We start from the raw sequence: 55,135 nt of genomic DNA, 5'->3' as shown, positions 1-55,135 counted from the left end.
CCGGCGTCGACGGGCGGGTGGTCGGCCTGTTCTCCCGGCTCGTGCCGGGCGTCGACGGAACGCCCAAGATGTCCAAGAGCATCCCGGGGTCGGGGATCCGCCTCGACGCCCCGCCCGAGCGGGTCCGGGATCGGGTGACGGACCCGGCTCTGGACGACGGCGACGCCGCCGAATCCGTCGTCTTCGGCATGGTGCGCCTCGCGTCGCCGTACGACGGGGACGAACTGGACGAGTTGCGCGACGCCCGCGCCGCCGGCGACGACCGCTGGCGCGACGCCGTCCGCGAGTACGCCGACCACCTCGCGAACGCTGCCGAAGCCTGGCGGTGCACGGGCCGGGCCTGAACTGGAGGACACGGGCCGCGACTCCGTGGGGCGTCACGCCGCTTCGATCAGGTGGACCGCCGCCGGGTCGAACGCCAGCCGCACGGTCGCGCCGCGCTCGACCCCGGCGCGCTCGAACGCCGTCGCCGGGACCGCGGCCGTGACGTGGTCCGCCGCGCCGTCGACGGCCGCGGTCACGCGGTACTCGTCGCCCTCGTGGAGCCAGCGGGCGACGGTGCCCCGGAGGACGTTCGCGCCCTCGGGCGCGTCCCCCCCGACAAGCCGGACCCGCGCCGGCCTGACGCAGGCGGTCACGGTCGCGCCGGCGGGGGCGTCCCGCGTCGACCGGAGCGTCGCGTCGCCGAACGCGAGCGCGACGCCGTCCGCGTCGCGGTCGACTACCCTGCTTTCGAACACGTTCTCGCTCCCGGTGAACCGCGCGACGAACGGCGTCGCCGGGCGGTCGAGCACCGCCGACGGCGTGCCGACCTGCTCGACGCCGCCGTCACGCAGGACAGCGACGCGGTCGCCTACCGCGGTCGCGACCCGACGGTCGTGGGTCACGAGCACCGTCGGGACGCCGGTCTCCGCGAACGTCTCGTGGAGCGCCCCGCGGAGGCGGCGGCGGACCGGCGCGTCGAGGTTCGCCAGCGGCTCGTCGAGCAGGAGGGCGTCGGGGTCGGCGGCCAGCGCGCGGGCCAGCGCGACGCGCTGACGTTCGCCGCCCGACAGCGCCGTTGCCGGACGGTCCAGCACGTCGGCCACTTCCAGCGTGGTCGCCAGGTCCGCGACCCGCTCCGGGGCGGCCCCGGCGTAGGCGACGTTCTCGCGGGCGGTCATGTGCGGGAACAGCGCGCCGTCCTGGAACACGACGCCGACGCCGCGCTCTTCGGGCGGGCGGCCGTCGAGGCGGCGGCCCGACAGCGAGACGCGGCCGCCGTCGGGGTCGAGCGTCCCCGCGACGAGGCCAAGCAGCGTCGACTTGCCACAGCCCGACGGCCCGAGGACGGCGAGCACCTCGTCGCCGACCGTCAGGTCCACCGGGCCGAGCCGGAACGCGTCGAACGCCTTCGTGAGGTCTTCGACGACGAGCATGGTCAGGCGAGGGGGTTCGAGCCGAGGGCGTTCAGCGCGGCGAGCGTGCCGACGGCGACGCAGACGAGGACGACCGCGACCGGGAACGCGCGCTCGATTCCCGCGGTGGTAAACGACACCCAGATCTGGACGGGCATCGTCCGCGGGTAGTACGCGAGCATGATTGTCGCGCCGAACTCCCCCAGCGACCGGGCGAAGGCGAGGGTCATCCCGGCGAGTACGCCCGGCCACGACAGCGGGAGCGTCACCCGCCGGAACGTCGTCAGCCGGCCCTTGCCGAGCGAGCGCGACGCGTGCTCCAGCCGCCGGTCGACGCCCTCGAACGCCGCCTTCGCGGTGACGACGACGAACGGCGACGCGACGAAAGTCTGGGCGAGCACGACGCCGACGATAGAGCGCGTGAGCGAAACGCCGTTCGCGGCCGCGAGCCCGCCGAGCGCGGTGTCCGGCCCGACGACGGTGAGCAGGAGCATCCCGCTGACCACCGGCGGGAGCACGAGCGGCAACACGACCGCGGCGGTGACGAGCGTCGCGGCCCGGCCGTCCGCCCGCGCCAGCCAGTAGGCAAGCGGCAGGCCGAAGGCCGTCGCGACCGCCGTGCTGGCGACCGCGGCCCACAGCGAGGTCCGCACGGCCCCGGCGACCCGCGGCGTCGTCAACTGCGCCCAGACCGCGCCCGGCGGTTGCGCGACGAACAGCGAGACCAGCGGGACGAGGTAGTACAGCAGCAACACGCCGCCGAGCGCAAGGATCACCGACAGCGGGTCGATCCGCCGGCCGGCGACCTCAGACCGCGTCGGGAACATCCCCGGTGTACCGCGGGTAGTTCTCGGGGACGCCGAAGCCGAAGTCGGCGAGGTACCCCCCGGCGACGTGTGCCTCGAACGCGTCGGTCGCTGCCGACGACTCCCGGCGGAGCGTGGACGCGTAGCGTATCGGTGCGCCGCGGACGGTCTTCCCGCCGGGCAGTTCGTACGTCGCGGCCGCGTACCGGTCGGCGAGCGCGGGGTCGCTCAGGTCCACCGCGGCCGGGAGCGCGACGAACTCGTACCCGCGGTCGACGGCCATGCTCCGGTAGGTGAAGGCGGCGTCTATCCCGCCGGTCTCGAACTGGCTCAGCAGCTGCGTCTCCGGGTACACCTGGTCGCGCTCGGGCACCGCCCCGCGGAGGTCGGCGTCCGTCCCGTAGTGGTCGGTCGCCAGTTCGAGCGCGAACAGCGTCCGGTAGCCAAGCGGGTCGAGGTCCGGGTCCGTCCGGCCGAGCGACGCCGCGCCGGACAGCAGCGGCCGGTACCACGCCTCGGTCCCCGCCTCCGCGATACGGCGGCCGCCCTCGCTGTCGGGGTCGTACGCGAGGACGACCGCGTTGGTGGCGAACTCGGCGTGCCAGCCCGGGCGGAGCGGGCCGTCGAACAGCGCGGCGTCGGCGACCGAGACGATGTCCGGGTCCTTCGCGCCGTCCGCGACGAGGCGGGCGGCCCGGGCGGAACCGTGTGCCTCCACCCGGACGGCGGCGTCGACCCGGTCCGGGAGCCCGTTCTCCAGCGCGTTCTGGAGGCTGCCGGCCGCGAGCACGGAGACGGCGTCCTCGCCGGAGACGGCCCCGCACCCGGCCATCCCGGCGACTCCGCCCGCCGCGGCCGCCAGCACCGCCCGCCGTCCGACCCGCTCGTCGCGTCCCATAGTTGTACAATCGAAAGAGTTCGACCTAAAGCTTATCCCAAACGGTTTCGTTTGATCTCCCATGCCGACGGCCGCCGACACCGCGCTGACCGAGCGACAGGTTGAGGTGCTCGAACTTCGGGAGGCGGGCCACACCCAGCGGGAGGTCGCCGAGCGGCTCGGGACGACCGCCTCGAACGTGAGCGCGATAGAGCGCGCCGCCCAGGAGAACGTCTCGAAGGCCCGGCGGACGCTCGAACTCGTCCGGACGCTCCGCTCGCCGGTCCGGTTCACTGTCGAGGCGGGCACGTACTTCGAGGACGTCGTCGAGGCGGTGTACGAGCGTGGCGACGAGGCGGGGATCAAGGTCGACTACTGCACGCCGGAGCTGAACGCCCACCTGTACGGCGAACTGGAGGCGTACGTCGCGGAGAGCCGCCTCGACACGGCGGTCGAGGTCGGCCTCACCGAGGACGGCGAGGTGAAGGTGTACGCCGACGGGGCGTGATCACGACTCCGCCGGCAGCAGGACGAACAGCAAAACGGCGACGGCCGTGACCCCCGCCAGCAGGTAGAACGACTCGTCCAGCAGCCCGCGCTCGGAGAGCACCCCGACCACGGTCGACCCGGTCGCGCCGAGCAGGAAAAACGCCGTCCGCAGAAAGCCCCACGCGGTGCCGGTGCCCGCCGGCGGCAGCGCCTCGATGATGTAGGAGTTCATCACCGGCTGGACCGCCATCTGGGTCGCCAGCAGGACGACCACGGCGGCGACGGGGACGAGGCCGCCGACCAGCGGGAGGGCGGCGAGGCTCAGCGCGGTCGCGACGGCGACGGCGACCATCACCGCCCGCGTCCCGTAGCGGTCGACGGCGTCGCCGCCGGCCAACTGGGCGGCCGCGCCCGCGACGAACAGGACGCCGAACAGCGCCCCGGCGACCCCCTGGCCGACCCCCTTCGCCCGGATCAGGTACGTCGGGAGGAAGGCGGTCAGCGCCTGGAACGTAAACAGCATGAGCGTCAGCGCCGCGACGGCGGTCAGGACCTGCCGGTCGGTCAGGGCGCGCCCGAGCGTCCGCCGGAGGCTGGCCGCGTCGTCGCCGTCGTCGGACCCGCTCCCGGTGTCGGCCGGGACGTACCGCAGGGTCGCGGCGGCGACCCCGAGAAACGCCGGGACCAGCAGGCCGACCGCGAGCCGCCAGCCGATCCGGTCCGTGAGGACGCTGGCGACGAACGGCAGGGCGGCCGACCCGACGCTCCCGGCGGCGAGGGTGATCCCGAACGCCCGGCCCGGCGTCGGCGCGAACAGGTTCGAGAGCGCGATGCCCCGCGGCGGCCCGAACAGCCCCGTCCCGAGGCCGAACAGGACGCAGGCGACGAGGAACACGCCGAACGCCGGCGCGCCCGCGATCGCCGCCAGGCTCGCCCCCGCGAGGACGAGGCTGAGGCTCAGCAGCGTCCGCTCGTCGACCCGGTCGGCGAGCGCGCCGGCGGGGAACTGCATCAAGCCGTAGCCGACCCAGATCGCGGAGATGGCGACCCCCGCGGTCGCGTCGCCGATGCCGAACGTCGCCCGGATCTGGGGCAGGATCGCCGGCGGGAGAAAGCGCGCGCCGAGCGTCAGAAACCACCCGACAGCCAGCGCCCCGAGCGCCCGCCCGAGGCCGTCGTCCGCCGTCCGGTCCCGTGGTGCCACGCTGTCCGACGATCCTCGTCGCCCGGACAAGAAGCCACGGATAGCGGATCGGTCCGTGGGTCGCCCGCACGCCCGCCGTCGCGGGCCGTCACCGGCGCTCGGCGTCGACGACGGTCGAGATCCGGGCGTTTTCCTTTAGCCGGATCCCCGCGCCGCCGACCGACAGCGGCACCGGCCCCAGTTCGGCGACGGTCAGCGTCGGGTGGCTCGCGCCCCGCTCGCGCAGTTCGCACCGCGGCTGGACCGTCAGGACGGCGTCGCCGGCGACCGACTCGTTGTACTCGACGAGGTACTGGCCGGCGTCCAGGTGCCACCACTCGTAGTCGTCGCCCTCGTTCCGCCGGACGCGGTCGTGGGGCGTGCGCTCGGCGTCGGTCAGTTCGCTGCCGCCGAAGTCGACGCGGCCGGGCGCGGTCACCTCGTACACCTCGGCGGCGGTCAGGTCGACGCCGCGGTCGCGCACCTGGGTCTGTTCGTGGAGGAGGCCGTCGACGTGGCTCGCGATGTCATCGGTCATGCGTGGCGGGCTATGGGCCCGCCGCGGGGAAAAGCTACGCGTCGCCTTCGAGCACCGCGGTCTGCTCCTGGTAGCGGTTGCGGATCGTCACTTCCGTCACCTGCGCCACCTCGGCGACCGCGCGCTGGGTCTGCTTCTCGTCGCAGTCAAGCGACGCCGTGTAGATCGCCGCCGCGGCGAAACCGGTCGGCGACTTGCCGGAGTGGAGCCCCTCCTTGGCGGTCCGCTCGACGATCTCGCGGGCGCGGGTCCGGACGCTCTCGCTCACCTCCAGCTCCGAGCAGAAGCGCGGGACGAACTGCTTGGGGTCGACCGGTTTCATCTCCAGGCCGAGTTCCTGGGAGATGTAGCGGTACGTGCGGCCGATCTCGCGGCGGTCGACCCGCGACACCTCGCTTATCTCCTCCAGGCTCCGGGCGATCCCCTCCTTGCGGCAGGCGGCGTACAGCGTCGCCGTCGCGACGCCCTCGATGGAGCGCCCGCGGATGAGGTCTTTCTCCAGGGCCTTTCGGTACATCACGCTCGCTATCTCCCGGACGAACCGCGGGACGCCCAGCGCCGACGCCATCCGGTCTATCTCCGAGAGCGCCTGCTTCAGGTTGCGCTCGCCCGCGTCGCGGGTCCGGATGCGGCGCTGCCACTTCCGGAGGCGGTGGAGCTGGCCGCGCTTCTCCGAGCCGATCGACCGGCCCTTGGCGTCCGTGTTGCGCCAGTCGATGTCGGTCGTCAGCCCGCGGTCGTGCATCGTCTCGGTCGTTGGCGCGCCGACCCGGGACTTCTGCTGGCGCTCCTCGTGGCTGAACGCCCGCCACTCCGGCCCGTAGTCTATCGCCTCCTCGTCGACGACGAGCCCGCAGTCGTCGCAGACGAGCTCCCCGCGGTCGGGACTCTGTACGAACTGGTCGGCCCCGCACTCGGGGCAGTCCGACTCCGTCTCCGTGTTCTCCGGTTCTATCTCCGCGCGACGACCGCTTCGATGGGTGTTCAGGCGTGACATTGTGTCTCCGGCGAGGGGCGGTCGCCGGCGTCCGGGCGACGACGGAAAAACGCCACCGACGCTGCCGGCGGTCCCCGTCCCCTCTTCTGTTTTCGCGTTGCCGATACCCGGCCTTTGTTATGAACCAGCTATGCTCACCGGGTCGAAAGCAACGAGTCGTTACCGGGACTGCCGCCGTGGGGGCCGCGTTCCGGCCGCCGCCCCCGGCGGTTTGCCCGCTCCTACGTGACCGTAGGTTGGGATTTCACCGGACGGTCGTCATTCGTTGCTGTCAGTTACGCCCGTGCCCGTTCTACCAGACAGTTGACGGAGCAGTAGTAGTGCTCGATTTGCTCCGTGCTCCCCTTGAACTCCATCGGCTTGACGACCCTGACGTGGGCCTCCTCGTCGGCCGCTATCTCCTCGGTGCAGTTGTTACACTGTGCCATCTCCCTGTCCCCGTGCTCCACCTGTTCCGGCGTGCCGTTCGGCGCTGCCCCCTGTGAACATGGCTCAAACGAGGTAACACGTCAACCGTAATACAACTTTTGGCCGAGGGACCGTTCGCCCCCACGGGGGCGCTCACTCGTCGCGGTCGTACGCGCCGGCCCGGTCGAGGCGTCCCCGCGCTTCGAGCACCGACGGGGTTCGACAGACTCCGGGCGCGCCGGTCGCCTGCGGCACCGCGCAGTTGTTGCAGCTCTCACAGACCGCCCGCTCCCCGTCGGCGTCCAGCAGGCGCGCGCCAAGCCGCGGCTCGGCGTAGAACGGCCGGCCCACCCCGACCGCGTCGCAGGCGTCGCCGAGCAGGCGGTCCATCTCGTCGCGTCCCCGGATCCCGCCCTCCGCCAGCACCGGGACGTCGACGCGCTCCCGGACCCGCCGGCAGAAGTCCGCGTTCCACGCCGGCTCGAACCCGTACTGGAGCGACTGGAGGCGATTTAGCGCCGCGACCACCCGTGCCCGGAGCCGGCTCCCGAACGCCGCCGCGTACCCCGCCGCGAAGCGGTCGTCGTTCCAGGCCCGCTCGGGGTACTCGCCGCGGACGATGCTCATGTCCCAGACGACCGACCCCTGGACCGGCACCACCGCGTCGTAGCCGACCGCCGCAGCGCGCTCGGCGATCCGCACGCCGTCGTCGAGCGAGAGGTGACGCCGAATGACGGGCGGCGCGGCCGTCTCCGCGGGCACCTTCGTCACCAGCGGCACGTCGCCGGCCCGCTCCCGAATTTCGTCGTGTACGACCTCTAGGAACCGCGTCCGCGCGCGGAGCGACCCGCCGAACTCGTCGTCCCGGCGGTTGTAAAAGGGCGAGAGGAACTGCTGGACGATGCCCATGTTCGCGCCGGCGATGTGGACCCCGTCGTAGCCCGCCTCGACGAGGCGCGCGGCGGCCCGGCCGAAATCGGCCGCGAGGTCGTACACCTCGTCGGTCGACAGCACGTGGGGGTCGTAGGCGAGAAAGCCCGCCGTATCCAGCGCCTTCAGTTGCCACGGGAGCGGCGAGACGGCCAGTTGCTCCAGGTCCGGGTGGGCCTCGCGGTACTCGGCGTGCCACGTCTCCATGCTCCGCAGGCCGCCGTGCTCCAGCTGCGCGAAGATCCGCCCGCCGTGGTCGTGGACCGCGTCGGCCACCGCCGACAGCCCCGCCACGAACTCGTCGTCGTGGACGCGCGTCATCCCCGGCGCGGCACAGCCCCCCTCGCCGCGGACGATGGTCGCCCCCTGGAATATCAGCCCGACGCCCGACTCCGCGGCCGGTTCCAGCTCCGCGACCAGCGTCTCGGCGGCGTCTGGCCCGTTGCCCGCACACTCCAGCAGCGGCGCGCGGTACAGCCGGTTCGGGAGGGTGAGGTCGCCGATTTCGAGGGGAGAATTCAGGGTCTTATCCATGCTCCGTTTCCCGTTTGCGATCTCGGGCCCATATTCACTTATAGACTGAACGAAAGCATGGTCTTGAGTCCTCTCCGAGTCAGTCCCCCGACATTGCAGTTATCTCTATTATTTTCCCATCTTTCTTGATATAAACACTAGAGCTGTTTGGCGATTTCAACCCGTCAAACTCGTTCATGGCTGCGGATGTTCTGCTTGGACTGACGAAAATATTCGAACTGTCGTTGGTATCGTTTTCATGGACCATCTCATCGACGATACCTCTCATTATCTCCTTGTCTTCCATCCGATCGCTAGAATAATTTATCACGTTGCCGTCGGCTTCGTCCACTATTGCGACACCGAATGCACTGTCGCTCCCTCCGGCCGTCTCCTGTTCACTCCCTATGTTCGTAATCAAACATCCGGAGGCCAATGAGACAATAACCACTGCCGTTATTGCCTTAGTTATATCGCTCACGCCCCTGATTTTGCTAGATATTCACGAGTGCTTTGTGGTGGCGCTACTTCTCGACTTCCAGCAGCGCGACGCGCTCGCGAACCAGCTCAGCGAGAGTCGCGTCGGTCGCCGCGCGCTCGGCGTCGGTCACGTCGAAGAACGCCTGAATCCGCTCCTCGTCCGCGTGTTCGACGCCGACGGTCGGCTCCGGTGAGAGGGCGAGCCGGTCGCGGACCGCCTCCGCCGCGGCGGCCTCGTCGCCGCCGTCGACGAGGACCACAGCGGGCACCTCGCCCTCGCTCACGCCCATCTCCAGGGCCCGGTTGATCTGCCGCCGCCCGGCGGCGTACAGCAGTATCTCGACGCCGCGGTTCCGGGCGACGTTCTCCCCGCGCTCGATGGCGCGGTCGGCCAGTTCGACGGCGCGTTCGAGGTGCTCGCGCCCGGCGACGTAGCGGGCGTCGAACGCCTGCACCGTGGTTCCGTGCTCGTCGCCGACGGCGGCGAGTTGCTCGACCAGTTCGTCCACGTCCGCGACCGTGAGCCGCCCCTCGACCAGTTCCATCAGAAATCACCCAGGCTCGCCTGGCCGGCGTCGTCGGCTTCGCCGGCGTCCGGTTCGGCGTCGTCCGTCGGCTCTGCGCCTCCGTCCGCGTCGCTCCCCTCGCCGTCGGCCGCCGCGCGCTCGACCGGTTCGACGCCGTCCATCGACGCGTCCTCGCGGCCGGCGTTTTCGAGCACGTTCTCGGCGGTCTTCCGGCGGCCGCGCAGCGCACCGAGCACGACGCCCTTGTCGGCCTCGCGGAGTTCGGCGCGGGTCTCGACCCCGGCGTCGTAGAGCCGCCGGGCGCGCTTGCGGCCGACGCCGCGGACGCCCGCGAGGTCCAGCAGTTCGTCGCCGACGCCGTACTCGACGCGCTTGCGGGCCTCGCGGACCGCCGCCTCGTGGCCGACGTCCAGCTCGTTGGCGAGCTGCTCAGCGGCGTTCAGCAGCCACTCCGCGGTGTCGACCTTCCCGCGGATGTCCCCGGGACCGACCCCGTAGCGCTCGGCGACGCGGTCCTCGTCGACCTCCTCGGCCCAGTCCTCCAGCAGTCGGGCGGTCTTGAGCGCCGAGAGCCAGTCCTCGAAGCGGCCCTCCTCGAACTCGCTGGGCGTCGGGCCGAGCAGTTCGCCCTCGCGCTCGTAGCACAGTTCGGTGTACTCCTCGCGGTCGCCCGAGCGCAGGTACAGCTCGTACATGTCCGGCGTACGGGCGACGAGGTGGTAGAGGCCGAGCGCGGTGGGCCGGCCGTCGACGGCGCGCAGGCCGTCGACTATCTCCGCGGCGCTCATCGGGTCGAGGTAGAGCCGCGAGACGGTGTGGCCGAGGCTCGTCGCGTCGACGGTCGCGTCGTCGCCGCGGCCGTCGCGTCGAACGAACTCGTTCCGTTCGAGGTACTCCAGCACGTCGTCGGTCACGCGCTCCAGCCGGTCCGGCTCGGCCGACTGCGAGGCGTACAGCGTGCGTTCGAGGAAGTCGAGCAACTCCCCGCGGGAGCGGGCGAAGCCGGTCGCCACCGTCGCCAGCACGTGCGTCCGCAGGGCCGGCTCCGCCGCGAGCTTCGACCGGACGGGTTCCGGGTCGGCGTACACGTAGCGGTCGAACAGCTCGTCCAGTTCGTCGTGGCTGCTGGCGACCAGCACCGCCTCGCCGTACGGGTCCATGCCGGGGCGGCCCGCCCGCCCCATCATCTGGTGGACCTCCAGCACGTCGAGCGGCTGCATGCCGCCCGCGGTGCCGTCGTAACGCCGCCAGTCGCGGACGACGACGCGGCGGCTCGGCGTGTTCACGCCCGCGGCGAGCGTCGGTGTCGCGCTGATCACCTTCAGCAGGCGGTCGCGGAAGGCGTCCTCGACGAGCGCGCGGTGGTCGCTCGCCAGGCCGGCGTGGTGGAACGCCGCGCCGCCCTCGACGGCGGCGGCCAGGTCCTCGCTCGTCTCGGTGTCGCTCACGTCGCGTATCTCCGCGGCGACGGAAGCCAGTTCGTCGCGCTCCTCGTCGGTCAGTTCTGGCTCGACCGTGTCCGCGAGCCGCCGCGCCGCCGCCTCCGCGTTGCGCCGCGAGTTGACGAACACGAGCGTCGAGCCGCCGTCCTCAAGCGTGTCCCGGACGACGGCGGCGGTCTGTTTCTCCGACCCCCTGACTTCCAGCTCGCGCTGGGTGCCGTCGTCGAGGTGGAGCGCGTTCCCGTAGTGCACCCCCTTCTTCAGGTCGATGGGCCGCCACGTCGAGTCGACGAGTTCGGCGTCGAGCCACTCCGCGATGTCCTCGGCGTTGCCCACCGTCGCCGACAGCGCGACCGTCTGGAGGTCGGGGTTCAGCTGGCGGAGCTTCGCCAGCGTCACCTCCAGCGTCGGGCCGCGGCCGGCGTCGTCGATCAGGTGGACCTCGTCGGCGACGACACAGGACAGGTCCTCGATCCACGTCGCGCCGTTGCGCACGAGCGAGTCGACCTTCTCGCTGGTTGCCACCACGATGTCTTTCGTCGCCAGCCAGTCGCCGTCGCTCTCGTAGTTACCCGTCGAGACGCCGACGGAGACGCCGTACTCCTCGAATGCCTCGAACTCGGCCTTCTTCTCGCTGGCCAGCGCCCGGAGGGGCACGATGTACAGCGCCGTCCCGCCGCGCCGGATGGACGACAGCATCGCCAGCTCGGCGATCAGCGTCTTGCCGCTCGCGGTCGGGACGCTCGCCACCACGTTCTCGCCGTCGGTGACGCCCGCCTCGACGGCCTCGGCCTGCGGGGGGTACAGCTCCTCGATCCCCTCCGCCTGCAGGTAGTCCGTGACGCCGGGCGGCAGCCCCGACAGGTCCGCCGTCTTCATTGGGACTCCGTAGACGCGTCCCGCGGTTTAAACTGTCGGGTGGCGGCCGGCCGCGGTCCGAGGGTTTAGGTACGGGGCCGCGGCCAGCCCCGCCGTGACCTGAGCGACGCCGCGACGGGGCCGAGGCGGGTGTCCGGCACCCCCCGTCGCGTCCGACCGTGCCGGCTGTTCGCCATCGGCCCGTGGCGTCAGAGCTAACCCACTCCGGTCGGATCCTCCGGTATGCGAGTCGAGTTCGACCGCGACACCTGCATCGGGATGTTCCAGTGCGTCGCCGAGTGGGACGGCTTCGAGAAGGATACCGACGCGGGGAAGGCCGTCCTCGTCGACGGTGAGGAAGTCGACGAGGACGTGATCGCCCGCGAGGTCCCCGACGGCGAGGAACTCGACGCGAAGTTCTCGGCGCGGTCCTGTCCCGTCGACGCCATCACCGTCTACGACGACGACGGCGAACAACTCGTCCCGTAGCGGTCGCGACTCTACGTTACCGGCGCGGCGGACGGCCTCGCCGACCGATCGCGAACCGCCCGTCCGGTCGACCTGCGGGAGGGCACTCGGGCGGCGACACGGGCGTCAGAAGCCGTCGGTCCAGGGGTCGTCGGCCTCCCCTGTCTCCTCGTGCGACTGGACCGAATCGGGGACGGAGTCGCCGATCAGGTCGGCCCACTCCGCGATGTGCGTGTCCGTGTCCTCGTTGCGCATCCTCGGTCACCTACGCGTGGAATCTTCACCCTCTCACATAACACTTTTGTCATGCGGGGTAGATGTCAGCGGGCCGGTCTCATCCGGCCGAGGCGGCGTCTCCAGCGGCCGTCAGGTCGTGTGAGGAGGAGTAGCGACGCGAAAATACGACCGGGTTCGGCTTAGCTGATCTCGTCGTACTGCTCGGAGAGCTTGTCGGCGGCCTCGCCGAGCTGCTCGCGCTCGTAGGCGGTCAGGTCCCAGTCGACGACTTCCTCGACGCCGTTCGAGCCGAGCTTGACGGGAACGCCGAACGCGACGTCGTCGTGGCCGTACTCGCCCTCGAGCTTGACCGACGCGGGGAGCACCTCGCCGGTGTCCCGCAGGACGGCCTCGACCATGTGGCCGACGCCGGTGGCCGGGCCCCACTCGGTCGCGCCCTTCTTCTCGATGACGTTCATCGCGCTGGTCTGGAGCTCCTCTAGGATCTCCTCTTTCTCCTCGTCGGAGAACTCGGGGTCGCGGCCGTTCACGCGGACCTTCGAGAACACGGGCACCTGCGCGTCGCCGTGCTCGCCGAGGATCGTCGCCTCGACGTTCCCCACGGGCGCGTCGAACCGCTCGGCGAGCACGTAGCGGAAGCGCGCGCTGTCGAGGCGGCCGCCGAAGCCGATCACCTTCTCGCGGGCGCGGTCGCCCGTCTCGTACAGGTGACGGTTCAGCAGGTCGACGGGGTTCGACGTGGTGATCGTGACGAAGTCGTCGTTGTGCTCGGCCAGCGACGAGCCGATGTCCTCCATGATCGGCGCGTTGTCGCCCGCCAGGTCGATGCGGGTCTGGCCGGGCTGACGGGGAATGCCAGCCGTGATGACGACCACGTCGGAGCCGGCGGTGTCCTCGTAGCCGCCCTGCCGGATCGTCGTGTTCGAGTCGTAGGCGACGCCGTGGTTCGCGTCCGCGGCCTGCCCGACCGTGTCGTCCTCCTTGTCCGGGATGTCGACGAACACGAGTTCGTCGGCCACGTCGCGCAGCGCGATGTTGTACCCTGCGGCGGCGCCGACCGTTCCGGCCGCGCCGACCACGCTAACTTTCGTCATACCACGTAAAGAGCGCCCGCGATACCCGTTAAAGACTTCGAATCGTCGGATGTTCGCGATGTTCGTCGGCCCGACGTTCGACGCGCGTCGAACTCCGGGTTCGCAGTCCTTTTCGACCCGGCGCCCCTCCCGTCGGGTATGAGCGACTTCGACAAGGAGGCGGAGCGCGAGAAGCTCCGTGAGCAGCTGGAGGAAGAGGAGGAGAGCCGCCAGCACACCCAGCGGATGAGCGAACTCCTGCTGAAGGGCGCGACGATGACGAACGCCCACTGCGACAACTGCGGGGACCCCATCTTCCGCTACGACGGTCAGGAGTTCTGCCCCACCTGCGACACCCAGCAGGGGGGCGGCGACGGGCAGGAAACGGCTGCGGCGTCGGACCCCGCCGCCGAACAGCCGGCCGCCGAGCAGCGGACGGCCGAGGGGGCGACCGACCGACAGCAGGGTGCCGACGGATCGCCCGGGGCCGCCGATTCGCAGCCCGCAGCCGGGGAGCCGTCATCCGCGGCCCGAACTGCGACGCCGGCGGCGTCCCAGTCGCCCCCCGGCGATGCCGGCGCAACGTCGGCAGACGCACCGACTGGCGGCGGGACCGGCGGCGACGTGGCCGCGGCGGCCGACGCGCTCCGCGCGACGCTGACGAAGTTCTCGCGGAAAGCGGCCGAAACGGACGACCCGAACCGCGCCCGGGAGTACCTCGCCGCCGCCCGGGAGGCCGCCGAGGCGCTGGACGCGCTCCCCTACTGAACGCGGGCCGGGACGGTTTCCCGCTCGTCGTCTCGTGCGACCACGTCCCGCTTGCGCTCCCCGGCATCGGCGTCCTCGTGCTGCGGTGGGCCGTAGTAGTTCGGCTGCATACGTGTTACTGCCCCGATCCGACGGATAACTCTACCCCTGAAAATATAAATACGATTTAATCACATTCAGCGACCTTAGTCGGTCGCCGGCTGAGCGTGCCCGTACGCGGCCGGCCGCGGGGTGCGCAGGTCGGTCCCCGGCGCGTCGCGACCGCTGTCGGCCGTTATCTCGGCGGCCGAAAAGGGGTTCTCGACGTCTGTCTCGTGCTGTGGCTCCCCGTACTCCCACTCGGGCGAGCAGCGCGGCCGCTCGTGCTGTGCGGCACCGTACAGGCAGCGTTCGGCGTCGTCGGTCCGCGCGGGTTGCTCGGTCATGCTACCGGGTCCGAAACGCCCCAGCCGGTTTAGTACAAACTCCCTATCGAGTTAACCCCGCGAGTAAGCCGGGCTTACCCGGTGTACTCGCCCCCGACGACCTCGCGGATCCGCTCGGCGGTCACCTCGCCGACGCCGTCCGCTTCCAGCAGGTCGTCCTCCCGCGCGGTCATCACGGCCTCGACCGTCGAGAACTCCTCCAGGAGCGAGCGCGCGGTCACCGGACCGACGTCGGCGATGGAACTGACGACGTACTCCTGCTGTTCGGCCAGCGTCTTCGACTGCTTCTCGCCGTGGACGCTCACCTCGCGGTCGTCGACGGCCTGTTCGCGGCCGGCGATCACCTCCAGCAGGTCGGCGGTGTCTCCCTCGTCCTCGGTCCGGAGGACGCTGACGCCGAAATCGACCGCGAGCGAGGACAGCGCGCCGCGGACGGCGTTCGGGTGGACGTTGCGCTCGCCGTACAGGTCCCCGCCCTCGACTATCAGCACGCCCCGCGAGTAGTGGCGGGTGAGGTCGCCGACCTGTTCGAACATCGACCGGTCGTCGCCGCCGGTGAGCGTGTCGAGGAAGTCGCCGACGCTCTTGCGCTCGACGGCGACCCGGTCCGAGAGGACGTAGTCACCGACCGCCAGCGTCTCCAGACGCGTCTCGATCCCGTCCCGCGTCGAGAGGTCCCGCGCGATGTTCGAGTCGAGTTCGCGCTGGTCGACGACTATCTCCACGTCGTCGCCGTCGCCGCGGGCGGTCGCGACGGTGCCCTCCTCGTCGTCCGGGTCGGCGCTCCCGGCCTCGTCGTCCCGGTCGCCGAAGTCCTGAAGCCCGGGCTGGCGGTCGGCGTTTCCGTTCGCGGCCGTCCCGCCGTCGCCCGCGGTGGCGTTTACCGCGTCGCCGGTACCGCTCCCGCCGCCGGCCGGCTCCGCGAAGTCCGCGAGCTGCTGCTGGCTGTCGTCGAGTTCGTCCTCTATCTCGTCGGCCGCGCCCTTGAGCTTCCGGAGTTCGTCCTCCATCTCCGACTCCTTCCGGCGGGCGATCCAGAAGTACGCCTCGTCGCGGGTGTCCTCGGCCATGAGCACGGACACCTTCCCCTCGGTCTGCCGGCCGGTCCGGCCCTTCCGCTGGATCGAGCGGATGGCGGTCGGTACGGGCTCGTAGAACAGCACGAGGTCGACCTCCGGCACGTCCAGCCCCTCCTCGGCGACGGAGGTGGAGACGAGCACCTCGAACTCGCCGGCGCGGAAGGCGTCCAGCGTCTCCTGCTGTTCGGTCTGGGTCATCCCGTCGCTGCCGTCCTTGTCGCCCTGCCCGACGAACCGGCGGGTGTCGAAGTGTTCGCCCAGGAACTCCGTCAGGATCTCCGCGGTGTCGCGGGACTCGGTGAACACGATGACGCGCTCGCCGTCCTCGATGCCGAGCGTCTCGGCGATCAGCATGCGGGCCTCGGAGAACTTCGGGTGGCGGCCGTCGTAGCTCTCGGCCTTCCGCATCGCCTCCCGCACTTTCGGCTCCGAGACGAGGCGCTGACTTGCCTTCGATGCGCCCGACGAGCGGGCGGCCTGGCGCTGGCGCTCGAAGTAGCGACGCAGGGCCTCGACGCTCTGGGTCTCGACGTACGTCACCGCCGTCCGGAGCTTGCGGATCTCCGCGTGGGCGGACATCCCCTGGTACCCCTCCGACTGGTCGTTGTCGATCAGCTGCTGCAGTTCGCCCCGCATCTCCTGGAGGTCCCGCTCGGAGAGGTCGGCGCTGGTCTTGCGGGTGACGCCGAGTTCCTTCAGTTTCTCCAGGCGGTCCTCGATCACCTCGTTCAGCCCGTCGCGGATCGCCTCGACCTCCTCGGGAAGTTCGACGCGCTTCCAGTCGACCTCGGTGTCGTGGGTGTACTCGCCGACGTCGGCGTCGTCCTCGGTCATCACCTCCACCTCGCGGATGCCGAGGTTCTCACACACCGCGAGGATCTCCTCCTCGTCGCCGCCGGGCGAGGCGCTCATCCCGGTGACGAGCGGGTCGGCGGCGTCGGCGTGGTAGCGCTTGGCGATGTAGTTGTACGCGTAGTCGCCGGTCGCGCGGTGGCACTCGTCGAACGTGCAGTGGGTCACGTCCGACAGCGAGACGCGGTTGCCGACGAGGTCGTTCTCGACGACCTGCGGCGTGGCGATGACGACGCGGGCGTCCTCCCAGAGGGCGGCGCGGTCGTCGGGCCTGACCTCGCCGGTGAACACGACTATCTCGTCGTCGGGGATCGACAGCGCCTCGCGGTAGAAGTCGGCGTGTTGCTGGACGAGGGGCTTCGTCGGCGCGAGAAACAGCGCCTTTCCGCCGACCTCGTCGAGCCGGCGCGCGGTGACGAGCAGGCTCACCGTGGTCTTGCCCAGCCCTGTCGGCAGGCAGACCAGCGTGTGGTCCTCCGCGGCGGTCTCGGCGAGTCGGATCTGGTAGAGGCGGCGCTCGATGAACTCCGGGGCAAGCAGCGGGTGGTCCACGTAGCCCGGTTCCTCGTCCGTGGCGGCCATCGGGGCCGGCTACGTCGCCGTCGCCGTTAAGGGTTCGTATGGCGCGGTGAAAGTGGTTCGGGGACCGTGGGCCGGGGTGAACTCCCCGGCGGGCCGCGGAGGTGGATTTTTCCCCCTCGTCGACCGATCGACGGGTATGGCCGTCTACGAGAGCGAGCTCCCCGGGGTCGGCAAGAAGTACGAGATCGACCTCGACGACGGGTCCCAGCTCGTGGTCGTCATTCACAACACGGGCAAGCGGGAGCTGTTCATCCGTCCCGAGCCGGACGCCGACTCCGAGAAGCTGTTCGAACTCTCCGACAAGCTCGCCCGACAGGTCGGCACGATCATGGAGGGCGCGTACTTCCAGCCGATCAAGACCGACACCATCGAGACGGTGCTCTCCGAGGAGTCGCTGATCGAGTGGGTGAAGGTGCCCGCCCAGTCGCCCGTCGCGGGCCGGACGCTGGAGGACGCCGGCGTTCGTGTGAAGACCGGCGCGTCCGTCATCGCCATCCAGCGCGACGGCGAGACCATCACCAACCCCACGCCGGACACGACGCTCCGCCCCGACGACACGCTCGTCGCCGTCGGCTCCCGCGCGGAGCACGACGAGCTCGAATCGTTCGTTGCCGGCGAGTAGATGGCGGCGACCCCCCTCGTCGAGGTCGGTGCGGTGTTTGCCGCCGCCGCCATCGGCGGTGCGGTCGCGATCCGGGTCGGCCAGTCGGTCATCCCGTTCTACGTCCTCGCGGGGGTTCTCGTGGGACCCGACGTGCTCGGCCAGGTCGGCGCACCGCACGTCGCTCCCGGCGACGTGGTCACCGTCCTCGCGGAACTCGGGATCGTCTTTCTCCTCTTTTTCCTCGGTCTGGAGTTCAGCATCGATCGGCTGCTGGCCAGCCGGGACCGGATCACCGCCGCCGGAACGATCGACCTGCTGATCAACTTCCCCGTGGGCGTCGTCGTCGGGCTCGCGCTCGGCTGGTCAGTCGTCGAGGCGCTGTTTCTCGGCGGGGTCGTGTACATCTCATCGTCGGCCGTCATCACCAAGTCGCTCATCGACCTGGGCTGGATCGCCAACGACGAGAGCGAGCCGATCCTGGGGACGCTCGTCTTCGAGGACCTGGTCATCGCGGTGTACCTGACCGTCATGTCCGCCGCAGTCCTCGGGGGCGGCGACTCCTCGGCGGTCGCCGTCGACCTCGCCGTCGCTGGCGGCTTCCTGCTCGCGCTGTTCGCCGTCGCGCGCTACGGCACCGGGATCGTCCAGCACCTCGTCGACGGCGAGACCCAGGAACTCCAGTTGCTCCGGGCGGTCGCGCTCACCGTCCTCGTCGGCGGGATCGCCCTGGAGATCGGCGTCAGCGAGGCCGTGGCGGCCTTCTTCGTCGGGATGGGCGTCGGAAGCACCGAGCACAGCGACGACGTGGAACATCTGCTGATGCCCGTCCGCGACCTCTTCGCCGCGGTCTTTTTCTTCTGGATCGGGCTGGAGACGGACCTGGCTGCGATGGCCGCCACGGCCGGCCTCGTGGCTGTGCTCGTCGTCCTGACGACGCCGACGAAGCTCGTCAGCGGCTACCTCGGCGGCCGGCGGTACGGGCTCGACGGCCGGCGCTCGTTCCGGGTCGGTGCGGGGATGGTCACCCGCGGCGAGTTCTCGCTCGTGATCGCCACGCTCGCGGCCGGCGGCGCGACGCCGGTGCTCCGGGGGACGATCCCGTCGCTGGCCGTCGGCTACGTGCTGGTGATGAGCGTCCTCGGCACGACGCTGATGACCTACTCGGACGACATCTGGGAGCGGCTGAGCGGGGCGTAGCTACAGCACGACGAACGCCGCCAGCGCCGCCGCGATGGGGATCGTGATGTTGTCGTCGATGACGTAGGTGGCGATCACCGGCTTGACGCCGTCGGCGACCGTCGCGGCCGCCGCCGCCAGCGCCGCCGCGCGCAGCGGCAGGAACGGGTAGGCGAGCGCGAAGCAGGTGACGAACATCGCCACCAGCACCGGCCAGCGCTTCACCGTCCGCAGTTCGCCGGAGCCGAGCAGGCCGCTCACGGGGTCGCCGAGCGTGAGCATGAGCATCGCCGGGACGGCGATCCGCGGGTCGAACGCCAGCCCGACCAGCGTGCCGCCGAACACGTACAGCGCGTAGCCCGCCAGGTTGTCCTGCTCGTACTCCCGGGTGAGCTTGTCGAACACGATCCACTCCAGCCCGGCCAGCAGGCGGAGCGCCTCCAGCCCGATCGTCACCACGGTGCCGGCGATCAGGACCCACTGGACGTACTGCCACGTGATCGCGTCGACGAACACGTACGCGGCCGGGATCGTCGCCCCGCTCGCGTGGACCAGTCGGCGCGCGATCTCGTTCGCCATCAGTCGGCGTCGGCGGCCGCGGCCAGTTCGTCGAACGTCCGGTCGCCGTCGCGCAGTTCGGTCAGCGTCCCGGCGAGTTCGTCGACCGGGACGCGGACCTGCTGGGTGGTGTCGCGCTCGCGGACGGTCACCGTCCCCGCGTCGTCGGCCTCAACCGTCTCGTAGTCGACGGTGACGCAAAACGGCGTGCCGACCTCGTCCTGCCGGCGGTAGCGCCGCCCGATCGCGCCGGAGTCGTCGTACGTGACTTCGAGACCCGTCTCGCGGAGGTCGGCGGCGATGTCCCGGGCGCGGTCGTCCATCCCGTCCTTGTCCATCAGCGGGAAGACGCCCACGTCCGTCGGCGCGACCTCGGGGTCGAGTTCGAGGTAGCTACGCTCCTCGCCGTCGACCTCGTCCTCGCGGTAGGCGTGGGCGACCACCGTGTAGACGACGCGGTCGACGCCGAAGGACGGCTCGACGACGTGGGGCGTGATGTGCTCGCCCGACTCCGTGACCTCCTCGACGGCGAAGCCGGTCTTCCCGACCGGCACCGCGTACTCCTCGCCGTCGACCTCGACGGTCACCTCGTCGCCGTCGAACGCCGCCCGGTCGCGCTCCGCCTTTCGCTCCAGCGCCGCGGCCACGTCGCCGGCCGCACCGCCGAACTCCGGCCCGAGGTAGCTCATGTCGGGGTCGACGGTCGCGCGCTCGACGCGTTTCGGCTCGTCGTACTGCTTGAACAGGGTGAACTCCTCGTCGGAGTGGGCGCCGTGCTTCGAGAGGTCGTAGTCGCTCCGGTAGGCGAAGCCGGTCAGTTCGAACCGGTCGCCGTCGATCTCGGCCTCGGCGTCCCAGCAGTCCGCGGCGTAGTGGGCGCGCTCGCCCGAGAGGTGCTGGCGGAACCGGAACCGGTCCATGTCGACGCCGACGCGGTCGTACCACCGCTGGCCGACGCCGAGGTAGTAGGCGACCCAGTCGCTCGCGACGATCCCCTCGTCGACGGCCTCGCCGACGGTCGTCTCGACGTAGTCGCCGTCGTCGGCCTCCTGCTCGTCGGCGGGGTACAGCCGCACCTCGACGTCCTCGACCCGCTCCAGGGGCGGCTCGTCCTCCTCGGGGTCGATGAAGTGTTCCAGTTCGGCCTGCGTGAACTCCCGGACGCGGATGATCGAGTTGCGCGGGCTGATCTCGTTGCGGTACGCCCGGCCGACCTGCGTGACGCCGAACGGGAGCTGGTTGCGGGCGTACTCCTTCAGCCGCGGGAACTCCACGAAGATGCCCTGGGCGGTCTCCGGGCGGAGGTAGCCGGGCTGGCTGGTTCCGGGCCCGATGTTCGTCTCGAACATCAGGTTGAAGTCCTCGACCGGCTCGCCGGCCAGTTCGGTCCCGCAGTTCGGGCAGGTCAGGTCGTGCTCGGCGATGAGGTCCTCGACCTCCGAGAGCGGGACGCTCTCGGCCTCCTCGATGTCGGTGTTGTCCTCGATGAGGTGGTCGGCCCGGTGGCTCTCGCCACACTCCGGGCACTCGACGAGCATGTCGTCGAAGCCGTCGAGGTGGCCCGACGCCTCGAACACCGGCTCGGGCATCACGGTCGGGGCGTCTATCTCCATGTGGCCCTCCTTGACCGCGAAGCGGTCGCGCCAGGCGTCCTCGACGTTCTCCTTCAGCGACGCGCCCTGGGGCCCGTACGTGTAGAAGCCGGAGACGCCGCCGTACGCGCCGCTGGACTGAAAGAAAAAGCCCCGACGCTTCGCGAGTTCGACGACGCGTTCGCTTACGTCCTCACTCATACAGCGCCTCCAGGAGGTCGACGTCGCGCACGATGCCCGCCAGGTCGTCGCCGCTGACGAGCGGGATCTGCTCGACGTCGTTGGTGATCATCAGCTGTGCGGTCTCGCGCGCGGTCTTCCGGGACGTGACCGTCACCACGTCGCCCGTCATGAACTCCCGGACGGGGCTGGACGGGATCTCGACGTTCCGGGTCGGCAGGTAGCGGTTGCCCACCGCCTTGATCCCCTCCCACGCCCAGTCGTCGTCCTGGTCGGCGATGCTGTCGCCCGTCCCGGCCTCGCCCTCGACGACCCGGGCGACCTCCAGGATGTCGACCTCGGTGATGACGCCGGTCATCGAGCCCTCGTCGTCGAGCACGACCGCGTACGGGACGTTCGCGTAGTATATCTCCCGCTCCGCGACCGGCAGCGGCGTCTCCGCCCAGACGCTGTTGATGTCCCGGGAGGCGAGTTCGCCGACCTCGCTGTCGCCGTCGACGTCCTCCTCGGCCATCGCGCGGATCACGTCGGTGACCGTGACGATACCCTCCAGGTGGCCGTCGACGACCGGGATGCGCCGCTCGCCCTCGGTCACCATCAGCCGGCTCACTTCCTCCAGGCTGGTGTCCTGGGTCGTCGTGGGCACCTCGTCGTCCATCAGGAGGGCCAGCTGGTCCTCGTCCGGGCGTTCGATGAGCGACTCGCGGGAGACGAGCCCGCGGAACTCCTCGCCGTCGGCGCTCGTCTTCACGACCGGAACGGACGAGAACGACCGTTCCTGCAGGTACTCCAGCGCGTCGTCGCGGTTCCCCGGAATCTCGACGGTAACGACCTCCGAGCGGGGAGTCATCGCGTCAGCGACGTTCATACCCGCGGGGTAGGAGGCCTCCCCTCTTGTACCCTACGAACGTCGGTGTGCGGAAATTCGCGGAAATCGGCCCCGGAACGGGGCGGCCGTCACTCCTCGTCGCCGAGGTCGGCGAGGCGGTCGGCGTTCGGGAAGAACTTCCCGTAGTCGTCGTGCCTGAACGTCCCGAGGTGCGTGCCGTCGAGCGTCTGGAGGTGGGTGTACAGTTCGTCCTCGTCCGTCGCCACGTTGACCACGCCCCTCGCCTGGTGGCGCTCGAAGTTCGCGGCGACGAGAATGGCGATCCCCGACTCCGGGTCGAGCAGTTGCGTCACGTGGAACACCCGCCCCTCGGCCTCGGCGCGGAACACGTCGAACCGCGGGAACTCGCCGTCCTCGACGGCGTCCCGGATCGCCTCGGCGTGGTTGTCGGGGACGACGTGAATCAGCCCCCAGCGGCCCTCCTGTCCGTCCTCGGGCGGCTCCGGGGCGGTGTCCAGCGCCGGCACCGTCAGGACGGTGTCCCAGCCCTCCTCCTCGAGTTCGGCGGCGAGCGCCTGCATGTCGTCCAGCGTCTGCGCCCAGGCGTCCTTGTGGATGCCGCCGCTCGCCGACAGCTCCTCGGGATCCCCTGGATGGTCGATGCCGTCGGGGGTCTCGTCGGAGTCGTCTACGTCTCGCATACTCGTCCGTGATCGTGTGCCGGGGTAAACTTGTTGCTACCCGCCGACGCCGAACGCGAACTCCAGGGCCATCGAGGCCGCGAGCACGAACAGGCTCCCGAGGAACAACCGCGCGCCGGCCGACCAGCGGTCGACGGCGGCGACGGCGAGGCCCCCCGGAACTGCCTTCCGGGTCGCGTACTCGAACCGCGACTCGGTCGGCCCCTGGTCGTCGACCCCCTCGTCAGGGGGATCCTTCCAGGCCTTCCGCGGCCGGAGCTTGAGCGTCCCGTAGCCGAGCAGGATCCAGCCGGCGAAAAACAGCCAGTATTTCACCCCGACCAGCCCGTAGCCGACCCCGAACGAGACGGCGACGCCGAGCGCGAACGTGGCCGCGGCCAGCGCGACGGCGTACACGACGCCGTCGACGCCACGCCGGAGCCAGAGGGGGGAGCCGCGGGCGCTCATCAGTCGCCGAGTCCCTGCTCCAGGTCGCCCGGCTCGGTGTACTCGGGCTCGTGGCGGTGACACCGGCTCCGTCGCCCGCTCGCGCTCACCTCGTGGGGTTCGGGGTACTCCGCGTCACAGACGCTGCCGAACTGCTCGGCCAGGTACTCCTGGGCGGCCCGCTCGTCGCCGTCCGCGACCTTCGAGGCGGCCTCGCTGACGTGGGTCCGGACCGACTCGGGCACGTCGAGGTCGCCGAACAGTTCGTCGGTGATCTCGTCGATGCTCTCGAAGCGGGTGTCCATGTCGAGGAACTCCTTGACCCGCTCGACGGTGGTCCGCTCGGCGCGGGCGCGCTCGCGGAGCACCTCGCGGAACACTTCGATGGCCGTCCACACCTCGTCGTCGAGGTCCCGGTACTCCTCGGGTCGGATCTTCATCGGACACCGCGTGGAGAACGGACAGCCCTGGGGCGGGTCCCGCGGGCTCGGCGGCGTCCCACGGAGGGTGATCCGGTCCTTGTCGTTCGTCGGGTCCGGTTCGGGGATCGCCGACAGCAGGGAGTGGGTGTACGGGTTCCCCGGCTCGTCGAACAGCTCCTCGGCCTCGCCTATCTCCATGATGTTGCCGAGGTACATCACGGCGACGCGGTCACAGATGTGCCGGACGACCGAGAGGTCGTGAGCGATGAAGAGGTAGGTGAGGCCGAACTCCTCCTGGAGGTCCTCCAGCAGGTTGAGGATCTTCGCCTGCACGGAGGCGTCCAGCGCCGACACCGGCTCGTCGAGCACGACGAAGTCGGGTTCCAGCGCCAGCGCGCGGGCGATGCCGACGCGCTGTTGCTGCCCGCCGGAGAACTGGTGGGGGTAGCGGAAGTAATGCTCCTCCTGGAGCCCGACGGTTTCGAGCAGGTTTCGCACCCTGCGTCGCCGGAGCTGCGCGCGCGACTTCGAGACGGTCACCTCGACGGTGAGCCCGTCCTCGCCCTCCCTCGTCGTGACGGTGACCTCGGAGCTGTCGACGACCGCGCTCTCCCGGAGGGAGACAATCTCGGCCTCGGGCGTGACGACGAGGTCGCTGTCCTCGTACTCCGCCTCCGCGACGTGGCGGACGATATCGCCCTCGACGGTCACCTCGTCGGGGTCGACGCCCTGGACGCCGACCTCGAACGTCGGCCAGTCGTGGACGTCGAGCGGCTCGCGGATGATCTCCCCGACCGTCATCCGGTTGTTGAGGCTGGAGTCGGGGTCCTGGAACACCATCTGGACGTTCCGCCGCCACTGCTTGAGCTCCTTGCCGTCCAGCGTCGTGATGTCGGTGCCCGCGTACGTCACCTCGCCGGCGGTCGCGGTTTCGAGCTGGATCAGTGTGCGGCCGAGCGTCGTCTTCCCGCAGCCGCTCTCGCCGACGACGCCCAGCGTCTCCCCCTGCTCGATCGAGAAGGAGACGCCGTCGACGGCCTTGACGGGCTTCGCGTCGAACAGCCCGCCCTCGCGGCCGTAGTACGTCTTCAGGTCGTTCACCTCGACGAGCGGGTCGTCGGACCGTTGCTCGCCCGTCGCCGCCTTCTGGTCGCCGTACGCTTGTTTACTCATCCGTGGTCACCTCCGGGTCGTCGCCGAGGCGCTCGTGTTCGTCGACCGCCTCCGCCCTGCTCACGTCTTCGGGGTACAGCAGGCAGGCGGCGGTGTGGTGCTCCGAGTCCCGGCCGACCGAGACGTGCTCCGGGTGGACCTTCGTACACTCGTCGAACACCTTCGGACACCGCGGCGCGAACCGGCAGTCCGCGGCCGGTTCGTTGGGCGTCGGGACGTCCCCCTCGATCGTCGTCAGCCGGTCCGCGTCGGGGTTCCGGCCGGGGATCGAGTTCAACAGCCCCTCGGTGTAAGGGTGTCGCGGGTTCTCGAACATCTCCTCGACGGGGGCCTTCTCGACGACCTCGCCGGCGTACATGACGTTCACGCGGTCGGAAATCTCGGCGATCACGCCCATGTCGTGCGTGATGAACATGATCCCGATGTCGCGCTCGACCTGGAGTTCCTTCAGCAGGTCGAGGATCTGGGCCTGGATCGTCACGTCCAGCGCCGTCGTCGGCTCGTCGCAGATCAGGAGGTCGGGGTCGCAGGCCAGCGCCGTCGCGATCACGGCGCGCTGGCGCATCCCGCCGGAGAACTGGTGGGGGTACTCCTTGAGCCGCCGGTTGGCGTCGGGGATACCGACCGCCTCCAGCAGTTCGGCGGCCTCCTCGGTGGCCTCCTGCCCGCGGAGGTCCTGGTGGAGCCGCAGCGACTCCTTGATCTGGTTGCCGACCGTGTACACCGGGTTGAGGCTCGACAGCGGGTCCTGGAACACCATCGCGATGTCGCCGCCGCGGATGTCGTGGACCGCCTCGTCGGGCGCACGCGCGAGGTCGACGTACCCGGACTCGACGGTCACGTCGCTCCCGCTGCCCTCCGCGTCGGCCAGCGCGATGAACCCGTCCGCGTCGGCCGGGATCTCCTCGCCCCGGTCGACCTCGACCGTCCGGTTCGGGTACTTCCGTGCGAACCGCTCGACGGTCTCGGCCTTGCTGTACTTGATGCTGCTTCCCTCCAGGATCCGACCGGGCTGGTCGACCAGCCCCATGATGGAGCGGGCCGTGACGCTCTTGCCGGACCCGCTCTCCCCGACGATGCCGACGGTCTCGCCGCGGTCGATGTCGAACGAGATGCCGTCGACGGCACGGATCGTCTCCTTGTCGGTGAAGAACGCGGTCTGGAGGTCGTCGACCGCGAGCAGCGGGTACGACGCGTCCCGGCCGCTCTCGCGGACGGTCTGGCTCATGCGCCACCCCCGGCGGCGGCGCTCTCGCCGCTCGCACTGCCCGTGTCGCTCTGCGGGTCGATCGCGTCGCGGATGCCGTCACCGAGCGCGTTGAACCCGGTGACCACGATGACGATCAGGACCCCCGGGATGATCGACATGTGCCAGGACTGGGTCGCGACGTAGGGCTGGCCCATGTCTATCGCGCGGCCCCACTCGGGCGTCGGCGCGGTGACGCCGAGGCCGAGGAACGACAGCGCGGACGTGCCGATGATGATCCCGCCGAGGTTCATCGACGAGTAGATGAGCAGGTAGCCGACCACGTACGGGGCCATGTGCTTGCGCATGATCCGGTGTGGCGCCTGCCCGTAGCTCTTGGCGGCGTCGATCCACTCGCGCTCGACGACCTGGAGCGACGGGCCACGGACCGCGCGCCACAGCCCGGGCCACCCCCAGGCCCCGAACAGGAGGGCCAAGAGGAACCCCCCGTTGTATATGTCGCTTATCCACGTCCCCTCCAGGACCACTGCGGCCCCGATGAGGACCAGCAGCCGCGGCATCGCCTGTATGGAGTCGCTCACCAGCACCGCGCCGAGGTCGACCGCCCCCTTGTAGAAGGCGGTCACGAGCGCGAGCGAGAACGCGATGGCCGAGGAGATACCGATGGCGACCAGGCCGATGAACAGCGACGCTCTCGCCCCGGACGCCATGAACGTGAACATATCTTTTCCGTTACGTAATGTCCCGAACGGATGGAAGCGGTCGTAGCCGTCGTAGCTCCCGATCCCGAAGTGTTCGTCCCCGCTTCCGCGGGACCGCGACCCGATGTTGGCGTTGCCGACGAGCGTCGTCTTCACCTCGCCGGTGTCCTTGTCGAGGTACTGGGTCTCGTAGTCGTACGGGTACTTGATGTTCTCCTCGACCGTCGTCGGGCCGAGCGCCGGGGCGAACATCGCCATCACGACGAACAGCGTGATGACGACGAAGCCGAACTGCCCCCAGCGGTGGGTGCGCATCCGGTCGATGATGTCGTCGGTCGGCGTCCAGTTGGCGTAGCGGTAGTGTTCACGGAAGACGAGGTAGCCCTTCCAGATCCACGCCAGCCAGACGAACGCGTACAGGTAGATGACGGCGACGCGGATCGCCCAGGCGACGGCCGCCGGCAGGCCGAGGAAGGTGCCCTCCCACTGCCAGACGACGATCCGGAAGCCGGCCACCGTCGTGTCGAACGTCGGACCGCCGGCCACCCGGTGCCCGCGGTTCGGTATCAGGTCCCGGGAGAGCAGCGTCGGGATCTGGGCGAGCGCGTCGCCCACCCCGGCCAGCGCCGCGCCGACGGGTTCGAGCAACGCCACCACCGGGAGGCCGAACAGCCGGTCGGCGAGCACGTCCCACGGCGGGAGTTCCATCAGCGCACCGAACACCGCGCCAGCCTGTACCGCAAAGAGGAGGGCGGCGACGGCCAGCCAGCGAAGCGCCGGACGCGGGTTCGCCTTGACCCGCTCTCGAAGCGATACGTCGTCGGTGTCGGTCGTGTGCATACTCATCGTTACTCACCCTCGTAGCCGACCCGTGGGTCGACGATGGTGTACAGGAGGTCTTGCATGATGTTGATAAATACGAGCAGCAGGATGAAGATGAACATCAACGCCCCGGCGACGGGCATGTCGCCCTGCGTGAGCGCCCGGAAGAACAGCTGACCGATGCCGTTTATCGCCATCACCGTCTCGACGAGGACGGACCCGCCGAGCAGCAGGTTTGCCTCGGCGGTGATGACCGGAACGAGGGGGATCAGCGCGTTCCGGAACATGTGCTTCCAGACGAGCACGCGCCCGGAGACGCCCTTTGCCCTCGCCATCTCCACGTAGTTGGAGTTTTTCGTCTCGAGCATCGCCGTCCGCCCGATCCGCATCTCGTTGCCCATCGACGCCGAGCCGAGGACGACGGCGGCCGGCAGTATCTGTTTCGTCGCTTTCGCCCACTGAATCGGCTCTATCTGCCCCGCCTTCAGCCCGTTCAGGGCTGTCTGGAACTCGCCCGTCCCGATGACGACGGGCGTGTTGACGAGGAACGTTTTCCAGTCGAACCCGAAGAGGATGTCCTCGGAGCGGGAGAGGCCGACCATCAGCAGGACGGCCAGCCAGAAGTTCGGCATCGCCCGCCAGACGATGCCGCCGAAGGAGGCGACGTAGTCGCCGCCGGTGTTGGGGTTCATGCCGGCGTAGAAGCCAAGCGGGATCCCGATGAAAAGCGGGATCAGGATCGCCCAGAAGCCCATCCAGATCGTCCGCGGTGCACGGGCCCAGATCAGGGTTTTGACGTCTCGACCGGACCGCAACACCCAGGACTGGCCGAAGTCGAATTGGGCCATGTTCCATATGAAGTCGATGTATTGTTGCCAGAGCGGCTGGTTCAGGCCGAGCGCCTCGCGCATCCGCTGCATGTCTTCGGGGGAGGGGTTCTGCCCGAACGCCGCGGACACGGGGTCGATCGGCCCCATCCGGATCGCGATGAACGTCACCGTCATCCCGAACAGGATCACGGGGATCGACAGGACCAGTCGTTTCCCGAGGTAGGACCAGCGACTCATAGTTCCACCTCGTCCGCCGCGTGCTCGTTATCCATCGTTAAACGCTTTGTATATTCGTGCATTATTTGCGTTCCGCTTCGAGACAGTCGTCGAAACTCGCTGTCACGTACTAAAAAACGCGCGGTTCGAGGGGTTAGTCGCGGTCTTCGATGCGGACTCTGGACTTCTTCTGGCTGGAGCTGCCGGCGCCGCCGACGCGCGGCTTCTTGACCCAGCTGTACCGCATGTGCTCCGCGATGTTGTGGTAGATCGGAAGCAGGGCGACGTCCTCCCAGTTGGCTTCCTCCATCTGGACGTACGCCTCGTTACGCGCTTCCTGTCCCGCTTCGGGGGCCGGGTTGTTCTGGACCTGTTCCCAGGCCTCGACCGCCTGCGAGCCGCCCTCGCTCTCGGGGTCCCAGTTGACGTAGCTGGCCGGCGCCGACAGCGACGTGTCGGTCATCGGCGGGTTCAGCAGCTGCAGGAAGTTGTCCGGGGCGGGGTAGTCCATGATCCACCCGAGCGTGTACATGTCGAGGTTGCCGTCCCGACCGCGCTGGGTGAGCGTCGAGAACTCGGACTCCTCGAGGTTCAGCTGGATGTGCGCCGACGCGAGCTGGTCGCGGAGGGTGCTGGACACGTCCGTCCAGAAGTCGCTCCCCGCGTACCGGGTGAAGGTGAGCTCGTAGGGGTTGTCGTCGCCGTAGCCGGCGTCCTCCATGATCTGCTGCGCCTGGCCGATGTTGGTCTCGTCGAGCCCGTAGGGGTACTCCTCGGCGTGGGAGTTGTACGCGGTCTGGCCGCCCGGATAGATCGCCGGCGGCGTGAAGTTGGCGGCGGTGACCGCCGGACCGTTGTAGATTTCGTCGGTGAACTGCTGCTGGTTGATGACGTAGGCGATCGCCTGCCGGACCGGCTTCTCGACCGTGTCGTGGTTGAAGCCGACGTAGAAGACGCCGATCTCCGGCACCTGGTAGTACGGCACCGTCCGGTCGTTCTCGAGCGGACCGTACGTCCCGTACTTCCGGCCGGCGTTGTCGCGACCCTCGATGGAAACCTTGCTCTCGTCGTACTTCGCGTTGGGGATACCGGGGTGGTCGGCGTTCTCGTTGATCACCGTGTAGGTGTGGAGCGCGTTGGAGTCCTCGATGATCTGCCAGTGGACGGCCGACACGTACGGACCGGGGCCGTGGTACTCGTCGATGGGACGCGCGGCGACCTCGGCCTCGTTACCCGAACTCCAGGTGTCGAGCGTGAACGGACCGGCTCCGACCGGCTCCTCCTGGGCGAACGTCTCGTAGTCCATGTCGCCGTCGTACCCCTCGATGTCGCCGACGATACCTTCCGGAACCACGTTGAAGGAGTCGTACGCGAGCAGTTCCGGGATCGCGTGGAACGGCTGCGAGAGCGAGATGACGACGGTCCGGTCGCCATCGGCCTCGACGCCCAGCGAGCCCGCGACGTAGTTGCCGTCGCTGTCGGTCTCGTGCTCGACGCCGAGGAAGCCCAGAATGAAACTGGAACGGCGGGAGTTGCCGGACTCGGCCAGTCGGTTGAACGAGTAGACGACGTCCGACGCCGTCACGTCACCGTAGTCGCCGGTGAACGAGATATCGTCCCGGAGGGTGAACGTGATCTCGGTCACGTCGTCGTTGACCTCCATGCTCTCGGCGAGCAGGTTCTCCGTCGCCGTCGTCCCGTTGACGTAGTTCGTCAGCCCGTCGTACAGGCAGTGAATGACGATGCTCGACGCCTCGTCGGTCGAGGCGACGGGGTCGAGCGTCGTCATCGAGGAGTTTACGAGCCTGTACGTCTTGTCGCTCTGGGTCTGTTCCGGCGTATCCGTCTCCGTCGCTTCTTCCGTGGTGAACGTTTCTTCGGTCTCGTCGTCCGATCCGTCGTCGCCGCCACCGGAACAACCGGCGAGCGCGACGGCCGTTGCAGCCCCGCCAGTGGCCTGCAGGAACCGACGGCGGGTAGTGTCATTATCTGTCATCCCAGACCCCCCTTTCGCATCTACAAGTTTAAATTTTCCGTTCTGAAACGCACGCAGGAGGGTGATTTGTCCTGACAACGGAACTGGATAACTACGAATGTAGTACCCGAGCCCGCCGATCCGACGTTACCGTATCCGACGTAACCAGTAACTGCGTGCGTCCGGGACCGGACGGCGGCCCCTGCTGTCGTTCCGACGCGTTTATAAGTGCCTGACAGGTAACTATTCACATGGCGACCGATACGTCGGGCCCGGACGACCCTGCCGACGAACGGGAGGTCATGGGTGCCGTCGACGGCGACGGTGGTAGCCAGGAGTACGTCATCGCCGACATCAGCGAGGACGGTGCCTGGCTTTCGGTACACGTCGACGACGCGCCGGCGCTTCCGGCCTGGCGTTAACGACGACCTTCGACCTTTTTCCCGCTCGGGTCGCCTACGGCGACCACTCGCGGCAAAAACGTCGATGAAAAAAGCCGCCTTCGCGGGGCTCCGCCCCGCTCCGGCGGTGAAACGCCGCCGCAGGCGGCGTATGCTTCCGTTCCTCCTCCGAACTGCTTCCCCCGCCAGCCTGCCCTTCCCCGGGTTGGACGGCTCGGCCCGCCGCGGGGCCTCGCCGTCCGCCCGGCCACCTGCGGATGGTTCCCATAGTGCTTCGCCGAGCGGACGCGCCCGGACCTCCCGGGATACGCACCTTTTTTGCCCTGGCCGACGCTTCAAGTTGGTATGCAATACCGCGAGGTCGAGACCACGGGGGAGTATCTGGCACGGCTCGACAACGGTGCCGACTGGCGCGAGGAGATAGAGGGGCTCGCGGCCGAGGTCGACGCCGACGCCGCCTGGTTCGCCGCGATGGGGGCGGTCCAGGACGCCGAACTCTGGTTCTACGACCAGGAGACGTTCGAGTACGAACCGGTCGAGTTCGACGAGCACCTGGAGGTCGCCGCCTGCGTCGGCAACGTCTCGTGGCTCGACGGGGAGCGGTTCGCCCACACCCACGCCGTCCTCTCGCGGCCGGACGGCGAGGCGCTGGCGGGCCACCTGAACGCCGCGACCGTCTTCGCCGGCGAGGTCCATATGCGAACGTTCGACACGACCCTGGAGCGGGAGCACGACGGGACGACCGACCTGGACCTCTGGCTATAGATGCGGCCGGAGGACGAACGGTACTTCGAGCGGCTCGAATCGGGGCTCGACGACGCGTTCGGCGTCGCCAGAGCCGCGCGCGAGCAGGGCCACGACCCCGAAACCGAGGTCGAGATCCCGGTCGCCAAGGACATGGCCGACCGCGTCGAGAACATCCTCGGGATCGACGGCGTGGCCGAGCGCGTCCGCGAACTGGAAGGCGAGATGAGCCGCGAGGAGGCGGCGCTCGAACTCGCCGAGGACTTCGCCGAGGGACGGGTCGGCGACTACGAGACGAAGGCGGGCAAGGTCGAGGGCGCGGTCCGCACCGCCGTCGCCCTGCTCACGGAGGGCGTCGTCGCCGCCCCCATCGAGGGGATCGACCGCGTCGAACTGCTCCAGAACGACGACGGGACAGAGTTCGTCAACGTCTACTACGCCGGCCCGATCCGCTCGGCCGGCGGGACCGCACAGGCGCTCTCGGTGCTGGTCGCAGACTACACCCGCGCGCTGATCGGCGTCTCCGAGTACAAGGCCCGCGACCAGGAGGTGGAGCGCTACGCCGAGGAGGTGTCGCTGTACGACGACGAGACGGGCCTCCAGTACTCCCCGAAGGACAAGGAGACGAAGTTCATCGCCGAGCACACCCCCATCATGCTGGACGGGGAGCCGACGGGCGACGAGGAGGTGTCGGGGTTCCGCGACCTGGAGCGGGTCGACACCAACAACCCCCGCGGCGGGATGTGTCTCGTCCTCGCCGAGGGGATCGCCCTGAAGGCCCCGAAGATCCAGCGCTACACCCGGAACCTCGACGAGGTCGACTGGCCCTGGCTCCAGGACCTCATCGACGGCACCATCGGGAAGGACGCCGACGACGGCGACGCGGACGGCGAGGCTGCCGACGGCGACGACGACGAGGCCGACGAGGGCGATACGGCCGACGACGGGGCCGACGAAGGGGACGACGCGCCGGACGGCCCGCCCCGCGTCGAGGAGTCCTGGAAGTTCCTCCGCGACCTCATCGCCGGCCGGCCCGTCTTCTCGCACCCGAGCGAGACCGGCGGCTTCCGCCTGCGCTACGGGCGCGCCCGCAACCACGGGTTCGCGACCGCCGGCGTCCACCCCGCGACGATGCATCTGGTCGACGACTTCCTCGCGACGGGCACGCAGATCAAGACCGAGCGCCCCGGCAAGGCCGCCGGCGTCGTCCCCGTCGACTCCATCGAGGGGCCGACCGTCCGCCTCGCCAACGGCGACGTGCGCCGGATCGACGACCCCGAGGAGGCCCTCGAGGTCCGCAACGGCGTCGAGAAGGTCATCGACCTCGGCGAGTACCTCGTCAACTACGGCGAGTTCGTCGAGAACAACCACCCGCTCGCGCCGGCCGCCTACGCGTTCGAGTGGTGGGTCCAGGAGTTCGCGGACACCGATGCCGACGTGCAGGCGATGGCCGACTCCGTCCGCGTCGACCTCGAAGATCCCACCCCCGACGAAGCGATCGAGTGGGCGACCGAGTACGACGCGCCGCTCCACCCGACGTACACCTACCTCTGGCACGACCTCGACGTCGGGGAGTTCGAGGCGCTCGCCGACGCCGTCGCCGCCGGCGAGGTCGTCGACGGCGACCTGCTGGTCGAGCACTCGCCGGCGACCCGGGAGGCGCTCGAAGCGCTCCTGGTCGAGCACCGGCAGGGTTCCGACGCGATCGCCGTCCCCGTCTGGCGGCCGCTCGTCCGCTCGCTCGGCCTCACGGAGGAGTTAGGGCACACCTGGGACGACCTCTCGGCGGCCGCCCGGGACTGGGAGAACGCGGTGCAGGCCGTCAACGAGGTCGCGCCGTTCGCGGTTCGCGAGCGCGCGCCCACGCGAATCGGGAACCGGATGGGCCGCCCCGAGAAGTCCGAGTCACGCGAACTCAGCCCGGCCGTCCACACGCTGTTTCCCATCGGCGAGGCCGGCGGGAGCCAGCGCGACGTCGCCGCCGCCGCGGGCCACGCCGAGACGATGTCGGACACGCCCGGCGAGGTCGAGGTCGAGGTCGGCCGCCGCGAGTGTCCCGGTTGCGGCGGCGAGACGTTCCGCCCGAAGTGTCCCGACTGCGGCGCGCACACCGAACCGCACTACCAGTGTCCGGACTGCGAGCAGGACCTCGAACCCGACGAGGCCGGGCGCGTCCACTGCTCGCGCTGTGAGGTCGACGGCACCTCCGTCGAGTCCCGCGTCGTCGACGTCCACGCCGAGTACCGCGAGGCCCTGGAGCGCGTCGGCGAGCGCGAGAACGCCTTCGACATCCTCAAAGGCGTCAAGGGGCTGACCTCGACGAACAAGACGCCCGAGGCGGTCGACAAGGGGGTCCTCCGGTCCAAACACGGCGTCTCGGCGTTCAAGGACGGCACCGTCCGGTACGACATGACGGACCTTCCGGTCACCTCCGTCCGACCCGCCGAACTCGACGTCACGGTCGACCAGTTCCGCCAACTGGGGTACGAGGAGGACGTCCACGGCGACCCGCTCCGGCACGCCGACCAGCTGGTCGAACTGAAGGTACAGGACGTCGTCCTCTCGGACGGCGCGGCCGAACACCTGCTCAAGACCGCCGACTTCGTCGACGACCTCCTCTCCCAGTTCTACGACCTCGACCCCTACTACGAACTGGAGGAGCGCGACGACCTCGTCGGCGAACTCGTGTTCGGGATGGCCCCGCACACGAGCGCCGCCGTCGTCGGCCGCGTGATCGGCTTCACGAGCGCGGCTGTGGGGTACGCACATCCGTTCTTCCACGCGTCGAAGCGCCGGAACTGCTTCCACCCGGAGACGAAGGTCTGGTACGAGGACGAAACAGGGGAGTGGCACTACCAAGCGATCCGCACACTCGTGGAGGACCGACTCGACGACCCTAACGAGGATGACTTCGGGACACTCGTACAGGAGTTAGACGGTAATGTGCGCGTCCCGTCGCTAGACGGGAACGGCGAAACCGTCCGAAGGCCGGTAGAGGCGGTTTCGAAACATCCTTCGCCCGATCACTTGGTTAGGATCGAAACCTGCAGTGGGCGTGAGATCACTGTCACCCCGGACCACGACGTTCACGTCTTCGATGGAGAGGGACTCGCGGCAAAGCGGGCCCACGAAGTTACGTCGTCGGACTCGCTGGTGTCACCGTCCCAAGTGGACGTCCCCGGTTCTCGCACCCGATTCGATCTGCTCGAAGAGTTCCTCGCAAACGACGAGGTTGCCAACGAGGCACTCATGGTGAAAGGGTTGGAGAAGGATGCACTCTACGAGCTCTTCACCGAGATACTCGAAGAGGATTGGGACGGACGGTTCTACCCACTAAAGAGCACCGCGAAGTATCTCGGTCTCACGAAGAAGGAACTGAGCAACTACGTCTACCGGGAGAGTATCCCCGCCTCAATCCTCGTTGACCTACTCGGGTCGCCGGCCGCCGTCGCTGATCGTGTTCCGGATGGCGTGACCCTTGGTATGAAACGTGACTCGGTCGAAATCGACAGGTGCGTCGAACTCGACGCGGATCTCGCTACGCTTCTGGGCTACTACGCCGCGGAGGGGTTCGCCCGAGAGCAGACGACACCGAAGGGGGTGATCCACCAGACGACCGTTTCCGGCGTCGAGGCGGAAGCACGCGATTTCTTCATTGAAACGTTCCGGTCCGCGCTCGGCGTCGATGCGTATCGGGAAAACGAGTACAAAGTCACCGTTTCGGGACGGTTGCCGCGAGTGTTCTTCGAGACGGTGCTCGACTGTGGGGCTGGTGCTGCGGACAAACGCGTTCCGCAGTGTATCTTCGATGCCTCCGACGACGTCGTCGCCGCGTATCTCAGCGGGTACTTCAGCGGCGATGGCACCGTCGAAAAAGACTGCTTGAAGGTTTCGGCGACGACAGTTAGTCGGACGCTGAAGGAGGACGTGCTTGCTCTACTCACCCGACTGGGGATCTCGGCACGCGTCAGAACCTCGAATCCGATTCCACTCAGCGAGAAATTCCCCGAGTTCTACGAGTCCGACTCCCCGATGTCGTCCAAGTCGTACGTTCTTCACATCTCCTCGACGGACGCTGTTCGGTTCGCCGAGGAGGTTGGATTCCATCTCTCGCGAAAGCAGAACCGGCTGAGGTCACAGGTCGAAACGATCGAACCACGGGGACGGCGCGTCTTCGACGGGGGAAGCGGCGAGTATCTGGTCGATGAAGTCACCGACGTTGAGTACGTCGCGGCTGACACTGACTACACGTACTGTCTCACCGTCGAAGGGACCCACTCCCTCATAGCGAACGACACCTCCCAAAAGCAGTGTGACGGCGACGAAGACTGCGTGATGCTGCTGCTCGACGGCCTGCTCAACTTCAGCAAGTCGTACCTGCCGGACCAGCGCGGCGGGCAGATGGACGCCCCGCTCGTGATGTCCTCGCGCATCGACCCCTCGGAGATCGACGACGAGGCACACAACATGGACGTCGTCTCGCAGTACCCGAAGGAGTTCTACGAGGCGACCCGCGAGATGGCCGACCCCGGCGAGGTCGACGTGGAGATCGCCGAGGACACGCTCGGCACCGACGCGGAGTACGCCGGGTTCGAACACACCCACGACACGACCGACCTCGCGATGGGGCCGGACCTGTCGGCGTACAAGACGCTCGGCTCGATGATGGACAAGATGGACGCCCAGCTCGAACTGTCGCGGAAGCTCCGGGCGGTCGACGAGACCGACGTGGCCGAGCGCGTCATCGAGTTCCACTTCCTGCCGGACCTCATCGGGAACCTCCGGGCGTTCTCCCGGCAGGAGACGCGCTGTCTCGACTGCGGCGAGAAGTACCGCCGGATGCCGCTGTCGGGCGACTGCCGGGAGTGTGGCGGCGACGTGAACCTCACGGTCCACCAGGGGTCGGTGAACAAGTACATGGACACCGCGATCCAGGTCGCCGAGGAGTACGGCACCCGCGACTACACGAAACAGCGCTTGGAGGTGCTGGAGAAGTCCCTGGAGAGCATCTTCGAGAACGACAAGAACAAGCAGACCGGCATCGCGGACTTCATGTAACCGCCGTCGGCTCGAGGACGGCCAGCCCGAGGTTTTTGTACGAAGCCGCGGCCAGCGCCGCCGTGCTCTGATACGGACTGTTGTACCTGTGTCCCGGTGTGTGCCGGCCTGGGGTCGCTAACACCCGGAATTGACGTACAACAGTCCGTATGACCAGCCGCCGCGGAGCGGCCGAGGTGGGTGTGCGACGACCCGCTCCGCGGCCCGTCGCGTCGCCTGTTCGCTACGTTACCTGTCCGTGAGTTGCCGGACCGCCCCACGTTTATAGCCGTTGCCGCGGTACGTCGAGCATGGCTGGAGGGGGAGAAACACCGGCAGCGGAGGGCGAGGAAGAGGCGGAAGAGGAAGTCAACCGGCTCGACATCGGGCAGACCGTCTACGACGAGGACGGCACGGAGCTCGGCCACATCCGCGGGTTCGACCGCGGCGGGTTCTTCGTGTCGACCCGCGATGGCGTGGAGGGGTTGAGCGTCGAGCACGCGCGCTCGGGCCACGAGTTCGGGGAGGCCGAACTGATGTGGCGCTGTACCGAGTGCGGGGAGATGGGCGAGATCGACGAGGGGCTCCCCGACCGCTGTCCCGGCTGTGGCTCCGAGAAGGAGGCGCTGATGTACTGGACGGAGGACTGACCCCGCCGGCACCCTGATTACCGCAGGGGCCGACCGCCCGGTATGGACGTGGTCGTTTACGGCGCGGGGAGCCTCGGGAGCCTCGTCGGCGGCTTGCTCGCGCGGGAACACGACGTGACGCTCGTGGGCCGCGACCCCCACGTCGCGACCGTTCGGGAGTCGGGGCTGCGTGTCGACGGCGCCGTGTCAGGCGACGTTCGGCCCGACGCGACGACCGACGGGACCGGCCTGACGGCCGACCTCGCCGTGGTGACGGTGAAGGCGTTCGACACCGCGTCCGCCGCCCGGGACCTGGCGACCGGCGACTACGGGGCTGTGCTCTCGCTCCAGAACGGACTGGGCAACGAGGCGGCGCTCGCCGAGCACGTCGACTGTCCCGTCCTCGCGGGCACCGCGACGTACGGTGCGGTCCTCCGGGAGCCGGGCCGCGTCGAGTGCACGGGCGTCGGCGAGCTAACCGTCGGCCCGCACGAGGGCGGCGACTCGGCGGCCGCCGGGCGCGTCGCACGGGCGTTCCGCCGTGCCGACCTGCGCGTCACGGTCGCCGACGACATGCCGCGCCGCCTCCGGGAGAAACTCGCGGTCAACGCCGGGATCAACGCAGTCACGGCGCTGGCTCGCGTCGAGAACGGCGAACTGCTCGACGGGCCTGCAAGCGACCTCGCGCGGACGGCCGCCCGCGAAACCGCCCGGGTTGCTCGCGCGGAGGGGATTTCCCTTCCCAACCGCGTCGCGCTCGCCGCCGTCGAGGAGGTGGCGACCGCGACCGCCGACAACGACTCCTCGATGTATCAGGACGTGCGCGACGGCCACCGCACGGAGGTCGACGCGATAAACGGCTCCGTGGTCGACTGCGCCGACGAACACGGGATCGACGTGCCGGTGAACCGGACGCTGACGGCGCTGTTGCGGGCCTGGGAGCGCGGCCGAGACCTGCGCTAAACGCGGGCGAGCACCCAGACCGCGGCGATGCCGCCGACGCCCAGCGCGAACCAGTAGCTCGCGACCCGGTAGACGGTCGCGATCGCCAGCCCGTCGGCGGCCGTCAGCGCGGTGAGCGCGACGACGAGGCCGACGAGCGCCCCCTCGACGGCGGCTAACCCGCCTGGGGTGGGCACCATCCCGGCTAGCGTGCTCGCGGGGACGATAAAGAGGGCCAGCAACAGCGGAACCGGCAGGTCGAGCGCCAGCCCCGAGAAGTACAGCGGGAGCGCGAAGAACGCCCAGCCGACGTACGCGAAGCCCGTCGCCGTCAGCAGCGCCCGGGGCGACGACGTGATCCGGCCGACGGAGTCGTAGAAGCGCTCGATCCGCGTTCTGGTCCCCTCGACCGTGACCCGGTCGGTCCACCGGGCGACCGGTCGTACGACCCGCAGAACGACCCCCTCGACGCGCCGCCGATACTGCCAGCCTGTAACGACGAGCACCGGGATACCGACCGCCAGCGCGCCGAGACCGACCGCCAGGTCCGCTGCGGTCTCGCTGAGCTGCGAGCGGAACAGCAGGTAGCCCAGCCCGACGGCGGCGAAGTTGAAGAACGGGAGCAGGTTCAGCAGGTCCGCGGTGACGACGCTCGCGAGGCTCTGCTCGTAGTTCGCGTCGGTGTCCCGCGAGAGGACGTAGGCGATGAACGGCTCGCCGCCGGCCTGCCCGAGCGGGGTGACGTAGTTGGCGAAGGTCGCAGCGAGGTAGGTCACCACGAGCTTCCGGTATGGCACGTCGATCCCGCCGACCCGGAGGACGATCTGCCAGGCTTTCCCCCAGGCGGCGAGACAGCAAAGCGTCGAGAGACAGCCCGCGGCGACCCACCGGAGCTCCGCGGCGCGGAGCCGCGAGAGGGTCCGCTCCCAGCCGACCGCGACCGCGAGCAGGTAGACGAGCACGACGGCCACGAGGAATCCGGCGGCTATCTTCACCGCCGTCCGGCGGTCGAACGCGTCCGACAGGTCGACGGATCCGGTGGGTTCGGTCACGTCAATCGATGTAGCCCAGATCCTGCAGTCGCTCCTTCGCGTCCTCGTCCATGTCGTCCAGGACGGCCTCGTCCGTTCCCGCGGCGTCGCCCTCCCACGGGGAGCTGACGCCGTCCTCGAACCGCTCCAGGGCGGCCCGAACTTCGGCGACCGCGTCGTCGTCGCCGGCGACGTTCTCGGTCTCGCCGGGGTCCTCGTCGATCCGGTAGGCCTCGTCGTCGATCCGCTCGTTGCGGATGTACTTCGCGTCGGGTCGCCGCCCGGCGCGCATCCGGGAGTAGTACCGGGAGTCCTCGTCGAGGGTGATCCCGGCGGCGCTGGCCTTCTCCTCCAGTTGCTTCAACTCGACGACCGGGCGGGAGTACTCGACGAAGGCGAACTCCCCGTCGTCGAACCCGCGGTAGTCGTCCGACAGCAGCGAGCGGCGGTCGTCGAGCGCGACGGCGTCCGGGGCGCTCGGGTCGACGCCCGCGTGGTCGAGCACCGTGTGGTACAGGTCGAGGAGTTCGACCTGCTCGTCGTACCGCCCGGGGTCGACGTCCGGGTGTTTCACCATGAGCGGGACGTTGACCAGCGGGTCGTAGATGCAGAACTCGTGGCCGTACAGGCCGTGTTCGCCGTGGAGTTCGCCGTGGTCGGCACAGACGACGACCAGCGTGTCCTCCCAGCGGCCCTCCGCCTGCAGCCAGTCGAACAGCCGCCGGAGTTCGGCGTCGATGTGGCGGATCTCGGCGTCGTACAGCCCACGGATGTCCGACCACTCGTCGTCGTCGATGTCCCGCGCGCCGCAGTTGTACTCCTTGGAGTTCTGGCACACCTCGGTGGAGTCGACGCCGGGCGCGAACTCCTCCTTGTACTCCTCGGGCGGGTGGTACGGCAGGTGGGCGTCCATCAGGTTGACGAAGGCGAAGAAGTTCTCGTCCTCGTCGACGCCGTCGACGAACTCCTTCGTGCGGTCTATCACCTGCGGGGTCTTCGAATCCGACCCCTCGCCGCTGGCGAAGTGCTCGTGGAACTTGTTGCCGACGCTGACCAGCCAGTCGGCGGCCTTCCGGAGGCGCTCGTTGTCGTTCATCGTCTTCCAGGCCTTCGCCAGCGGGCCGCTCAGGAACTCGCCGGGCATCACCTGGAAGAAGTTGTCCTGGTCGTCGAACCCGTCGGTGAGGTGGGTGTAGGGGGTGATCCAGGCGTTCGAGGAGTAGCAGGCGCTCTCGTGGGTGGCCGACAGCGACTCGGCGAGCGTCGCCGTCCCCTCCAGATACGGGTTCTCCTGGTTCGCGCCGTGGTCGCTCGGATACCGCCCGGTGAACAGCGAGGCGTGCACGGGGAGGGTCCAGGGGGCCGGGGCGACCGCCTGCTCGTAGACGGCGGCGTTCTCGGCGAACGCTTCGAGTCCGGGCGTCGTCGGCCGGTCGTAGCCGTACACGGACAGGTGGTCCTTGCGCACCGTATCCATCACGACGAAGAGGACGTCCCGGCCGGACGCGTCCGCGGTAGTCATACCTACGGGGGGTCGTCCGAGCGTTAAAAAGACTGCTTTCTCCGCGCCGCCTTCAGAACGGGGCCTGCGGGCCTTCGTCCGCGCCGTCGTCGCCGTCGTCGGTCGTCTCGCCGGGGAACGACGGCTCCATGCCGCCGCCACCGCCGCCCATGCCGGTGTTGGCGTGGACCTTCTCGATCTCGGGGATCTCCTTGACCATGCGGCTCTTGATCGCCTGGATCGTCATCGGGGAGATGCCACAGCCGGAACACGCGCCGCCGAGCTGGATCGACACCTCGCCGGTCTCGCGGTCGATGTCCTGAATGGCCGCGCTGCCGCCGTGCATCTGGATCTGGGGGAAGTTGCGCCGCAGGAAGTTGCTGACGCGCTCTTCGAGGTTGTCCCCGTCTTGAGTGTCCGTGCTCATGGATCCCGATTGGTGGGCTGCGGTCTTAGGCCTTGCCCCTTACGCCGTCCTTGTCGGTTCGCGCGTCCGTTCCCGCCTCGCCGGCCGGCGCTGTTGCCGTGTCCCAAGCCGTGGCCGGCTCCCGCTCTCGCCCGTGTTCGTAATCCGTTTAAGATTCATAATTTATTGTCTGAAGGGATAGATTTATTCGATATCGGGTTGATTGTTTCCCGTGATGGGTGGAAGGGTCGAGATCTCGTTGTCCTGTCGGTCGCTCTGTCCGGTGGTCGCGCTGTCGCGGGACGCCGACCGTCGAAACGAGGTGCTCACTCGGTGTACGACCGCACAGCACGGCGTGGTCGAGGAGTTCACCAGCACGGCGTCCGGCCTCGACGACGAAGACAGCGTCGAGAAGGTCTTCTCGACCGGCGCGACCGACGTCTATCGGCTCGAACACGACGGGGCCACGCCGTGTCCCCGCGAACGGATCGAGAGCCACGGCTGCCCGGTCGCCAACGAGTACATCGAGGGCGACCGACTCCACCTGACGCTGCACGCCGACGACCACGAGACGGTCAGAGCCGTCGTCGACGACCTCCGGTCGGCGGTCGACGACGTTCGGCTCGACCGGTTCGTCTCCGACGGCTCCACCGGCTGGTCGGAGCCCGCCACCGTCGACCTGGGGCGGCTCACCGACCGACAGCGCCAGACGGTCGAGACGGCCTTCGAGATGGGATATTTCGGCCAGCCCAAGGAGGCAAACGCCAGCGAGGTCGCCTCGGAACTCGACATCGCGCTGTCGACGTTCACCGAGCACCTCGCGGCCGCACAGGGAAAGCTCTTCGAGGAACTGCTGGGCAGATAGCGCCCCGCCCGGTCGGGGTCGCTCGGTATCGGCCGCGATGTGACTTAAAAACCCGTTACTTTTACTCATAACTCCTATTCTGAAACCGGGCTTACCAACGAATGCGCCAGGAGGTGAGAAAACCATGGACCCGACCATACTGACCGCGAACCCGCAAGCGTCCGAGTGTGGTGCCTGCGGGGCGTGTGGCGTGTGTGGGATCGACGGCCCGGTTCCGGACGCCGAGGCCGCGGCCCTGCTCGCCGGCGCCGCGCTCATGTGACACGGCCACCGAACCTCGCGGTTCGGCGGTAGCACAGCCATCCAACCGGTTCCCGGACGATACCCGTTTTTTCGGCTCCGAGTCGACGCGGGACGCGAGAACGCAGGCCCGACGCCGCTGGGGGGAACGCCGGACCGTCAGGAGAGCAGGATGCGCTCGGAGTCGACGCGCGTGAGGAGGGCGACGCTGGCGACCGATATCGCGACCACGGCCGCGAACACGACCGCCATCACCGAGTCGGGGTCGACGCCGAGGTCGAGGACGAACGCCGGGAGTCGAAACAGCGCGATGAGGATGGCGATGGTTCCGAACGTCGCCAGCCGGGGTGTGTCGAGCAACAGCAGCAGGGCGACGCTCGCGGAGGTCAGCCCGACCGCGAACACCAGCGAGACGCCGGCCAGCAGCAGGAAGTACGATGGGCTGACCGTCTCCATCCGGAGGTAGAACAGCCCGCCGACCACCGCGGCCGTGACGAAGCTGATGGCGGCGGTGGGGGCGACCTTGCTCAGGAACAGCTTCCACGGCGCGACCGGGAACGTGAACAGCCGGTCGTACACGTCGTTCATCTTCGCCTTCAGGACGACGTTCGACCCGACAAAAAACGACGCCATGTACGCCGCGCCGAGCATCACGAGGAACAGGTAGAGACGTGACACCGCCGCTGGCGGCGAACTCGTCCCGACGAGCGCGTCGAGCGGCGACTGGGAGTAGACGTACCCGACGACCGCGGCGAGGACGACTATCGGCAGCCGGGGGACGTTCTTTAGTTCGAGCCAGCAGAGCCGACCGAACTTCATCGGCTCACCCCCAGCACCGAGAAGTAGAGCCGTTCGAGGTCGACCCGTTCGAATTCCCCGTCGTGCCCGTCCGGCGGCTCGTCGAACACGTAGACGTCGCCCGCCCGGTGCTCGTCGAACTCGGGGTGGTCCCCGCGGAGCACGAACACGTCGTCCGAGATGTCCGTTTCGAGGACGGTCCGGCCGTTCCGGATGATGCCGACGCGGTTACAGAGCGCCTGCACCTCGTCGAGGTTGTGGGAGCTGAACACGATCGTCTTCCCGCGGTCCCTGAGATCGACCAGCAGGTCCTCGACCGCGACCTGTGCCTCCGGGTCGAGCCCCGACAGGGGTTCGTCGAGCACGAGCAGGTCAGGGTCGGGGAGCAACGCGTCGGCCAGCGTCGCCTTGCGTTTCATCCCCTTCGAGCAGTCGCCGAACTCCTTGTCCCGGACGTCGCGGTCGAGGCCGACGACGTCGAGGTAGTCGTCGATCCGCGCCGGGGGGACCTCGTACACCGCACAGGTGTGTTCGAGGTTGTCGCCGACCGTCCAGTTGGGGTCGAGCGTCTCGTGCTCGAAGGCGACGCTGACCCGGCCCATCACCGACCGGTCCTCGGCCGGCGACTGCCCGAGGAGCCGAACGCTGCCGTCGTCGAGTTCCAGCAGGCCCAGCAGCGCGTTGAACGTCGTGGTCTTGCCCGCGCCGTTCGGGCCGAGGAACCCGTAGATGTCGCCCTCGAAGACGGTCATGTCGACTCCCCGGAGTATCGGTTGCCCGTCGATACGTTTCCGGATCCCGGAGCCGTCAATCACCGTCATTGTTCACGTCTCCATACGTCGTCGTCTTACCGCTGTCGGTCATCGCCGAACTGAGCCTGGTCATCAGCGAGACGAACGTCAGGACGAACATCACCAGTGCGACCGGTCCCACGTCGACCGGGAAGAGGGGGGTGAGCCCGACGTCGAGCAGCGCGACCGAGAGGGGTAGGTACGCGCCCGCGAGCAGCCCCGTGACGTACGTCGGGAGGTACTCGGAGACGTCTATCTCGAACCGATATCGTATCGCGTTGAACCCGAGCGACCCGCCGAACGCCGCCGTGACCGCCCGCACGCCCGGGCCGCCCGACGCGACGAGCAATGCGCTGCCCAGCGCCGCGGCGGCCACCGCGATGTCGACCGTCCGAAGCTGCGAGGAGAGGGTGCTCTCGTCGTCGCCGTCGCTGTCGACGTACCGACGGGCGACGGTCAGCGACGTGACCAGCCGGACGTAGCCGTAGGCGCCGAACGCGGCACACGCGATGAGTAGCGGGTTCATCGTGTGGTGTCAGTCGCCGTCGAGCAGCCGTTCCATTCGAACGTGGGGACCGTACCGGCAGACGTCCGTGAAGTCGTTCTCGACCGTCGCCCGCGAGCGCAGGATGCAGTTGCGACAGAAGTGGAGGTTCGAGCAGTCGCCACAGATGTCCTTGTTCGGGGGCGTGCGGTCGTGGAACGCCTTGGTCACGTCGCCGACCGCCTCGAAGAACGCCGTGGGGTCCTCGAAGTCGAGCGTCCCGAGCCCGTCCCGGCCGTCCTCGGCCATCACGCACGGCCGGACCTCGCCGTCGGGGCCGACGGTGACCGTCTTCCAGCCGGCACCACAGTTGTGCGACCGGGCCTCGTGGCGCTCGGTGAAGTTCTCCATGTCGATTGTCGGTATCGAGTCGCCGTGTTTCTCCCGGACCCGGTCGGCCTGCTCGGAGAGGTCCTTCACGTCCTCGGTCGTCCAGTGGTAGTCCTCCAGCGCGCGGCCGAACGGCATCACCGGGGAGAAGGAGAACATGTCCGCGCCGAGGTCGATGGCGAGCGACGCGAGGTCCTCCATGTGGCTGGCGTTGGCCGGCGTGACGCTCATCGAGACCCGCGTGACGAAGCCACGGTCGGTTATCATGTCGATGCCCTCGGTGGTCAGGTCGTAGGCCCGTTCGGAGCCGCGGAACTCGTTGTGGTACTCGGGGTCGTGGCTGTCGAGGCTGACGCTGAACATCACCGAGTCGCGGTACGGTTCGAGCGCGTCGAGCATCTCCTCCTCGATTAACATCCCGTTGGTGAGGATACCGACGAGGTTGAGCCGCTCGGCGCAGTACGTCGCGATGTCGGTGAACCGGGGGTGGAGCGTCGCCTCGCCGCCGGTCAGTTCGACGGTGGTCAGCGAGGCGTCGGCCATCTCGTCGACCAGCGAGATGGCGTCGTCGTACTCCATGAACGTCCCGTTTTTCGGCTCGGCGACCCGGTAACAGTGGTCACAGGTGAGGTTGCAGGCGTCGGTCAGCTCCATCGAGAGGTGGATCGGCAGGTAGTACTCCGTGCTGCCTTTGACCGTGATGTCGCCGGACTGGGGCTCCTCGTGGACGTCGAGACAGCCCGTCTCCACCATGGTCCCGAGGAACTCGCGGACGCTCCGGCGCTCCGCGGACGTCTCCGCGAGTTCGTCGAGCAGTTCCGACACCGAGCGCGTGCCGTCGCACCGCTCGAGGACGGTCGCCGCGTCGAGGTCGACCCAGAGGAAGTCGTCGTCGCCCTTCGCGTTGTTCTCGACGTGGGCGGCCCGGTTGTCCGCCGGCAGCGCCTCGTTGACCACCGCGACGTCGGGCATTTTGATGAGCTGGTGCTCGGGGGTGAGCCGCGGGTACACCCCGTCCTGCTGGGAGTCGGTTCGTGCCGAAATCGAGCCCGTCATCGTTTTCCTGTGGCGTATCGTTGGCGCTCACGCCGGGTGAACGGTAATCCGATATTTACAGGTGGTTTATAAGGAGTTCCCCAGCGCGCGGCCGACCGTCGTCCGGGTGCCCGTGGGTCCGACGACGGGGCTACTCCTCCGCGAACCCGAACACGCGCTGCAGTTCGGCCTCTATCTCCTCGACGTAGCGGTCCAGCACGCCCTCGACCTTGTCGTCGGCCGCGATGACGCCCTGGATGCGCTCGGTCGGGTTCTCGGGCACCTCCACGCGGAACTCGCCGTCGCCCTCGTAGAACGGCTCGCTCTCGTTCAGCACCTGCTGGTCGATGGCGTGGACGAGTTCCGAGTCGTACCGGTCGTTCATCCGCTCGAAGGCGTTCCTGTACGCCCGCTGAAGCTCGGTGTAGTAGTTGGCGTACTTGTCCTCGAACTTCTCGGGGTCGAACTCGGCCATACGAGCGGGAAGGCGTCGCCCCGTCAAAAGTCGGGCGATCGCCCGGCTCAACCGCGGGTTCGTCTCCCCGCAGGCTCGCGCCCCGTCCGTGCCCACAACGCCACCAGTCGCCGATCCGCTGGCTGGATGGATCGAGCCACCGGCGCGGGGTCGGCCCTGTGCCGACACCCCCACCACGTCCGAGCGGCGCGGCTCCTGGTATCATTCCATATCGCAATATGCGATTTATAGAGGGGTCGAGTTGGGACCGGCAAACTGGCCCCCTGTCTGGCTCATCGCTGCACGATCGGTAGCGCAGTGGGTTACCTTCGACCGCGCCGCGCGACTCCTGTCGCGGCGAACGGCCGGGCAAGCACTGGCTCCGATCATGGGCACCGACAGTGAGACTCGCGGCTGACCCTATTCGCGTTCGATATCCCGGGCCAGGTTCTATCGACCGGTCGTTACATCAGTGACTGGTTGATCCATCGCGCGCGGCCGTCGGGCGGACAACCCCGTCAGGTAGTCCGGCATGGGTCCAGTCCCTCGTCGGGGGTCCGAACCCTGAGCAGGGAGTCCTTCGGTCCGCAGCCGCGGCCCATACTGGACGACCACGTCTTCGAACGCCGACCGGCCGATTCGATTCCCGCGGTCAGCCGCCCGCAGGGTGCCACGGTTCAGTCACCTGACCACGGCCTCCCGATGCTCGTGTCGGTTAAACCGTATTCCGATATACAGAACCGACGGTGGGCGGTGGTTCAACGACGCCATCGGTCGAGTCCCACTCCGTCGGAAGTTCGTTGCGGCCCCGTGGGGCGGTGTGGGACGTTCAGTAGCGGACTCTCATCCCCGAAGCGCGCCGCCGATCGCCCCGGCGAGCGCGCTGTCCAGCGCGAACAGGGCCGCGAGGAACACGACGACCAGCGAGAGGCCGGCCCCGCCGACGATGGCGTTGACCGGCTCCGTGACCGTCACGCCGAGGAACGTCGCCCCGACGAACACGAACACGGCGACGAGCAGGCCGCCGAACGCGCCGGCGAGCAGGCCGTGCCACGCGCCGCTGCCCAGCCCGCCGCCCGCGAGGTAGCCGGCGATGAACCCCCCGATCAGCCCGCCGCCGATCTGGCCGATGACGGGGAGCGCGAGGCCGATGACCGCGACCGTCAGCCCGACGAGAAAGCCGATACCGATCGCTCGCCAGTCGGTCATCGCTGACCACCCCGTCCCGCGCCGTCGTCCGCCGTGGACTGCCAAACTGTCATCTCCTGTTACGGGACGCTGTGGATCCATTTTGTTATGTCTCGGGTAGCGACGCTAAGCCCGGATTACCCGTCAGGAGAGCTGCTCGCCGACCAGTTCGTCGGCGCGCTCGACGAACTCGAGGCGGGTCCCGTCTGGGATCGTCGCGCCCGCGGCGACGTCGTGCCCGCCGCCGTCGCCGCCGACCGCGCGGGACGCCTCGGTCATCACGTCCGAGAGGTCCAGCCCCCGGCTGGTCATGCGGGGCGTGCCGCGGGCGGACACTTTGACCTCGACGGTGCCGTCGTCGGCCTCCTTCTCCGCGAAGGCGACGATGGGGCGGCCGCGGTCGACGCCGGGCGTCCCGACGGCCATGCCGGCGACGATGCCGACGATGGTCTCGCGGATGCGGTCGCCCGCGTCGAACCACTGGAGGTGCTCCTCGCGGGTGACGCCCTCCTCTTTCACCCACTCCAGCCCCTCGGAGAGGTTGCGGCGGTGGTTCGCGAGCAGCGTCTGCGCGCGGTCGAGCGCGTCGGCCCGGTCGCCCAGACAGACCGCCAGCCCCACGTCGGCCCGCTCGTAGCGGGCGGTCGCGTTCAGGAGCGTGGAGAACTCGCTGGCGTCCCGCAGTTCCGTGCCGGGCGCTTCGGCGGTGAGCGTGTACGTCGTGCCGACGAGGTCGTCGACCTTGCCGGGCGGGACGCCGGACTCGACGGCCCGCTGGACGAGCGCGCTGGCGACCGTCTGCTTCTCGTCGTCGGAGAGGTCCGCCCAGCGCCGCCACTCGCCCCCCGATTTCAGGTCGAGGTCGAGGGAGTCGAGGAACCGCAGCGCGCCGTTCCCGTCGTTGGAGATCCCGGGGATCCGCACGTCGGTGGCGTACTCCAGCAGCTTCGGGAGCGGGCGGGTCTGTTTCCCGTACAGCGCGAGGTCGGTACCGGTGTCGAGCACCCCCGCGGCCTCGCCCTCCGCGACGATGCCGGCGTTCGCGCCGACGAGTTCGCCGTCGGTCGCCTGCATATCGCCGACCGCGCCGACGACCGCGAGGGCGGCGAGGTCGCGATTGTCGCCGCTTTCGGGTTCCAGCGCCCGTGCGAGGACGTAGCTCGCGCCCGCGCCGGACAGTTCGCTCGCGCCGTCGATGCCGAACAGGAGGGGGTTGAGGTGGTGCTCGGTCTCGGCGTCGGCCGGCCGGTGGTGGTCGGCGATGACGGGGACGAAATCGCCCGCGGCCTCGTGTTCCGCGATGATCCCCAGTTGGCCGCTGCCGAAGTCCGTGAACAGGACGGTGTCGTAGTCGGTGGCGGCGATGCTGGCTATCTCGGCCTCGTCGAGTTGCTTGCTGAAGACGGTCTCGAAGGGGATCCCGGCCCGCTCCAGCGCGGTCGCCGCGATGCCGGCGCTCGTCAGGCCGTCCGCGTCGATGTGCGAGGCCAGCAACACCGCGTCGGCGGCCCGGAGGCGGTCGGCGCAGGCGGCCGCGCGGTCGGCCAGCGCGGGGACGGGTGCGTCCATCGGCAACGGCTTGGTGCGGCTCCGGGCTTAAACCTCCGGATCACTCCCGGTAGCTCGGCGCGGCCTCCTCGACCGTCTCGGTCGCCAGCGCCTCGAACGACGCGTTCTCGGGTACCACGTCGACCGCGACGCCGTGGGATTCGGCGGTTTCCCGCGTCGGCTCGCCGATGACCCCGACGACGGCGTCGTCGAGCCCCGCCACCGCCTCCTCCCGGACGCCCCGGTCGGCGGCGGCGTCGAGGAAGTGCTCGACCGTGAGCGACGAGGTGAAGATGACGGCGTCGAGTTCGCCGCCGGCGGCCAGTTCCGCCGACTCGCCGCTCCCCGCCGGGCGGACGAGGCGGTAGAGGACGGTCTCGTGTACCTCCGCGCCGGCGTCGGCGAGGCCGTCGGTGAGCACGTCGCTGCCGTGGTCGCTCCGGGCCACCTCAACGCGGGCGTCGGCGACGTCGGCTTCGAGCGCGCGGACGAGGCCGGCCGACGAGTACTCGTCGGGGACCAGGTCGACCTCCCACCCGGCCTCGCGCATGGCGCGGGCGGTGCGCTCGCCGATGGCGACCAGCGTCGCGTCGCCGGGCTCCCACCCCCACTCCGCGACGAGTTCGACGCCGGTCTTGCTCGTCATGACGACGTAGTCGCCCGGAGCGGGCGTCTCGCCGGTCGGCTCGACGGCGAGCATCGGGTCCGGGACCGGGTCCGCGCCGAGCGAGTCCAGCAGTTCGACGGCCTCGTCGATCCGCTCGTCGTCGGGGCGGAAGACGGCCGCGCGGACGTCGCGGGTCACGCGGTATCACCGCCGTCGGCGTCGCTGGGGTCTGCGGGACCGCCGTCGCCGCCCCGCCCCCGCAGGAACTCGACGACGCGGTCGCGGCTCGCCGCCACCTCGCCGATCACGGTGATCGCGGGCGGTTCGATGCTGTGTTCGTCGCGGGCGTCGACGATCGTTTCGAGCGTGCCGGTCGCGACGCGCATGTCGGGCCAGGTGCCGCGCTCGACCAGCGCGACGGGGGTCTCGGGGGCCTTGCCCGCCTCGCGGAGCGCCCGGGTGTAGTCCGGCAGCCTGCCGACGCCCATCAGGACGACGATAGTGCCGCCGGTGGCCGCAAGCGCCCCCCAGTCGACCGCGGACTCCGGCTTCGTCGGGTCCTCGTGGCCCGTGACGAAGGAGACGCTGGAGGCGTGGTCGCGGTGAGTGACGGGGATGCCCGCGACGCCGGCCGCGCCGACGGCGCTCGTCACGCCCGGTACGACCTCGAAGGGGACCCCGCGCTCGGCGAGGTACTCCATCTCCTCGCCGCCGCGGCCGAAGACGAACGGGTCGCCGCCCTTCAGGCGGACCACGTCCTCGCCCGCCTCGGCCAGGTCGATGAGGCGCTGGTTGATCTCGGACTGGGGCGTGCGCTCGCCGCCGGCGCGCTTGCCCACGTCCTCGCGTTTCTCCGCGGGGATCCGCTCGATGATCTCCGGGCCGGGGAGCTTGTCGTGGAGGACGACGTCGGCCTCGTCGATCAGGCGGGCCGCGCGGACGGTAAGCAGTTCCGGGTCGCCGGGACCGCTCCCGACGAGGTAGACGGTCCCGGTCATTCCTCGCGCTTGGCCGCGGTTTGCTCGTCGTCCTCGCGCCGCGCAGCGGCGATCAGGTCGTCGGCCCCCCGCTCGGCGAGGTCGCGGGCGAACGCCCGCGCGGCCTCGGCGTGGCGCTCGACGGGCAGGTCCCTGGTCGCTGTCACGCTCTCCTCGCCCGCGCGGTCGAACACCTGCACCGCAGTGTGGACGTACTCGCCCTGAATGATCGCGTGGACGCCGATGGGGGCGACGCAGCCGCCGCCCAGCTCCGAGAGGACGGAGCGCTCGACGGTTGTCTCGACGCGGGTCCGCGGGTGGTCGAGCACGGTGTGTATCGTCTCGGCCACGTCGTCGTCGGCGACCGTAACCGCGAGCGCGCCCTGGCCGGGCGCGGGGACGAACTCGTCGGTCGGGAGCCGCTGGTAGTCGACGTGGTGTGCGAGGCCGCTCCGTTCGAGGCCCGCCTCGGCGAGCACGATGGCGTCGTACTCCGTCTCGACCTCCCGTTCCATCGCGCGGCGCTCTATCTCGCTCAGGTCGTCGAACCACTCCTCGACGGTGCGCTCGTAGGGGAACTCGTAGTCGTCGCCGGCGTTGCCCTTGCGCTCTTTCTCCTCCTCGGTGCGCTCCTCGTGCTCGCGCTGGAGGCTCGGGGCGAGGAGCTTCTCGATCCGCGTGTCGACGTTGCCCCGGAGGGGTTCGACGGTCAGGTCCGACCGCGCGTTGCGGACCTGCGCGCCCCGGCGGAGGCTCGACGTGCCGACGGTCGCGCCCTCGGGCAGTTCCTCCAGTCGGCGGCCGTCCGGCGTCACGAGCGCGTCGCCCGGCGCGGCCCGCTCCGGGATGCCCGCGACGACGAGGCCGTCGGGCTGGTCGGTCGGCATGTCCTTCATCGAGTGGACGGCGGCGTCGAGTTCGCCGGCCAGCACCTTCTCGTCTAAACTCCGGACGAACGCGCCGGTCTTGCCGAGGCGGTGGATGAGTTCGTCGCTCACCCGGTCGCCCTCCGTCTCCACCTCCACCAGTTCGGCGTCGACGCGGCGCTCCTCAAGCGCCGCCTTCACCGTCGCCGCCTGGCGGGTGGCGAGGTCAGAGCCCCGCGTCGCCAGTCGGAGCGTCCCGTTCGTACTCATACCTCCACCTCGGCGTTCCACCTTGAAACCCCCTTCGTAACGCGAGTTCGCCCGGCCCGCGGTCAGGGGGTGCCGACGTGCTGGTGACGCTGGTAGAGGTAGTACAGCGACACCGCCACGTCGAGCAGGAACGCCGTCGCCACGATGCCGACGACCGCCACGAGCGCGTACAGCGCCGGGTCGGGATCCCACCCCACGTCCGCCGCCGCGACCGCTTCCGCGTCGAGGTAGAGCGCTATCGGAAACAGGGCCGTCAGCACGGTGCCGACCATCCCGAGCAGAAACAGGGGCAGGAACACCACGACGAGCGGCCCGGCGACCGCCATCGGTCCCATCATCCCGCCCATCGGCAGGCCGAAGCCCAGGCTGAAAAACAGCGCCGCGACGACCCAACCGAACACGAGGAAGCCGAGCAGCGAGAGGACGGGCATCACCGCGACGACGTACCACCAGTTCGAGTCGACGCGGTCCGCGGCGGCGCGGTCGGTGGAGGGGGATTCAGGCGCGGACATACTCGAGACGACGCCCCGACGACACATAAAACCGAAACGCGGCCGGCGATGGATCCACAGGATCCACAACGGCCAGCGCGAGCGCGCGGCGCACCGACGCGCCGCGAGCGAGCGTTCGGGGAAGGGCAGGCGTTCGGCTGTCGAGGGAGTGGCAAGCATACGGCGGCTTCGTCGCCGTTTCGCCGCGAACGAGCGCAGCGAGTGAGCGGTCCAAGGAACCATCGAGGGGCGGCTTCGCCGTCCCGAGATGGTGACGCCGTGATTTTGCTCGAGCTTTTGCCGAGCCTCGGGAAACCGGCGCGTCAGCGCCGTGTTTCCCGTCGCGCAGCGCAAAAGGTCGTCTAGAAGTCCACGTCCGTCTCCATCCCCTCGGTCGCGTCGGCCAGACCGTCCTCCTGGACGTCCTCGGTCAGGCCCCCGGAGAGGTCGCCGTCGGCGAGCAGGCGGTCGAACTCGTCGCGGTAGCGGTCGTTGGCCCCCCGCGACTCGTTTTGCGCGCGGACGACGCGGCGGTACCGGCGGACCGTCGACTCGCTGACGTCGAACTCGTCGGCGAGTTCGGCGGTGCTCGGGTCGTCCGTGAGCCGCTCCCGGAGGGCGGCCAGGTCGAAGGGGGCGTCGGTGTCGCGGTCGCGGACGAGGTGGAGGTCGAGGCGGGCGCGGAACGCGACCTTCCGCGAGACGTCTAACTCGCGTGCGATGGTGGCGTCGCTCTCGCCGTCGTAGAACAGTTCGACGAGCGTCACCAGGTCGCCGTCGCCGAGGTCCGTCCCGAACTCGTACCGCTCCCGCATCCGCGATACCACGCTCCGCAGGCGGTCCTCGACCCCCTCCGTCTCGTCGGTCAGGGAGCCGGGCGTCTCCTCCTGGGACTCCGTCACCGTCTCCTCGTCGGTGACGTCGATGAAGATGTCCCGGAGCTCCTCCGTTTTTTCGTCCATTGGTCGTATGGAACCACGTTGCCGGCGACGGTACAAAAAAGCTTGTCGCCGGACGGCGGCCGGGTCGGGGTTCTCGTAAACCATATCAAATTGTGGAGTAAACCAGTACGTTCTTGGCACCGGCCGTTCCAGGGGTGGGCATGAGCACGGACACGGACTCGGTCGAACTGGTCGACGACCTGACGGTCGGCTACGTCGCGCAGGCGGCGCTTTTGGCGGCGTTCGTCGGCGCGGGGGCGTACGTGTCGTTCCCGCTGCCGTTCTCCTCGGTGCCGGTGACGCTGCAGGTGCTCGGCGTCTTCCTGGCGGGCATCGTCCTCGGCCCCGTGTGGGGGGCGGCCTCGATGGTGCTGTACCTCGCCGTCGGCGCGATCGGCGTGCCGGTGTTCGCGGGCGGCGGCGCTGGCGTCGGGACGTTGCTGGGGCCGACGGGCGGCTACCTCTGGTCGTACCCGGTCGCCGCGGCGCTGATCGGCGGCGTCGTCCACCGCGGCATCGACCTCCGGGACCCGGCGACGGTGTCGGTGCCGGTCGTCGCGGCCGCGCTGGTCGCCGGCACGGTCGTGATCTACGCGTTCGGCGTCGCGGGGCTCGTGGCGGTCGCGGGGTACGGCGTCGCGGAGGCCGTCAGCGTCGGGGCGCTGGTGTTCGCCCCGGGCGAGGCGGTGAAGATCGCCGCGGCGACGGCCGTCGCCCGCAGCGGCCAGCTGCCGACGCGATGATCGAGGCACGGGACCTGGTCCACCGCTACGGCGACGCGCGGGCGGTCGACGGCGTCTCCCTGACCGTCGACGACGGGGAGTTCCTCGTCCTCGCGGGCGCGAACGGCAGCGGCAAGACGACGCTCGTCCGGCACTTCAACGGCTTGCTGACGCCCGACGGGGGCGAGGTGCTGGTCGACGGGACGCCCGCGACCGAGGACCCCGTCGCCGCGCGGACGCGCGTCGGGATGGTCTTCCAGAACCCGCGTGACTGTTTCGTCGCCGCGACGGTCGGCGCGGACGTCGCCTTCGGCCCGGAGAACCTCGGACTGGACCGGGCGGAGATAGACCGCCGGGTGGACGAGGCGCTCGCGGCCGTCGACATGGCCGGGCGTCGCGACGACCGGATCGGGTCGCTGTCCGGCGGCGAGCAGGCGCGGGTGGCCATCGCCGGCGCGCTCGCGATGGAGCCGGCCCACCTCGTCCTCGACGAGCCGTTCGCCGGGCTCGACGACCCGGCGCGGCGGTCGGTACTGGACCGGCTGGCGGCGCTGCACGACGGCGGGACCGGCGTCGTCGTCGTCACGCACGACCTCCGGGACGTGGGCACGCTGGCCGACCGGATCGTCGCGCTCGCCGACGGTCGGGTCGCCGTCGACGCGCCGCCGGACGGGGCGGCCGCGGAACTGTCCGGTGTCGACGTGCGCGTCCCATGGTGACCTACGAGCCGGGGTCGTCGCTCGCCCACGGCTTCGACCCGCGGGCGAAGCTGGCGTTTCAGGTCGGCTTCGCCGCCGCGGCGTTCGCCTATATCTCCCCGCGGGGGCTGGCGGCGTCGACCGCGCTCGCGCTCGCGGCGCTTGCGGCGGCGGGGCTGTCGCCGCTCCGGGCGCTCGCCGCGTTCCGGTTCCCCCTCCTGCTGCTCGCCGTCGCCCCCGTCTTCGCGGCAGTCAGGCTCGGGCCGCCGTGGGTCGACCCCGGTGCGGCGGCCGACTCGGCGCGGCTCGCCTACCGCGTCGTCCCCGTCTTGCTCGTCAGCGCCGCGTACGTCCGGACGACGCCGGTCCGCGAGTCGCGGGCGGCGCTCCAGCGCGTCGTACCGGGGAAGGCGGGCCGCGTGCTGGGCGCGGGCGTCGCCATCACGATCCGGTTTTTCCCGGTGCTGCTGGCCGACCTGCGCCGGATCCGGGAGGCGTCGGCCGCCCGCCTCGGCACCGAGCGGCCGCTCCGCGAGCGGCTTCGAACCGTCGCGCTGGCGGGCGTCGGCCGGGCGTTCGACCGCGCCGACCGCCTCGCGCTCGCACTGCGCGCCCGCTGTTTCTCGTGGAACGCGACGCTCCCGGCCCTCTCCTTCCGGTGGCGGGACGGCGCTCTCTGCCTGCTGGCGCTCGCGCTCGCGCTGTCGCCACTCCTGTAAACGTTCCACGAGTTCCCGA

At 69.4% G+C, this 55,135-nt stretch carries 56 protein-coding genes (1 of these 56 cut by a window edge); 16 read left to right on the top strand and 40 right to left on the bottom strand.

What is annotated here, in order from left to right:
* Positions 1-344 carry the final stretch of a nucleotidyl transferase family protein gene (locus tag EYW40_RS12010; protein WP_161973206.1) on the top strand. The gene continues 703 nt to the left of window position 1, outside the view, so only the last 344 of its 1,047 coding nucleotides appear in the window; the start codon falls outside the window, past its left edge; the stop codon is at positions 342-344.
* 33 nt (positions 345-377) lie between these two features.
* On the opposite strand, the gene EYW40_RS12005 is transcribed toward EYW40_RS12010, so the two are convergent.
* The 3 genes from EYW40_RS12005 to EYW40_RS11995 are packed head-to-tail and all read right to left on the bottom strand — an operon-like array spanning position 378 to position 3,101.
* A complete protein-coding gene (locus EYW40_RS12005; RefSeq protein ID WP_135821838.1) occupies positions 378-1,418 on the bottom strand; it encodes an ABC transporter ATP-binding protein in 1,041 nt (346 codons plus the stop codon).
* A 2-nt stretch (positions 1,419-1,420) separates the two neighbouring features.
* A complete protein-coding gene (locus EYW40_RS12000) occupies positions 1,421-2,224 on the bottom strand; it encodes an ABC transporter permease (RefSeq protein ID WP_135821837.1) in 804 nt (267 codons plus the stop codon).
* Positions 2,205-3,101 (bottom strand): extracellular solute-binding protein, encoded by an 897-nt coding sequence (locus tag EYW40_RS11995; protein ID WP_135821836.1) that lies wholly within the window; start codon positions 3,099-3,101, stop codon positions 2,205-2,207. The genes EYW40_RS12000 and EYW40_RS11995 overlap by 20 nt, the downstream gene beginning before the upstream one ends.
* A gap of 61 nt (positions 3,102-3,162) precedes the next feature.
* On the opposite strand from EYW40_RS11995, the gene EYW40_RS11990 reads away from it, so the two are divergent.
* On the top strand, positions 3,163-3,588 hold the full coding sequence (locus EYW40_RS11990) for a Tfx family DNA-binding protein (RefSeq protein WP_135821835.1): 426 nt from the start codon (positions 3,163-3,165) through the stop codon (positions 3,586-3,588).
* On the opposite strand, the gene EYW40_RS11985 is transcribed toward EYW40_RS11990, so the two are convergent.
* From EYW40_RS11985 to EYW40_RS11955, 8 genes are all read right to left on the bottom strand, one after another.
* Entirely contained in the window at positions 3,589-4,773 is a 1,185-nt protein-coding gene (locus tag EYW40_RS11985; protein WP_161973205.1) for an MFS transporter, read from the bottom strand.
* Positions 4,774-4,861: 88 nt separating this feature from the next.
* Entirely contained in the window at positions 4,862-5,290 is a 429-nt protein-coding gene (locus tag EYW40_RS11980) for a dCTP deaminase/dUTPase family protein (RefSeq protein WP_135821833.1), read from the bottom strand.
* 34 nt (positions 5,291-5,324) lie between these two features.
* Entirely contained in the window at positions 5,325-6,287 is a 963-nt protein-coding gene (locus EYW40_RS11975; protein WP_135821832.1) for a transcription initiation factor IIB, read from the bottom strand.
* 275 nt (positions 6,288-6,562) lie between these two features.
* On the bottom strand, positions 6,563-6,715 hold the full coding sequence (locus EYW40_RS19645) for a hypothetical protein (RefSeq protein ID WP_161973204.1): 153 nt from the start codon (positions 6,713-6,715) through the stop codon (positions 6,563-6,565).
* Between the two features lie 133 nt (positions 6,716-6,848).
* On the bottom strand, positions 6,849-8,159 hold the full coding sequence (locus tag EYW40_RS11970) for an oxidoreductase (RefSeq protein ID WP_135821831.1): 1,311 nt from the start codon (positions 8,157-8,159) through the stop codon (positions 6,849-6,851).
* 79 nt (positions 8,160-8,238) lie between these two features.
* Positions 8,239-8,619: a hypothetical protein gene (locus tag EYW40_RS11965; RefSeq protein ID WP_135821830.1), complete on the bottom strand. Its 381-nt coding sequence runs from the start codon at positions 8,617-8,619 to the stop codon at positions 8,239-8,241.
* A 43-nt stretch (positions 8,620-8,662) separates the two neighbouring features.
* Positions 8,663-9,163 (bottom strand): KEOPS complex subunit Cgi121, encoded by a 501-nt coding sequence (gene cgi121, locus EYW40_RS11960; protein ID WP_135821829.1) that lies wholly within the window; start codon positions 9,161-9,163, stop codon positions 8,663-8,665.
* The gene (locus EYW40_RS11955) at positions 9,163-11,466 is read right to left on the bottom strand and encodes an ATP-dependent DNA helicase (RefSeq protein WP_135821828.1); all 2,304 of its coding nucleotides are present in this window, start codon (positions 11,464-11,466) and stop codon (positions 9,163-9,165) included. Before EYW40_RS11955 ends, cgi121 begins: the two co-directional genes overlap by 1 nt.
* Positions 11,467-11,688: 222 nt before the next feature.
* Between EYW40_RS11955 and EYW40_RS11950 the strand changes: the two genes are divergently transcribed.
* Positions 11,689-11,934, top strand: a complete 246-nt coding sequence (locus EYW40_RS11950; RefSeq protein WP_135821827.1) for a ferredoxin — start codon at positions 11,689-11,691, stop codon at positions 11,932-11,934.
* 105 nt (positions 11,935-12,039) lie between these two features.
* Here EYW40_RS11950 and EYW40_RS20315 read toward each other — a convergent pair whose 3' ends face one another.
* Together EYW40_RS20315 and mdh are read right to left on the bottom strand one after the other, a co-directional pair.
* On the bottom strand, positions 12,040-12,168 hold the full coding sequence (locus EYW40_RS20315) for a hypothetical protein (RefSeq protein ID WP_259370029.1): 129 nt from the start codon (positions 12,166-12,168) through the stop codon (positions 12,040-12,042).
* Between the two features lie 161 nt (positions 12,169-12,329).
* Positions 12,330-13,244, bottom strand: a complete 915-nt coding sequence (gene mdh, locus EYW40_RS11945; protein WP_135821826.1) for a malate dehydrogenase — start codon at positions 13,242-13,244, stop codon at positions 12,330-12,332.
* Between the two features lie 138 nt (positions 13,245-13,382).
* On the opposite strand from mdh, the gene EYW40_RS11940 reads away from it, so the two are divergent.
* Complete coding sequence (locus tag EYW40_RS11940) at positions 13,383-13,991, top strand: Sjogren's syndrome/scleroderma autoantigen 1 family protein (protein WP_135821825.1); 609 nt, start codon at positions 13,383-13,385, stop codon at positions 13,989-13,991.
* A 185-nt stretch (positions 13,992-14,176) separates the two neighbouring features.
* Here EYW40_RS11940 and EYW40_RS11935 read toward each other — a convergent pair whose 3' ends face one another.
* Positions 14,177-14,416 (bottom strand): hypothetical protein, encoded by a 240-nt coding sequence (locus tag EYW40_RS11935; RefSeq protein WP_135821824.1) that lies wholly within the window; start codon positions 14,414-14,416, stop codon positions 14,177-14,179.
* A 74-nt stretch (positions 14,417-14,490) separates the two neighbouring features.
* Positions 14,491-16,929, bottom strand: coding sequence for a DEAD/DEAH box helicase (locus EYW40_RS11930; RefSeq protein ID WP_135821823.1), 2,439 nt, complete (start codon positions 16,927-16,929; stop codon positions 14,491-14,493).
* A 136-nt stretch (positions 16,930-17,065) separates the two neighbouring features.
* On the opposite strand from EYW40_RS11930, the gene EYW40_RS11925 reads away from it, so the two are divergent.
* Positions 17,066-17,551, top strand: a complete 486-nt coding sequence (locus EYW40_RS11925) for a cation:proton antiporter regulatory subunit (RefSeq protein WP_135821822.1) — start codon at positions 17,066-17,068, stop codon at positions 17,549-17,551.
* Positions 17,552-18,730 carry a cation:proton antiporter gene (locus tag EYW40_RS11920; RefSeq protein ID WP_135821821.1) on the top strand — a complete coding sequence of 393 codons (1,179 nt, stop codon included), beginning with the start codon at positions 17,552-17,554 and terminating at the stop codon, positions 18,728-18,730.
* Here EYW40_RS11920 and EYW40_RS11915 read toward each other — a convergent pair whose 3' ends face one another.
* From EYW40_RS11915 to EYW40_RS11870, 10 genes are all read right to left on the bottom strand, one after another.
* Positions 18,731-19,288, bottom strand: a complete 558-nt coding sequence (locus tag EYW40_RS11915; RefSeq protein ID WP_135821820.1) for a diacylglycerol/polyprenol kinase family protein — start codon at positions 19,286-19,288, stop codon at positions 18,731-18,733.
* The gene (gene glyS, locus EYW40_RS11910) at positions 19,288-21,060 is read right to left on the bottom strand and encodes a glycine--tRNA ligase (protein WP_135821819.1); all 1,773 of its coding nucleotides are present in this window, start codon (positions 21,058-21,060) and stop codon (positions 19,288-19,290) included. The genes EYW40_RS11915 and glyS overlap by 1 nt, the downstream gene beginning before the upstream one ends.
* Entirely contained in the window at positions 21,053-21,907 is an 855-nt protein-coding gene (locus tag EYW40_RS11905; protein WP_135821818.1) for a CBS domain-containing protein, read from the bottom strand. The genes glyS and EYW40_RS11905 overlap by 8 nt, the downstream gene beginning before the upstream one ends.
* A gap of 89 nt (positions 21,908-21,996) precedes the next feature.
* A complete protein-coding gene (locus EYW40_RS11900) occupies positions 21,997-22,569 on the bottom strand; it encodes a DUF7529 family protein (protein WP_135821817.1) in 573 nt (190 codons plus the stop codon).
* A 36-nt stretch (positions 22,570-22,605) separates the two neighbouring features.
* The gene (locus EYW40_RS11895) at positions 22,606-23,016 is read right to left on the bottom strand and encodes a DUF7555 family protein (RefSeq protein ID WP_135821816.1); all 411 of its coding nucleotides are present in this window, start codon (positions 23,014-23,016) and stop codon (positions 22,606-22,608) included.
* Positions 23,016-24,590: an ABC transporter ATP-binding protein gene (locus EYW40_RS11890; RefSeq protein ID WP_135821815.1), complete on the bottom strand. Its 1,575-nt coding sequence runs from the start codon at positions 24,588-24,590 to the stop codon at positions 23,016-23,018. The genes EYW40_RS11895 and EYW40_RS11890 overlap by 1 nt, the downstream gene beginning before the upstream one ends.
* Positions 24,583-25,818, bottom strand: coding sequence for an ABC transporter ATP-binding protein (locus tag EYW40_RS11885; protein WP_135821814.1), 1,236 nt, complete (start codon positions 25,816-25,818; stop codon positions 24,583-24,585). The genes EYW40_RS11890 and EYW40_RS11885 overlap by 8 nt, the downstream gene beginning before the upstream one ends.
* Complete coding sequence (locus EYW40_RS11880; RefSeq protein WP_237560600.1) at positions 25,815-27,344, bottom strand: ABC transporter permease; 1,530 nt, start codon at positions 27,342-27,344, stop codon at positions 25,815-25,817. The genes EYW40_RS11885 and EYW40_RS11880 overlap by 4 nt, the downstream gene beginning before the upstream one ends.
* 2 nt (positions 27,345-27,346) lie before the next feature.
* Positions 27,347-28,387 (bottom strand): ABC transporter permease, encoded by a 1,041-nt coding sequence (locus EYW40_RS11875; RefSeq protein WP_135821813.1) that lies wholly within the window; start codon positions 28,385-28,387, stop codon positions 27,347-27,349.
* A gap of 133 nt (positions 28,388-28,520) precedes the next feature.
* Positions 28,521-30,362: an ABC transporter substrate-binding protein gene (locus EYW40_RS11870; protein WP_135821812.1), complete on the bottom strand. Its 1,842-nt coding sequence runs from the start codon at positions 30,360-30,362 to the stop codon at positions 28,521-28,523.
* Positions 30,363-30,592: 230 nt separating this feature from the next.
* Here EYW40_RS11870 and EYW40_RS20010 point away from each other — a divergent pair, with 230 nt between their 5' ends.
* From EYW40_RS20010 to EYW40_RS11850, 5 genes are all read left to right on the top strand, one after another.
* Positions 30,593-30,763: a DUF7556 family protein gene (locus EYW40_RS20010; RefSeq protein WP_202614508.1), complete on the top strand. Its 171-nt coding sequence runs from the start codon at positions 30,593-30,595 to the stop codon at positions 30,761-30,763.
* A gap of 324 nt (positions 30,764-31,087) precedes the next feature.
* Complete coding sequence (locus tag EYW40_RS11865) at positions 31,088-31,507, top strand: PPC domain-containing DNA-binding protein (RefSeq protein WP_135821811.1); 420 nt, start codon at positions 31,088-31,090, stop codon at positions 31,505-31,507.
* Complete coding sequence (gene polC / locus EYW40_RS11860) at positions 31,508-36,544, top strand: DNA polymerase II large subunit (RefSeq protein WP_135821810.1); 5,037 nt, start codon at positions 31,508-31,510, stop codon at positions 36,542-36,544.
* A gap of 290 nt (positions 36,545-36,834) precedes the next feature.
* Entirely contained in the window at positions 36,835-37,173 is a 339-nt protein-coding gene (locus EYW40_RS11855; protein ID WP_135821809.1) for a TFIIB-type zinc ribbon-containing protein, read from the top strand.
* Between the two features lie 42 nt (positions 37,174-37,215).
* Positions 37,216-38,115 carry a ketopantoate reductase family protein gene (locus tag EYW40_RS11850; RefSeq protein WP_135821808.1) on the top strand — a complete coding sequence of 300 codons (900 nt, stop codon included), beginning with the start codon at positions 37,216-37,218 and terminating at the stop codon, positions 38,113-38,115.
* Here EYW40_RS11850 and EYW40_RS11845 read toward each other — a convergent pair.
* The 3 genes from EYW40_RS11845 to EYW40_RS11835 are packed head-to-tail and all read right to left on the bottom strand — an operon-like array spanning position 38,112 to position 41,053.
* On the bottom strand, positions 38,112-39,146 hold the full coding sequence (locus tag EYW40_RS11845) for a lysylphosphatidylglycerol synthase transmembrane domain-containing protein (RefSeq protein ID WP_202614507.1): 1,035 nt from the start codon (positions 39,144-39,146) through the stop codon (positions 38,112-38,114). The two genes, EYW40_RS11850 and EYW40_RS11845, sit on opposite strands and share 4 nt — an antisense overlap.
* 1 nt (position 39,147) lies before the next feature.
* On the bottom strand, positions 39,148-40,647 hold the full coding sequence (locus EYW40_RS11840) for a sulfatase family protein (RefSeq protein ID WP_135821806.1): 1,500 nt from the start codon (positions 40,645-40,647) through the stop codon (positions 39,148-39,150).
* Positions 40,648-40,699: 52 nt separating this feature from the next.
* Entirely contained in the window at positions 40,700-41,053 is a 354-nt protein-coding gene (locus EYW40_RS11835; protein ID WP_135821805.1) for a NifU family protein, read from the bottom strand.
* Between the two features lie 214 nt (positions 41,054-41,267).
* On the opposite strand from EYW40_RS11835, the gene EYW40_RS11830 reads away from it, so the two are divergent.
* Together EYW40_RS11830 and EYW40_RS19640 are read left to right on the top strand one after the other, a co-directional pair.
* A complete protein-coding gene (locus EYW40_RS11830; protein WP_135821804.1) occupies positions 41,268-41,897 on the top strand; it encodes a helix-turn-helix domain-containing protein in 630 nt (209 codons plus the stop codon).
* A gap of 124 nt (positions 41,898-42,021) precedes the next feature.
* Complete coding sequence (locus EYW40_RS19640) at positions 42,022-42,159, top strand: hypothetical protein (RefSeq protein ID WP_161973203.1); 138 nt, start codon at positions 42,022-42,024, stop codon at positions 42,157-42,159.
* Between the two features lie 137 nt (positions 42,160-42,296).
* Here the strand turns inward: EYW40_RS19640 and EYW40_RS11825 are convergent, their stop codons facing one another.
* The 12 genes from EYW40_RS11825 to EYW40_RS11770 all read right to left on the bottom strand — a co-directional run bounded on the left by EYW40_RS11825 (position 42,297) and on the right by EYW40_RS11770 (position 52,998).
* Positions 42,297-42,956 carry an ABC transporter permease gene (locus EYW40_RS11825; protein WP_135821803.1) on the bottom strand — a complete coding sequence of 220 codons (660 nt, stop codon included), beginning with the start codon at positions 42,954-42,956 and terminating at the stop codon, positions 42,297-42,299.
* Positions 42,953-43,756, bottom strand: a complete 804-nt coding sequence (locus EYW40_RS11820; protein WP_135821802.1) for an ABC transporter ATP-binding protein — start codon at positions 43,754-43,756, stop codon at positions 42,953-42,955. The genes EYW40_RS11825 and EYW40_RS11820 overlap by 4 nt, the downstream gene beginning before the upstream one ends.
* Positions 43,743-44,252, bottom strand: coding sequence for a hypothetical protein (locus EYW40_RS11815; RefSeq protein ID WP_135821801.1), 510 nt, complete (start codon positions 44,250-44,252; stop codon positions 43,743-43,745). The genes EYW40_RS11820 and EYW40_RS11815 overlap by 14 nt, the downstream gene beginning before the upstream one ends.
* A 9-nt stretch (positions 44,253-44,261) precedes the next feature.
* Complete coding sequence (locus EYW40_RS11810) at positions 44,262-45,656, bottom strand: radical SAM protein (RefSeq protein WP_135821800.1); 1,395 nt, start codon at positions 45,654-45,656, stop codon at positions 44,262-44,264.
* A 130-nt stretch (positions 45,657-45,786) separates the two neighbouring features.
* Complete coding sequence (locus EYW40_RS11805; RefSeq protein ID WP_135821799.1) at positions 45,787-46,110, bottom strand: DUF5783 family protein; 324 nt, start codon at positions 46,108-46,110, stop codon at positions 45,787-45,789.
* Positions 46,111-46,932: 822 nt separating this feature from the next.
* Entirely contained in the window at positions 46,933-47,298 is a 366-nt protein-coding gene (locus tag EYW40_RS11800; RefSeq protein ID WP_135821798.1) for a DUF5518 domain-containing protein, read from the bottom strand.
* Between the two features lie 123 nt (positions 47,299-47,421).
* Complete coding sequence (locus tag EYW40_RS11795) at positions 47,422-48,846, bottom strand: RecJ family nuclease (protein ID WP_135821797.1); 1,425 nt, start codon at positions 48,844-48,846, stop codon at positions 47,422-47,424.
* A gap of 40 nt (positions 48,847-48,886) precedes the next feature.
* Entirely contained in the window at positions 48,887-49,630 is a 744-nt protein-coding gene (locus EYW40_RS11790) for a uroporphyrinogen-III synthase (RefSeq protein ID WP_135821796.1), read from the bottom strand.
* Complete coding sequence (gene cobA / locus EYW40_RS11785) at positions 49,627-50,430, bottom strand: uroporphyrinogen-III C-methyltransferase (RefSeq protein WP_135821795.1); 804 nt, start codon at positions 50,428-50,430, stop codon at positions 49,627-49,629. Before cobA ends, EYW40_RS11790 begins: the two co-directional genes overlap by 4 nt.
* Positions 50,427-51,545, bottom strand: coding sequence for a hydroxymethylbilane synthase (gene hemC, locus EYW40_RS11780; RefSeq protein WP_135821794.1), 1,119 nt, complete (start codon positions 51,543-51,545; stop codon positions 50,427-50,429). Before hemC ends, cobA begins: the two co-directional genes overlap by 4 nt.
* Before the next feature lie 62 nt (positions 51,546-51,607).
* The gene (locus EYW40_RS11775) at positions 51,608-52,057 is read right to left on the bottom strand and encodes a hypothetical protein (protein ID WP_135821793.1); all 450 of its coding nucleotides are present in this window, start codon (positions 52,055-52,057) and stop codon (positions 51,608-51,610) included.
* 341 nt (positions 52,058-52,398) lie between these two features.
* On the bottom strand, positions 52,399-52,998 hold the full coding sequence (locus EYW40_RS11770; RefSeq protein ID WP_135821792.1) for a conditioned medium-induced protein 4: 600 nt from the start codon (positions 52,996-52,998) through the stop codon (positions 52,399-52,401).
* 140 nt (positions 52,999-53,138) lie between these two features.
* On the opposite strand from EYW40_RS11770, the gene EYW40_RS11765 reads away from it, so the two are divergent.
* The 3 genes from EYW40_RS11765 to EYW40_RS11755 are packed head-to-tail and all read left to right on the top strand — an operon-like array spanning position 53,139 to position 55,116.
* On the top strand, positions 53,139-53,720 hold the full coding sequence (locus tag EYW40_RS11765; RefSeq protein WP_135821791.1) for a biotin transporter BioY: 582 nt from the start codon (positions 53,139-53,141) through the stop codon (positions 53,718-53,720).
* Entirely contained in the window at positions 53,717-54,418 is a 702-nt protein-coding gene (locus EYW40_RS11760) for an energy-coupling factor ABC transporter ATP-binding protein (protein WP_135821790.1), read from the top strand. The genes EYW40_RS11765 and EYW40_RS11760 overlap by 4 nt, the downstream gene beginning before the upstream one ends.
* A complete protein-coding gene (locus EYW40_RS11755; RefSeq protein WP_135821789.1) occupies positions 54,412-55,116 on the top strand; it encodes an energy-coupling factor transporter transmembrane component T family protein in 705 nt (234 codons plus the stop codon). The genes EYW40_RS11760 and EYW40_RS11755 overlap by 7 nt, the downstream gene beginning before the upstream one ends.
* Positions 55,117-55,135: the final 19 nt, after the last annotated feature.

Origin of the sequence: Halostella litorea, assembly GCF_004785955.1 — an archaeon.
GTDB classification, from domain to species: Archaea; Halobacteriota; Halobacteria; order Halobacteriales; family Natronoarchaeaceae; genus Halostella; species Halostella litorea.
The sequence above is the reverse complement of the archived record's forward strand: the minus strand, read 5'-3'. Positions and strand labels throughout refer to the sequence as shown.

Bases quoted from the DNA above. Each gene is read 5' to 3' on its own strand.
- EYW40_RS11840 (WP_135821806.1), bottom strand. From the start codon at position 40,647: ATGACTACCGCGGACGCGTCCGGCCGGGACGTCCTCTTCGTCGTGATG.
- EYW40_RS11970 (WP_135821831.1), bottom strand. From the start codon at position 8,159: ATGGATAAGACCCTGAATTCTCCCCTCGAAATCGGCGACCTCACCCTC.
- EYW40_RS12005 (WP_135821838.1), bottom strand. From the start codon at position 1,418: ATGCTCGTCGTCGAAGACCTCACGAAGGCGTTCGACGCGTTCCGGCTC.
- EYW40_RS11870 (WP_135821812.1), bottom strand. From the start codon at position 30,362: ATGACAGATAATGACACTACCCGCCGTCGGTTCCTGCAGGCCACTGGC.
- EYW40_RS11980 (WP_135821833.1), bottom strand. From the start codon at position 5,290: ATGACCGATGACATCGCGAGCCACGTCGACGGCCTCCTCCACGAACAG.
- EYW40_RS11955 (WP_135821828.1), bottom strand. From the start codon at position 11,466: ATGAAGACGGCGGACCTGTCGGGGCTGCCGCCCGGCGTCACGGACTAC.
- EYW40_RS11815 (WP_135821801.1), bottom strand. From the start codon at position 44,252: ATGAACCCGCTACTCATCGCGTGTGCCGCGTTCGGCGCCTACGGCTAC.
- EYW40_RS11935 (WP_135821824.1), bottom strand. From the start codon at position 14,416: ATGACCGAGCAACCCGCGCGGACCGACGACGCCGAACGCTGCCTGTAC.
- EYW40_RS11850 (WP_135821808.1), top strand. From the start codon at position 37,216: ATGGACGTGGTCGTTTACGGCGCGGGGAGCCTCGGGAGCCTCGTCGGC.
- EYW40_RS11770 (WP_135821792.1), bottom strand. From the start codon at position 52,998: ATGGACGAAAAAACGGAGGAGCTCCGGGACATCTTCATCGACGTCACC.
- EYW40_RS11820 (WP_135821802.1), bottom strand. From the start codon at position 43,756: ATGACGGTGATTGACGGCTCCGGGATCCGGAAACGTATCGACGGGCAA.
- EYW40_RS11865 (WP_135821811.1), top strand. From the start codon at position 31,088: ATGCAATACCGCGAGGTCGAGACCACGGGGGAGTATCTGGCACGGCTC.
- EYW40_RS11800 (WP_135821798.1), bottom strand. From the start codon at position 47,298: ATGACCGACTGGCGAGCGATCGGTATCGGCTTTCTCGTCGGGCTGACG.
- EYW40_RS11880 (WP_237560600.1), bottom strand. From the start codon at position 27,344: ATGAGTATGCACACGACCGACACCGACGACGTATCGCTTCGAGAGCGG.
- polC (WP_135821810.1), top strand. From the start codon at position 31,508: ATGCGGCCGGAGGACGAACGGTACTTCGAGCGGCTCGAATCGGGGCTC.
- EYW40_RS11765 (WP_135821791.1), top strand. From the start codon at position 53,139: ATGAGCACGGACACGGACTCGGTCGAACTGGTCGACGACCTGACGGTC.
- EYW40_RS11810 (WP_135821800.1), bottom strand. From the start codon at position 45,656: ATGACGGGCTCGATTTCGGCACGAACCGACTCCCAGCAGGACGGGGTG.
- EYW40_RS20315 (WP_259370029.1), bottom strand. From the start codon at position 12,168: ATGCGCAACGAGGACACGGACACGCACATCGCGGAGTGGGCCGACCTG.
- glyS (WP_135821819.1), bottom strand. From the start codon at position 21,060: ATGAGTGAGGACGTAAGCGAACGCGTCGTCGAACTCGCGAAGCGTCGG.
- EYW40_RS11905 (WP_135821818.1), bottom strand. From the start codon at position 21,907: ATGAACGTCGCTGACGCGATGACTCCCCGCTCGGAGGTCGTTACCGTC.
- EYW40_RS11835 (WP_135821805.1), bottom strand. From the start codon at position 41,053: ATGAGCACGGACACTCAAGACGGGGACAACCTCGAAGAGCGCGTCAGC.
- EYW40_RS11990 (WP_135821835.1), top strand. From the start codon at position 3,163: ATGCCGACGGCCGCCGACACCGCGCTGACCGAGCGACAGGTTGAGGTG.
- EYW40_RS11920 (WP_135821821.1), top strand. From the start codon at position 17,552: ATGGCGGCGACCCCCCTCGTCGAGGTCGGTGCGGTGTTTGCCGCCGCC.
- EYW40_RS19640 (WP_161973203.1), top strand. From the start codon at position 42,022: ATGGACCCGACCATACTGACCGCGAACCCGCAAGCGTCCGAGTGTGGT.
- EYW40_RS11825 (WP_135821803.1), bottom strand. From the start codon at position 42,956: ATGAAGTTCGGTCGGCTCTGCTGGCTCGAACTAAAGAACGTCCCCCGG.
- EYW40_RS12000 (WP_135821837.1), bottom strand. From the start codon at position 2,224: ATGTTCCCGACGCGGTCTGAGGTCGCCGGCCGGCGGATCGACCCGCTG.
- EYW40_RS11995 (WP_135821836.1), bottom strand. From the start codon at position 3,101: ATGGGACGCGACGAGCGGGTCGGACGGCGGGCGGTGCTGGCGGCCGCG.
- EYW40_RS11805 (WP_135821799.1), bottom strand. From the start codon at position 46,110: ATGGCCGAGTTCGACCCCGAGAAGTTCGAGGACAAGTACGCCAACTAC.
- EYW40_RS11930 (WP_135821823.1), bottom strand. From the start codon at position 16,929: ATGGCCGCCACGGACGAGGAACCGGGCTACGTGGACCACCCGCTGCTT.
- EYW40_RS11895 (WP_135821816.1), bottom strand. From the start codon at position 23,016: ATGAGCGCCCGCGGCTCCCCCCTCTGGCTCCGGCGTGGCGTCGACGGC.
- mdh (WP_135821826.1), bottom strand. From the start codon at position 13,244: ATGACGAAAGTTAGCGTGGTCGGCGCGGCCGGAACGGTCGGCGCCGCC.
- hemC (WP_135821794.1), bottom strand. From the start codon at position 51,545: ATGAGTACGAACGGGACGCTCCGACTGGCGACGCGGGGCTCTGACCTC.
- EYW40_RS11760 (WP_135821790.1), top strand. From the start codon at position 53,717: ATGATCGAGGCACGGGACCTGGTCCACCGCTACGGCGACGCGCGGGCG.
- EYW40_RS11875 (WP_135821813.1), bottom strand. From the start codon at position 28,387: ATGAGTCGCTGGTCCTACCTCGGGAAACGACTGGTCCTGTCGATCCCC.
- EYW40_RS11775 (WP_135821793.1), bottom strand. From the start codon at position 52,057: ATGTCCGCGCCTGAATCCCCCTCCACCGACCGCGCCGCCGCGGACCGC.
- EYW40_RS11975 (WP_135821832.1), bottom strand. From the start codon at position 6,287: ATGTCACGCCTGAACACCCATCGAAGCGGTCGTCGCGCGGAGATAGAA.
- EYW40_RS11830 (WP_135821804.1), top strand. From the start codon at position 41,268: ATGGGTGGAAGGGTCGAGATCTCGTTGTCCTGTCGGTCGCTCTGTCCG.
- EYW40_RS11915 (WP_135821820.1), bottom strand. From the start codon at position 19,288: ATGGCGAACGAGATCGCGCGCCGACTGGTCCACGCGAGCGGGGCGACG.
- cobA (WP_135821795.1), bottom strand. From the start codon at position 50,430: ATGACCGGGACCGTCTACCTCGTCGGGAGCGGTCCCGGCGACCCGGAA.
- cgi121 (WP_135821829.1), bottom strand. From the start codon at position 9,163: ATGGAACTGGTCGAGGGGCGGCTCACGGTCGCGGACGTGGACGAACTG.
- EYW40_RS11795 (WP_135821797.1), bottom strand. From the start codon at position 48,846: ATGGACGCACCCGTCCCCGCGCTGGCCGACCGCGCGGCCGCCTGCGCC.
- EYW40_RS11940 (WP_135821825.1), top strand. From the start codon at position 13,383: ATGAGCGACTTCGACAAGGAGGCGGAGCGCGAGAAGCTCCGTGAGCAG.
- EYW40_RS11950 (WP_135821827.1), top strand. From the start codon at position 11,689: ATGCGAGTCGAGTTCGACCGCGACACCTGCATCGGGATGTTCCAGTGC.
- EYW40_RS11755 (WP_135821789.1), top strand. From the start codon at position 54,412: ATGGTGACCTACGAGCCGGGGTCGTCGCTCGCCCACGGCTTCGACCCG.
- EYW40_RS11885 (WP_135821814.1), bottom strand. From the start codon at position 25,818: ATGAGCCAGACCGTCCGCGAGAGCGGCCGGGACGCGTCGTACCCGCTG.
- EYW40_RS20010 (WP_202614508.1), top strand. From the start codon at position 30,593: ATGGCGACCGATACGTCGGGCCCGGACGACCCTGCCGACGAACGGGAG.
- EYW40_RS19645 (WP_161973204.1), bottom strand. From the start codon at position 6,715: ATGGCACAGTGTAACAACTGCACCGAGGAGATAGCGGCCGACGAGGAG.
- EYW40_RS11890 (WP_135821815.1), bottom strand. From the start codon at position 24,590: ATGAGTAAACAAGCGTACGGCGACCAGAAGGCGGCGACGGGCGAGCAA.
- EYW40_RS11925 (WP_135821822.1), top strand. From the start codon at position 17,066: ATGGCCGTCTACGAGAGCGAGCTCCCCGGGGTCGGCAAGAAGTACGAG.
- EYW40_RS11900 (WP_135821817.1), bottom strand. From the start codon at position 22,569: ATGCGAGACGTAGACGACTCCGACGAGACCCCCGACGGCATCGACCAT.
- EYW40_RS11855 (WP_135821809.1), top strand. From the start codon at position 36,835: ATGGCTGGAGGGGGAGAAACACCGGCAGCGGAGGGCGAGGAAGAGGCG.